General features: G+C 57.2%; 49 protein-coding genes, 3 tRNA genes, 1 other RNA gene and 1 pseudogene (2 of these 54 only partly in view). 38 read left to right on the forward strand and 16 right to left on the reverse strand.

The window, feature by feature from the left end; translation table 11 throughout:
- On the reverse strand, positions 1 to 165 hold the beginning of the coding sequence (locus AABM52_RS03665; protein WP_347910485.1) for a DUF6124 family protein. It extends 198 nt beyond the left edge of the window; the window shows 165 of its 363 coding nt (coding positions 1-165); its start codon is at positions 163 to 165; its stop codon lies off the left edge, out of view.
- Positions 166 to 425: 260 nt separating this feature from the next.
- Between AABM52_RS03665 and AABM52_RS03670 the strand changes: the two genes are divergently transcribed.
- Positions 426 to 677 (forward strand): helix-turn-helix domain-containing protein, encoded by a 252-nt coding sequence (locus AABM52_RS03670; protein ID WP_347910486.1) that lies wholly within the window; start codon positions 426 to 428, stop codon positions 675 to 677.
- A 29-nt stretch (positions 678 to 706) separates the two neighbouring features.
- Here AABM52_RS03670 and AABM52_RS03675 read toward each other — a convergent pair.
- A pseudogene (locus AABM52_RS03675) lies at positions 707 to 841 on the reverse strand (hydrolase); the annotation flags it as partial.
- 196 nt (positions 842 to 1037) lie between these two features.
- Here AABM52_RS03675 and AABM52_RS03680 point away from each other — a divergent pair.
- The 6 genes from AABM52_RS03680 (at position 1038) to AABM52_RS03705 (ending at position 11388) form a co-directional block, all read left to right on the forward strand.
- Positions 1038 to 1301, forward strand: a complete 264-nt coding sequence (locus tag AABM52_RS03680; RefSeq protein WP_110657621.1) for a hypothetical protein — start codon at positions 1038 to 1040, stop codon at positions 1299 to 1301.
- 746 nt (positions 1302 to 2047) lie between these two features.
- Positions 2048 to 7129, forward strand: coding sequence for an ATP-binding protein (locus tag AABM52_RS03685; protein ID WP_347910488.1), 5082 nt, complete (start codon positions 2048 to 2050; stop codon positions 7127 to 7129).
- A 1282-nt stretch (positions 7130 to 8411) separates the two neighbouring features.
- The gene (locus AABM52_RS03690) at positions 8412 to 9812 is read left to right on the forward strand and encodes a YfjI family protein (protein WP_347910489.1); all 1401 of its coding nucleotides are present in this window, start codon (positions 8412 to 8414) and stop codon (positions 9810 to 9812) included.
- Positions 9805 to 10158, forward strand: a complete 354-nt coding sequence (locus AABM52_RS03695) for a hypothetical protein (protein ID WP_099268129.1) — start codon at positions 9805 to 9807, stop codon at positions 10156 to 10158. The genes AABM52_RS03690 and AABM52_RS03695 overlap by 8 nt, the downstream gene beginning before the upstream one ends.
- Positions 10142 to 11122 carry an integrase domain-containing protein gene (locus AABM52_RS03700; protein WP_347910491.1) on the forward strand — a complete coding sequence of 327 codons (981 nt, stop codon included), beginning with the start codon at positions 10142 to 10144 and terminating at the stop codon, positions 11120 to 11122. Before AABM52_RS03695 ends, AABM52_RS03700 begins: the two co-directional genes overlap by 17 nt.
- Complete coding sequence (locus AABM52_RS03705) at positions 11119 to 11388, forward strand: hypothetical protein (RefSeq protein WP_223518197.1); 270 nt, start codon at positions 11119 to 11121, stop codon at positions 11386 to 11388. The genes AABM52_RS03700 and AABM52_RS03705 overlap by 4 nt, the downstream gene beginning before the upstream one ends.
- A gap of 166 nt (positions 11389 to 11554) precedes the next feature.
- On the opposite strand, the gene AABM52_RS03710 is transcribed toward AABM52_RS03705, so the two are convergent.
- From AABM52_RS03710 to AABM52_RS03750, 9 genes are all read right to left on the reverse strand, one after another.
- The gene (locus tag AABM52_RS03710; protein ID WP_347910493.1) at positions 11555 to 12811 is read right to left on the reverse strand and encodes an integrase domain-containing protein; all 1257 of its coding nucleotides are present in this window, start codon (positions 12809 to 12811) and stop codon (positions 11555 to 11557) included.
- Positions 12812 to 12997: 186 nt separating this feature from the next.
- Positions 12998 to 13394, reverse strand: a transfer-messenger RNA (tmRNA) gene (gene ssrA / locus AABM52_RS03715).
- Positions 13395 to 13488: 94 nt separating this feature from the next.
- Positions 13489 to 13767: a hypothetical protein gene (locus AABM52_RS03720; protein ID WP_347910495.1), complete on the reverse strand. Its 279-nt coding sequence runs from the start codon at positions 13765 to 13767 to the stop codon at positions 13489 to 13491.
- A 335-nt stretch (positions 13768 to 14102) separates the two neighbouring features.
- On the reverse strand, positions 14103 to 14378 hold the full coding sequence (locus AABM52_RS03725; RefSeq protein ID WP_347910497.1) for a hypothetical protein: 276 nt from the start codon (positions 14376 to 14378) through the stop codon (positions 14103 to 14105).
- A gap of 201 nt (positions 14379 to 14579) precedes the next feature.
- A complete protein-coding gene (locus tag AABM52_RS03730) occupies positions 14580 to 17390 on the reverse strand; it encodes an FAD-binding and (Fe-S)-binding domain-containing protein (protein ID WP_347910498.1) in 2811 nt (936 codons plus the stop codon).
- Positions 17387 to 18058 (reverse strand): lactate utilization protein, encoded by a 672-nt coding sequence (locus AABM52_RS03735; RefSeq protein ID WP_347910500.1) that lies wholly within the window; start codon positions 18056 to 18058, stop codon positions 17387 to 17389. Before AABM52_RS03735 ends, AABM52_RS03730 begins: the two co-directional genes overlap by 4 nt.
- Positions 18058 to 19512 carry a LutB/LldF family L-lactate oxidation iron-sulfur protein gene (locus AABM52_RS03740; protein WP_347910502.1) on the reverse strand — a complete coding sequence of 485 codons (1455 nt, stop codon included), beginning with the start codon at positions 19510 to 19512 and terminating at the stop codon, positions 18058 to 18060. The genes AABM52_RS03735 and AABM52_RS03740 overlap by 1 nt, the downstream gene beginning before the upstream one ends.
- Positions 19509 to 20333, reverse strand: coding sequence for a (Fe-S)-binding protein (locus AABM52_RS03745; protein ID WP_347910504.1), 825 nt, complete (start codon positions 20331 to 20333; stop codon positions 19509 to 19511). Before AABM52_RS03745 ends, AABM52_RS03740 begins: the two co-directional genes overlap by 4 nt.
- A gap of 150 nt (positions 20334 to 20483) precedes the next feature.
- The gene (locus AABM52_RS03750) at positions 20484 to 22178 is read right to left on the reverse strand and encodes a lactate permease LctP family transporter (RefSeq protein ID WP_347910505.1); all 1695 of its coding nucleotides are present in this window, start codon (positions 22176 to 22178) and stop codon (positions 20484 to 20486) included.
- A 261-nt stretch (positions 22179 to 22439) separates the two neighbouring features.
- Between AABM52_RS03750 and AABM52_RS03755 the strand changes: the two genes are divergently transcribed.
- The gene (locus AABM52_RS03755; RefSeq protein WP_347910506.1) at positions 22440 to 23207 is read left to right on the forward strand and encodes a GntR family transcriptional regulator; all 768 of its coding nucleotides are present in this window, start codon (positions 22440 to 22442) and stop codon (positions 23205 to 23207) included.
- Between the two features lie 115 nt (positions 23208 to 23322).
- On the opposite strand, the gene smpB is transcribed toward AABM52_RS03755, so the two are convergent.
- Positions 23323 to 23805, reverse strand: a complete 483-nt coding sequence (smpB, locus tag AABM52_RS03760) for an SsrA-binding protein SmpB (protein ID WP_008057382.1) — start codon at positions 23803 to 23805, stop codon at positions 23323 to 23325.
- A gap of 118 nt (positions 23806 to 23923) precedes the next feature.
- Here smpB and AABM52_RS03765 point away from each other — a divergent pair, with 118 nt between their 5' ends.
- The 3 genes from AABM52_RS03765 to AABM52_RS03775 are packed head-to-tail and all read left to right on the forward strand — an operon-like array spanning position 23924 to position 26076.
- Positions 23924 to 25327, forward strand: a complete 1404-nt coding sequence (locus tag AABM52_RS03765; RefSeq protein ID WP_347910507.1) for a sodium-dependent transporter — start codon at positions 23924 to 23926, stop codon at positions 25325 to 25327.
- A gap of 7 nt (positions 25328 to 25334) precedes the next feature.
- Entirely contained in the window at positions 25335 to 25769 is a 435-nt protein-coding gene (locus AABM52_RS03770) for a type II toxin-antitoxin system RatA family toxin (protein ID WP_046038689.1), read from the forward strand.
- Positions 25762 to 26076 (forward strand): RnfH family protein, encoded by a 315-nt coding sequence (locus AABM52_RS03775; protein WP_347910509.1) that lies wholly within the window; start codon positions 25762 to 25764, stop codon positions 26074 to 26076. The genes AABM52_RS03770 and AABM52_RS03775 overlap by 8 nt, the downstream gene beginning before the upstream one ends.
- A 61-nt stretch (positions 26077 to 26137) precedes the next feature.
- On the opposite strand, the gene AABM52_RS03780 is transcribed toward AABM52_RS03775, so the two are convergent.
- Positions 26138 to 26665, reverse strand: a complete 528-nt coding sequence (locus tag AABM52_RS03780) for an outer membrane protein assembly factor BamE (RefSeq protein WP_007973139.1) — start codon at positions 26663 to 26665, stop codon at positions 26138 to 26140.
- A 97-nt stretch (positions 26666 to 26762) separates the two neighbouring features.
- Between AABM52_RS03780 and fur the strand changes: the two genes are divergently transcribed.
- Entirely contained in the window at positions 26763 to 27167 is a 405-nt protein-coding gene (fur, locus tag AABM52_RS03785) for a ferric iron uptake transcriptional regulator (RefSeq protein WP_003197684.1), read from the forward strand.
- A 79-nt stretch (positions 27168 to 27246) separates the two neighbouring features.
- On the opposite strand, the gene recN is transcribed toward fur, so the two are convergent.
- Positions 27247 to 28920 carry a DNA repair protein RecN gene (gene recN, locus AABM52_RS03790; RefSeq protein ID WP_347910510.1) on the reverse strand — a complete coding sequence of 558 codons (1674 nt, stop codon included), beginning with the start codon at positions 28918 to 28920 and terminating at the stop codon, positions 27247 to 27249.
- Between the two features lie 240 nt (positions 28921 to 29160).
- Here recN and grpE point away from each other — a divergent pair, with 240 nt between their 5' ends.
- From grpE to AABM52_RS03830, 8 genes are all read left to right on the forward strand, one after another.
- Positions 29161 to 29727, forward strand: a complete 567-nt coding sequence (gene grpE, locus AABM52_RS03795) for a nucleotide exchange factor GrpE (RefSeq protein WP_347910512.1) — start codon at positions 29161 to 29163, stop codon at positions 29725 to 29727.
- A gap of 102 nt (positions 29728 to 29829) precedes the next feature.
- Positions 29830 to 31746, forward strand: a complete 1917-nt coding sequence (gene dnaK, locus AABM52_RS03800) for a molecular chaperone DnaK (RefSeq protein WP_347910514.1) — start codon at positions 29830 to 29832, stop codon at positions 31744 to 31746.
- A 295-nt stretch (positions 31747 to 32041) separates the two neighbouring features.
- Positions 32042 to 33166 (forward strand): molecular chaperone DnaJ, encoded by a 1125-nt coding sequence (gene dnaJ, locus AABM52_RS03805; RefSeq protein WP_347910515.1) that lies wholly within the window; start codon positions 32042 to 32044, stop codon positions 33164 to 33166.
- A 10-nt stretch (positions 33167 to 33176) separates the two neighbouring features.
- Positions 33177 to 33980 (forward strand): 4-hydroxy-tetrahydrodipicolinate reductase, encoded by an 804-nt coding sequence (dapB, locus tag AABM52_RS03810; protein ID WP_057716481.1) that lies wholly within the window; start codon positions 33177 to 33179, stop codon positions 33978 to 33980.
- A gap of 259 nt (positions 33981 to 34239) precedes the next feature.
- Positions 34240 to 35376: a glutamine-hydrolyzing carbamoyl-phosphate synthase small subunit gene (carA, locus tag AABM52_RS03815; RefSeq protein ID WP_347910516.1), complete on the forward strand. Its 1137-nt coding sequence runs from the start codon at positions 34240 to 34242 to the stop codon at positions 35374 to 35376.
- Positions 35377 to 35493: 117 nt separating this feature from the next.
- Positions 35494 to 38715: a carbamoyl-phosphate synthase large subunit gene (gene carB / locus AABM52_RS03820; RefSeq protein WP_347910518.1), complete on the forward strand. Its 3222-nt coding sequence runs from the start codon at positions 35494 to 35496 to the stop codon at positions 38713 to 38715.
- Positions 38712 to 39188 carry a transcription elongation factor GreA gene (gene greA, locus AABM52_RS03825; protein WP_347910520.1) on the forward strand — a complete coding sequence of 159 codons (477 nt, stop codon included), beginning with the start codon at positions 38712 to 38714 and terminating at the stop codon, positions 39186 to 39188. Before carB ends, greA begins: the two co-directional genes overlap by 4 nt.
- A 28-nt stretch (positions 39189 to 39216) precedes the next feature.
- Positions 39217 to 39621, forward strand: coding sequence for an MFS transporter (locus tag AABM52_RS03830; RefSeq protein ID WP_347910522.1), 405 nt, complete (start codon positions 39217 to 39219; stop codon positions 39619 to 39621).
- Between the two features lie 9 nt (positions 39622 to 39630).
- On the opposite strand, the gene AABM52_RS03835 is transcribed toward AABM52_RS03830, so the two are convergent.
- The gene (locus AABM52_RS03835; protein ID WP_347910524.1) at positions 39631 to 39939 is read right to left on the reverse strand and encodes a YhbY family RNA-binding protein; all 309 of its coding nucleotides are present in this window, start codon (positions 39937 to 39939) and stop codon (positions 39631 to 39633) included.
- Positions 39940 to 40044: 105 nt separating this feature from the next.
- Here AABM52_RS03835 and rlmE point away from each other — a divergent pair, with 105 nt between their 5' ends.
- The 17 genes from rlmE to AABM52_RS03920 all read left to right on the forward strand — a co-directional run bounded on the left by rlmE (position 40045) and on the right by AABM52_RS03920 (position 56017).
- A complete protein-coding gene (gene rlmE / locus AABM52_RS03840; RefSeq protein ID WP_347910526.1) occupies positions 40045 to 40677 on the forward strand; it encodes a 23S rRNA (uridine(2552)-2'-O)-methyltransferase RlmE in 633 nt (210 codons plus the stop codon).
- Between the two features lie 199 nt (positions 40678 to 40876).
- The gene (ftsH, locus tag AABM52_RS03845) at positions 40877 to 42787 is read left to right on the forward strand and encodes an ATP-dependent zinc metalloprotease FtsH (protein ID WP_347910528.1); all 1911 of its coding nucleotides are present in this window, start codon (positions 40877 to 40879) and stop codon (positions 42785 to 42787) included.
- An 8-nt stretch (positions 42788 to 42795) separates the two neighbouring features.
- The gene (gene folP, locus AABM52_RS03850; protein WP_347910530.1) at positions 42796 to 43647 is read left to right on the forward strand and encodes a dihydropteroate synthase; all 852 of its coding nucleotides are present in this window, start codon (positions 42796 to 42798) and stop codon (positions 43645 to 43647) included.
- A gap of 16 nt (positions 43648 to 43663) precedes the next feature.
- On the forward strand, positions 43664 to 45001 hold the full coding sequence (gene glmM / locus AABM52_RS03855) for a phosphoglucosamine mutase (RefSeq protein WP_347910531.1): 1338 nt from the start codon (positions 43664 to 43666) through the stop codon (positions 44999 to 45001).
- Between the two features lie 66 nt (positions 45002 to 45067).
- Positions 45068 to 45823, forward strand: a complete 756-nt coding sequence (gene tpiA, locus AABM52_RS03860; protein WP_347910532.1) for a triose-phosphate isomerase — start codon at positions 45068 to 45070, stop codon at positions 45821 to 45823.
- 4 nt (positions 45824 to 45827) lie between these two features.
- Complete coding sequence (gene secG, locus AABM52_RS03865) at positions 45828 to 46211, forward strand: preprotein translocase subunit SecG (protein WP_017336473.1); 384 nt, start codon at positions 45828 to 45830, stop codon at positions 46209 to 46211.
- A gap of 22 nt (positions 46212 to 46233) precedes the next feature.
- A tRNA-Leu gene (locus AABM52_RS03870) sits at positions 46234 to 46319 on the forward strand.
- 97 nt (positions 46320 to 46416) lie between these two features.
- Positions 46417 to 46493: transfer RNA gene (locus AABM52_RS03875), tRNA-Met, on the forward strand.
- 138 nt (positions 46494 to 46631) lie between these two features.
- A complete protein-coding gene (gene rimP, locus AABM52_RS03880; protein ID WP_064387885.1) occupies positions 46632 to 47090 on the forward strand; it encodes a ribosome maturation factor RimP in 459 nt (152 codons plus the stop codon).
- A gap of 59 nt (positions 47091 to 47149) precedes the next feature.
- Complete coding sequence (gene nusA / locus AABM52_RS03885; RefSeq protein ID WP_008057419.1) at positions 47150 to 48631, forward strand: transcription termination factor NusA; 1482 nt, start codon at positions 47150 to 47152, stop codon at positions 48629 to 48631.
- Positions 48632 to 48658: 27 nt separating this feature from the next.
- A complete protein-coding gene (infB, locus tag AABM52_RS03890; RefSeq protein ID WP_347910534.1) occupies positions 48659 to 51184 on the forward strand; it encodes a translation initiation factor IF-2 in 2526 nt (841 codons plus the stop codon).
- A 159-nt stretch (positions 51185 to 51343) separates the two neighbouring features.
- Entirely contained in the window at positions 51344 to 51745 is a 402-nt protein-coding gene (gene rbfA / locus AABM52_RS03895; protein WP_007973108.1) for a 30S ribosome-binding factor RbfA, read from the forward strand.
- 3 nt (positions 51746 to 51748) lie between these two features.
- Positions 51749 to 52666, forward strand: a complete 918-nt coding sequence (gene truB / locus AABM52_RS03900) for a tRNA pseudouridine(55) synthase TruB (RefSeq protein ID WP_046038714.1) — start codon at positions 51749 to 51751, stop codon at positions 52664 to 52666.
- Between the two features lie 117 nt (positions 52667 to 52783).
- Complete coding sequence (rpsO, locus tag AABM52_RS03905; RefSeq protein ID WP_347910535.1) at positions 52784 to 53053, forward strand: 30S ribosomal protein S15; 270 nt, start codon at positions 52784 to 52786, stop codon at positions 53051 to 53053.
- A gap of 206 nt (positions 53054 to 53259) precedes the next feature.
- Positions 53260 to 55365 carry a polyribonucleotide nucleotidyltransferase gene (gene pnp, locus AABM52_RS03910; RefSeq protein ID WP_007915263.1) on the forward strand — a complete coding sequence of 702 codons (2106 nt, stop codon included), beginning with the start codon at positions 53260 to 53262 and terminating at the stop codon, positions 55363 to 55365.
- Positions 55366 to 55503: 138 nt separating this feature from the next.
- Positions 55504 to 55579 (forward strand) — tRNA-Thr (locus AABM52_RS03915).
- A gap of 132 nt (positions 55580 to 55711) precedes the next feature.
- The gene (locus AABM52_RS03920; protein WP_347910537.1) at positions 55712 to 56017 is read left to right on the forward strand and encodes a DUF6388 family protein; all 306 of its coding nucleotides are present in this window, start codon (positions 55712 to 55714) and stop codon (positions 56015 to 56017) included.
- Between the two features lie 51 nt (positions 56018 to 56068).
- Here the strand turns inward: AABM52_RS03920 and nadC are convergent, their stop codons facing one another.
- The gene (gene nadC, locus AABM52_RS03925) at positions 56069 to 56917 is read right to left on the reverse strand and encodes a carboxylating nicotinate-nucleotide diphosphorylase (RefSeq protein ID WP_347910539.1); all 849 of its coding nucleotides are present in this window, start codon (positions 56915 to 56917) and stop codon (positions 56069 to 56071) included.
- A gap of 252 nt (positions 56918 to 57169) precedes the next feature.
- On the opposite strand from nadC, the gene ampD reads away from it, so the two are divergent.
- Positions 57170 to 57671 carry the 5' portion of a 1,6-anhydro-N-acetylmuramyl-L-alanine amidase AmpD gene (gene ampD, locus AABM52_RS03930; protein ID WP_347910541.1) on the forward strand. It continues 59 nt past the right edge of the window, so the window shows 502 of its 561 coding nt (coding positions 1-502); it begins with the start codon at positions 57170 to 57172; the stop codon falls past the right edge of the window.

Genomic DNA, 57671 nt, shown 5'->3' on the forward strand with positions numbered 1-57671 from the left:
GTTGGGGCGCAGGGTGAAGACGTGGCTGATGGGGTCGAGGTGATTGGGGTTGCGGAGGCGGGCGCTGATGGCGGGTTCGGTGATTTTGGAGAGTTGGGATAAGTCGGGTGTTTCGGTAGTTGTATCAGGTGAAGAGTCTTGCGGAGTGGGGCTGTGTCTTTTCATGATGGAGATCCTGGTCTGTTTATAGGAGCTGCCCCGGTTTTCAGCCTGTCAAAGCCGGTCGCTGATGTGCAGCGACCCCTGAAGGCTATCGTCGAGAAGTTGCGTCCGCCAGTTCATGAAAGGCGATGCGTTTTGCGGGAAATGTCCTAGGACGTGAGGAAGGCGTCGAGATGGGTAACCGCTTGGATGCTGAGTCAAATCGATTCGTAGTAATGTCCTGTATGCAATACATTTGATCACCAATGTCACGGTAATCGAACATGGATCAATCTCTTCTGCTATCCCGCCTGGGGCACCAAATACGTGAAAAACGTAAGAGTCACGGACTGACGCAATCAAGAGTTGCCGAGCTTTCCGGGTTGCCGCGACAGAAAGTTATTGCCGTGGAAAAGGGTACACCCACCGTTGCGATGGTCGCGTATGCCCGAGTTTTGTGCGCATTGGATTGTGAGCTTTCTGTGATTCCGGCCGCACTGCCAACGCTTGAAGAACTAGGTGAATTGTTCGAGTGAAACGATGGCTTTTGCGTGAACATAACAGCTTACAAATCCGCTAGTTTTACCGTGTGCTTGAAATGATGCTCCCAAAGCCTGACCCCCAGCCCGCCCGTCCGGTCCAGTGATGACCCCACCGTCAAATCCGTGATCAACGTCGGCTGCAAACCCGCATCAAACAGCTCAGCCGTTACCGATTCCCATTTTGCAACCATGCACATAACAGCCTAGCGCGACGGCCTATGTGACCCTATCGTCAGATTTCACCTGCCACAAAGTGCTTTTGTGAGTTGTGAGCGTACGATGCAATACAGGTTCTCGCTGAATTCCTGCTTGAGCGAACGAAGCGACTGAGCGAAATGGAATTGGAGAAACATCATGATTCCCAAGCACTACTTGAAAGCCCTGGCGACACTGCTCATCGCTGCTGGCGTGCAGTGGGTGACGCTACCCGCCTACGCGACCGAGCAGGGTGAACAACGGCGTGAAGCTCGCGATACCAGGCAGGAAGGGCGCTCCACTGCCCGGCAAACCAAGGATGCCTGTAGAAAGGGCAGTGACAAGAGCAACGTGGAATGTCGCCAGGACAAGCGCAGCACCAAGCAGGATACCCGTCGCACGGCCCGGGATATCAAGTACTGATTGTTGGTGTGGGTACTGCTTCAGACGGTTGCAGGGCTTGTGGTACAGACAGAAACAACAAAGCCCGCACAAGGCGGGCTTCGTTGGTGTCTCAATTGGTGGGCCGGGGTAAGTTGAATTCGTTCGGTAACTTATTAATTTATAATATTATTTTTTGATTTAATTTTTGGTTGGAATACCATTTGGAATACTGCATTCCGCTTACCCATCTGTTTGCATTCGATCTGACCAGCACGCTTCGTAACCATGATTGGCGGTGAACTGCCGATTTTATTTAAGTCGGTCTGCGGAAACGGCACAGATAGTGACAGGTGAAACGCCATTTTTGCACGTGGCTACGTAAAATCTGAATCCTGAACTAACTGTGTGAAATACGGATTTCAATCTCAGACTCGTACTTTTCTTGCGTGAAACCAAAACCAATTTTTTCAACGGAATCAACCGGTAGCTGCCGGATTCAGTCCCGGTCCTTCGTACCTTTGGTGACGTTAAAATTCTTTCTAAATGACCTATCGATCGAGTCATTGATGTGATTGGTTACAAGGTTCAGTTACGTCTATTCCTGGCCCTATCAAGGTGCCATCATGTCGCACACGGCTTTCATCAGCGACATAAGCTGGCGGCTTATAAGGTTTCGCATCAGACCCTGACTCCAGAAACCACCCCCGTGAACGCATAAGCACTGAATCAAACGGGACGTTTCCAGGGATGGCTACTTAGATAGGTTTCGAAGGAGAGTTTGCGGCATGGGTCAACTGAAAGAGCAAAGTAATCCATTTTCCACAGGTGGTGGCGGTGTCAATTTCGAGACGCGCGTACAAGCATCGTTTCTGGTTGCATTCCTAGCAGGCACGCCTGTGCCATGCATGCCTACCAGTGCCCGGATCACTGAGGTTGGTTTTCAGAGCAAGTACAAGGGTGTGCATACTGATGACATTCATGTACGCGCTAAGGATGCGTCAGGGCAATTATATCGATTGTATGTTCAGATAAAACACGAAATAACAATTAGTGATGCTGTCGATTCGACATTTTCGGAAGTTGTTAGCGCAGCTTGGCAAGATTTTAATAGTCCAGATTTTAATGCAAATTACGACTCTATAGCGTTAGTCACAGGACCGCTAACCAAAGTTGATGTTGCTAACACTATTCCTATTCTGGAATGGGCGCGCTACTCCTCAAGTGCTGAGGATTTTTTTTGCAAAACAATGGCTGAAGGCTTTACAAGTGAAAAGAAAGTCGAGCGTTTAAAGAAGATTCGAAAACAGTTAGATCGTGCTAATAATGGGGACGCGTTGACTGATGATGAGGTTTGGAGATTTCTGAAGGTTTTTTATCTCATCTCTTATGACGTCGACCAAACCGGATCTGTTACGGCCGCTATGTTGGGTGCTTTAGTTCAGCAGCATTCAGAGTTTCCAGCCTCAGCTGTCTTGGCGAAGGTTGTCACCGTAGCACAGGATTTCAACCAGTGCGCAGGGACACTGACGGCTAGCAATGTTCCTGGCGACTTAAAGAGCCTTTTTAAATCAAGTATAAATAAAGCGCTTGACGAAGATGTTGAGAAGCTCAAAGAGAGAAGTAACCATGTCTACTCTGGTGTTTCTACCTCAATTAGTGGCATGCATGTCTCGCGATATGAAGCCATCGAGGCGGTTAGGGATGCTTATGAGGCTGGCGGATTTGTATTTGTAACTGGCGAAAGGGGGGCGGGGAAGTCTGGTGTCGTCAAAGACTATATGGCAACGCTTGGGGAAGATGCCGCGATATTCTATGTTCGGGCAGAAGATTTCGATAAAAGTCATCTCAATGATGTGTTTGCATCGTCGGGGATAAGGTCTGATTTGGGACAGCTTGCTACCCACTTTTCGCTAATTCGGGAGAAAGTTCTAGTCATAGAGTCGGTTGAGAAAGTTCTGGAGCTGAATAATCCAGCGGCATTCTCGGACCTTCTAAATTTTATCTCTACACAGCAAGGTTGGGGTGTCATTGCTACCGGCCGTGATTATGCATATCAGCAACTTGCCTTTAATTATTTTCATCCTCGCGGTATACGGTTCAATAGTGTCAATGTTACCGGCTTTTCTAGTGCTCAGGTCGCAGAGGTGTGCACTAGTTTCCCAGCTCTCAAGCCGTTAACAGAAAACCGATCATTGGTGGGGCTTCTTAGTAACCCATTTTTTATCGATCTTGCGGTGCGTGCTCTGAGTAATGGAGCTAAGTTTGGTGCTAGCGAAACAGAGTCCGAGTTTAGGTCAACTATCTGGGGGGCAGTTATTGAGAATCAGTCTGATCGACGAGGAGGAATGCCGTCGCGCCGTAGGTCAACCTTCATCGAAATAGCAAAGCTACGTGCCAAGAAGATGGTATTCGGGATTCGTGACGCTGATTTTGATCCGGAAGTTGTAGCAAGGCTAGAATCGGATAACCTAATCCTTAAAGAGCCTCGCACTTCACTTATAAGTCCTGCTCATGATGTTCTCGAGGATTGGGCGCTGGAAGAGTTCATTGAGGGTGAGTACTTAGAAAGTTTCGGTAATCCAAGCGATTTTCTAGCAGCTATCGGCAATGAGCCCGCTATAAATCGAGGGTTTCGCTTGTGGCTAGGCCACAAGATTGCATCTGGTGAAGAGTTGACGGACTTTATAGAAAACGTCCTGGCTGACGAAGCTGTTGCCAGCTATTGGAAGGATGAAGTGATTGCAGCAATTCTTCAAAGTGATGCCCCTGAGGCATATTTTGCATTGCTGAAGCACAGTTTGCTATGTGATCAAGCACGTTTGTTAAAAAGGTTCTTCTTTATTCTGCGTATCACATGTCAGCGCCCCATGGAGGGGCTGGAAGGCATCCAGCTTGAAGACTATAGCAATGACACTAAATTTTTACTCTTCCTAAGGCCCTACGGAAAAGGGTGGAGTACGCTTCTAGATTTTACTTTCGCTCACAGGCTGTCTTTCGATGAGAGCCATTATCCACATATTGTGGAGGTGTTAGAAAGTTGGTCAGAGGTTATCAGCATCTGGTCTAAATTCCCTCCTGAGTCCTCAGTTGTTGGCGAATTATGTTTGTTTATATTAGAGCATTTCGAGGATTCCTATAGGAGAGAGTCGCTGCGTAGCAAGTTATTGAAAGTTCTTCTGAAGGTAGTTCCAGCGATACCAGAGCAGTTCAATGTGTTGGTCGAGAAGGATGTGTTTGTTTCAGCGCGTAGGCGTGAACGACCGAGGTACGTAGATGAGCTTGTAAGCTTGGCTTTATCTGGGGAGATGGTTGCGATGCTCTGTCGCCATCGGCCAGATTTTATTATCAGACTTGCTATGCATGAATGGTTGAGTCCAGAACCTGAGGATGGAGACAGGATCTTCAGATCAATGCTTGGCGTTGCTGATAGTTATGGTTTGGAAGACCCGCGTGGTTTTTTCCCCGCCAGTGGATCTCGGGGGCCATTCAAGTATTTGCTTCAACATCATCCGCGTAAAGGGCTTGACTTCATATTGGATCTTTGCCGGGCTAGTGCTGAGAAGCACGGATGCTCCGAATATAGGCATCGAGAGCAGCCGGATCTAGATATTCTGGATGAAATGGTGGTGGAGCTAGTGCAACTCTGTACACAAGATGGTACGCAGGTATCGAACTATGCTTCGCCTCATTTGTGGAATGGATACAGGGGACACTCGACGGTACCGTATTTACTTCAGTGCGCGCTGATGGCATTTGAAAATTGGTTGGTGGACTACGTTGAGAATCCTCCTGTCAAAAACGAACTTTCTTGGATATTTGAATACGTACTAAAGTCCAGTAACTCAGTTCTTACAACATCTGTGCTAGCGTCTGTTGCAGTTGGATTTCCTGACAAGGTTGGAGCTTCAGCTTACCCCTTGCTAAGATGCCCAATGCTTTACAGGTTAGATATGATGCGCAGTCTAAAAGAAGGGCATGAATTAAACTGGTTCGCTACCCGGCGCGATTCGATGTCAAGAGTGTATGAGGAAGAGCGAAAGCAAGCCGCATTGAGGGCTTGGCGTAATGAGAATCTCGAAACACTGTTGACGAAGCTTCAGCTTTTTGAGAACTATAGATCAGAAGCTTATAAAATCGTTGACGAGCTGATTGAGATCGCCGAAGCAACTGATGATAAGTCTTTGAAGTTTTTGCTCCATCGCGCCAATACTCGGGAGTGGGAGGCAATAGAGGATAAAGAAAAAAACCGGATAATTTTTCAATCCAAACAGGAACTCAGTGAGGATCTTCAGCAGGTTCAATTGGATTATCAGCATAAACATGCATTAGATGCTCCGATTAGCCGTTTATATGTTTGGTCGAGAAAAATATTTGAAGATCCCAAAGTTGACAGGGATGCTTTTATATCTTGTGCCGAAGCAATAAGAGATGCTAAGGAAATCCTCGAATCACTCATGCAGGGTAAAGTTGTAAATTTTGAGATCATGGCTCTCGGGGCGGTGGCTACCGCTACTGCCGTGGCGGTGCGAGACTATTTCGATGAGCTGTCTGAAGAAGATCTCGGTTGGTGCTTGGATGTGATAATCCAAGTCATCCATCTCCATTCTGATGATGTAGATGGACACATGGCTGTCGACGCAACAGACTCTTCTGGAAGCGGTGCTTGTGCTTATGTTCTCGCTAAAATGTTGGACTGCGACCTTGATCCGGAGCAATTTGCAACCCTTCATTACACCATCGTGACGGCTCTTACGCATGCTAATATTCATGTATGCGTAGCAGCTGCGAAAGGCGTTCGAGACTATCTGTGGACGCGAGATATAACATTAGCAAATTTTTGCTTAAGCGGTGCACTTGAGTTTGCCCGCTTTGAAGTTGTGAGTAGTTGCGCTCGGCGCAGTTTATATAGTGGAGGGAGTACAGAATTAGACGAATGGATTGCCCTTGTCTCAAAATTTAGAGAAGACGTTTTAGAAGGTAAGTTTGTTGCTGATCCCGCTAGTGTCACACCTGAATCCCACTCTATGTGGCGATTCCATATTCCGATGTTTATGGTTCCATTTGGCAGTATCGGCAATTTAGGTGCAGCGTTGTTGTTTAGAACGATTTCCATCGTTTATGATGATGAAAGTTCGGATGGAGATATCAATCGTTCGGAACGATTAAATTATGATGTCAAGAAAGTAATCCAAGATTGTTTGGGGGATCATGCTATAGCAGCCCGGGCCACTAATTTTGAATCTATAAGGGATGTTTTAATTGAAGGCTGTCAACGAGATCCGAGTTTTATATACGGAGTAAAGCTACGGTTTGACGCCTCGATGGAGACAGCGGGGGATTTCAGCGGAATTTGGGAGCTCTGGAGTCTACTTGCGCCGCAGATGCATGAGATTGCTTTAACTGATGTGAATACTCAATATGCAGGCCGTCAATCTGATTTGAATATGCTCATGCGTGGTATGTTGTATGCGGATGGGTTTGCTCCTCGTCACCCGATGAGGATTAAGGCGCTAGAGGTCGGTGCTCAACATCTTATAGATTTTTGCGAGCGGTCAGCCGCAAATAGTCTTGTTTTCGAATCACTATGCACTCTGATGTATCACTCCCATGATTTGTTTTTTGAAAAAGGTATAGATATTCTAGCCAGAGTATTTAAGGGGGATCCGCACCTTCTAGAGTCGCGACCGAATGCTGCATTCTGTCTTGAGATGTCATTGGCTAAATATTTGCAAAGCTCAGGAAGTAAGATTAATCGTAGAAGATATGAGGCTTGTTTGAATCTGCTTACTGGTATAGTTGAAACAGGCTCTGCTAGAGCCTACTATCTTCGTGAGTCGCTGATTCGCACGCGCAGGATTGCCGTTTAATTCGATAGCCCTATAAGTTTCTAGAGCTTATAGGGCATACGGAGGGCGTTCGCTATGCTGAGACCTAGCTTGAAGGCTCATCGCTACCGCTATGGTGGGCGCTGGCGCAGAGCCGAAAACGTCATCGCCCAGATGATCTTCAAGATGCGTTCTGTTGCAGCAGAAGCTGAGCATGCGGCGTGAGGCGGTGACTTCCCCATCAACCAGCTTTGATGCCTGAGTCTTTAATTGACGTTTGAAACTTTGCCTTTCCCGCCAAACCCTCCGATCCAGCGATCTTTGATCGCGCCGATCGGAGGGTTCACTCGCTTTTTCTCGAGGCGACTTCGGTCTACCCCCATTCCAATTTGATTAGCGACGTATTGTGTTTGACTGGCCAATGCCCGCGATCTCTATCGAGCGCAGCGAAGTTTCAGCGTCAGAGCCGAGCTGTCGTAGGGCTATGACTAGAGAGCTGGCGACACCGGCGACACCGGCGACAACCCATGCAGGACGTGGGCTGGAGCGTGGCGACAAAAGTGGCGACAGTCGCCACTTCTTGCACGCTTTGGCCGTGACGCTTGACCGCATTTTCGAGCGGGTATAACAATTGGCGCACGGATCGCTGTCGTTGACAGCACCTGCCCAGGTAGCCAGAACCTTCAAGGCTACGCCACTTGGTGGTGGTTCTCCCGAAGTGCGATTAGCGTCCGGCGGCTCGCACGGTCACTCCCCAAGAGTGATGGATGCCTACTCGACTTATCTGTCCACTGCGGCAGACGATGGATCTTCCTCGCTGCGCTGCAGCAACCTCACCTCTCGACGCACTTCGCTGCGCCAGACTGCGCCCGTCTCTTTCTTCTGGAAAGAGACGGGCGCTCGTAGCACTGCTGCAAGCCACGTCGTACAGGGCATTGCCGCAACTCTCCTCGTGACAATCGGCCTGACAAATCCGATTCGTCGCCATCCGCAACGACACAGGCACCGGTGCCGCAGCCAATGGAAAGGCTGCACCTGACTGACAGTCAGGCATGCCCCAGGGTGTCTGGATCTTTGCCTTCTCCCACCCATGATCTCCAGGTGCCGAACTCGTCAGTCGGCACAGCCTCCACCCGCCCGCATCTTCGGATGCGTCTAAGGAGGCCAGATTCATGGGTTTATGCCCTTGCTCCCGGTTGTAAGGAGCCGTTCGTTCCGCGTCAGTGAACACCTCACAGGCCGCAGGGGCCTTGATCCCTGATAACACTCAACAGCCGTGGCGGGACTACGTGAGGACAACCAGCAATGATCGAGGAGAGGGCCCATGCAGCAGTTAGATCCGAAGCTTGAACTACCACGACCACCTCGACCGTTGATTGAGTCGAACCCCGTGCCCCAGCCTTATCCGGTGCAGGCACTGGGTGGGATTCTTGGGCCTGCGGTTGAGCGTATGGCCGAGGTCATCGGCGTGCCCCAAGCACTGGCCGCGCAATCGGTGTTGGCCGCCTCGGCCCTGGCCACTCAAGGTCATGCGGGCTTACAACTCGACGGGAGACATTATCCCCTGTCGTTGTACCTGATCACGGTGGCTGCGTCCGGTGATCGCAAGACCGCGGCAGACCGATCCGCACTGCTGCCAGCGCGCCAATGGGAGCGTGAACAGTGGCAACACTATCGTGAGCAGCTCTTTCGGTACCGTGCCGCACAGCGACAAGCGCAGCGTATCAATCCTGCCGATCCCGCCCCCACAAACAGCGTACCGCTCGAAGCGGAGCCTTCGGCCCCTCGGCTGATCACCACAGACCCGACGATCGAGGCCCTGATCAAGGGGCTCTGCCATGACTTGCCGAGCATGGGGCTGTTCTGTGACGAGGGCGGACAATTCCTTGGCAGCAGCACCATGAGTCGGGACAACCGTTTGAAAGCGGTCACGACCTTGTCGTCACTCTGGGACGGTAGCCCGATTGATCGTGCTCGCTCTATGGCAGGCGAAAGCCTAAGAGCCTATGACCGACGCCTGAGCCTGCACCTGATGCTGCAACCGTATTTGGCCATGCAGTTACTCAGTGACCCGTTGCTGCAGGGGCAAGGCATTCTAGGGCGCTGCTTGATGACCTGGCCCACCAGTCTAGCCGGGCAACGTAGCTACCAGGCTGTCGACTTGTCCAAAGACGCCGCCCTCAAGCGCTATCATCACCGCCTTTCGGCTCTGTTTTATCAGCCTTGGTCACTTTCCGCTGACGGAGCCTTGCAGCTGTCAAAGCTGAGCCTCAGTCCGCTGGCGCGTCGTCGCTGGATTGATTTGCATGATGCTATCGAAGCTCAGCTGGGGGAGTTTGGCGAGCTGGCCAGCGTACGGCCCAGCGGATCAAAGGCCGCCGATAACCTGCTGCGCATCGCCGGCATTCTTGCAGTTGTGGAGGAGAGCAGCGTCGTGGAGGTCGACCATATCCAACGGGCCTCCGCTTTAGTCGGCTACTACCTCACCGAGATCCAGCGCCTGACTGAGCAGGAGCCAGTGTGTCGAGTTAAGGAAGAGGCGGACCGGTTGTTGCGCTGGCTGCAGGTCAAAGATTGGAAGCGCTTCAGTATTCGAGACCTGAATCGCAACGGTCCCCGCTTTGCCCGTAAGAGCAGTCGCCATGCCACCAAGCTTCTGGTCGAGTTGCTTGATCATCAGTGGCTGATCACCGACGGCCACACCTTCGAGGTGCGCCATGTTTAATCTTGATGAAGCGCTGCGCAACCATCTGGCTCAGCGTCAAAAGGAGCCCAAAGCGCGATTTGTCGCCGCTACTGTCGCCACTTTGTCGCCACGCTCAAAACCAAGCAGGACGAGGGTTGTCGCCGCTGTCGCCAGTGTCGCCACCACCCATAAAGCTATCGCCTCTACGACAGCCATTATTCAATGGTTGAAAGAGGAGGGTGCGCATCTTTACGTCACCGACAACACGCTGTGTTTTCGCCCGACTGATTGGGCTCAGTTCGCGATTGTAAGTGCGCACTGGCGAGCCCTTTTGCATGATCTCGCGGCAGTCGATCAGGAACAGAAAAATGGCTCGGGTCGGTAAGCGAGCGGGGCGCAATTTCGGCTTCGGTCGCCAGCTTAGCTATGCTGGACCGCAAGCACTGAAAGACCTGTTTGGCGACGGCCATTTTGCTTCCGTCAAAGCCCATAGTGATCGCTGGCAGGCGTTCGTGCATTGGTGTCGATCCGATGAAGGACCGAGGGTCAACGACGCGCGCCAGATAGACCGCGAGATCCTCATGCGGTACGCCGTCCACGTGCGGGAGCAGGTTGATCAGGGCAACGTCGGCATTGCCACCGCGCAGAACCGACTGTCCAGCGTAAACCGAACGATGGCCGCGCTGCGCGGTGATCAGTACGTCGAAATCCCGAGTCCGAGTAAGGCGCTTGGCTTGCAGCGCTCAAGCGTGCGTAGTGAGGCTCCGCGTGGCCAAGACCGTGCGCAGGTCAAGTTGATCGCACGGGCGCTGTCAGATCGTCAGCAATCGAGGGTGAGTGCCATTGTGCTCCTCGCCCGTGAGACTGGTATGCGCCTGCGCGAAGCGATCCTGGCCGATCTGCCCCGACTGCAACGTGAGATTCGGCAACTGGGCAAGATCAACATCCAGGATGGCACCAAAGGTGGTCGATCAGGGGCCTCGGCACCGCGCTGGATTACGGTAACGGATCAAGTTCGCGATGCCCTAGATTGGGCCAGCGCGACCTCACCCAATGGCAGTCGGAATTTGTTGGCGCCCGGCGAAAGCTACAAAGACTTTATGCAGGCAGTTGTGCGACCGGCACGGGACATCCTGCATGAGCATGGATTGAAAGGTTTTCATGAGCTGCGGGCGGCTTACGCCTGTGAGCGCTATGAGCAACTAGTCGGCTTTCCTGCACCCGTTAATGGTGGTCGTGTTCATCAAGAGGATCGAGCACTCGATCAGCGAGCCCGTAAGCAGATCAGCCACGAGTTGGGACATAACCGCATCGATGTGGTGAGTGCCTACATCGGAGGCCGGCGATGACGGCCGAGTTCGACATAGCGTTGTTCCTACGCCCCATGCTCAAAGGTGCACATGCCACGCAGCAGCGGCACATCAGGCAAGCAGAAAGGATGCACGAGGTGATTCGTGAACGCTGGGGTTGCGCGACTCCCTGGTCCTGGAGGGAAAAACACGTGAGATGGTTTCTGGAGCACTATTTGCGATGCTCAGCTCCAGCTACCATCTACTACTACGAGTTAACCGCGGGGTTGATCCGCCGTAGAAAGGCAAAAGTCGTGGTTGCCTGATAGACCTTTAAGCGTGAGCCCCTGAGTATGGGAATGCGGAGCCTTCCCATACTCAGGGGCTTGGCTGAAAAAGCGCAGGCATACCAGAGATCTGGCAACTGTCGTCACTCCTTTCGCCCTGCTACACGACACGGATCGTAGCCGGTGGCGCGTACCTTTTGGATGTTCAGCGAATCGGTATGACGTTGCGATCTCTGGTTTGATTGATGGCCGATGCTGACAGGCTGCCGGTGGCCGCCTTCTGGATATGTTCACTCCACCAAGCCATCATCGGACGCCGGCGTTCGATGTAATCCGTCCGGTTGTAGGCGCTACGAACTTCGTCCTTGTCGACATGCGCCAGTGCGACCTCGATCAGCTCCGGATCCCAGCCATGCTCATTCAGGATGGTGCTCGCCATCGAGCGCAAGCCGTGGCTGACTAGACGGTCCTGAAAGCCCATGCGCTTCAACGCCATGTTGGCGGTCTGGCTATTGGCATGGGTGCGGGGATTTCTATCTGAGGGGAACACGTACTCTCTGTTACCGCTGAGTTGCTTGAGCGTCTCCAGTAACGAAAGTGCCTGATCGGTAAGAGGGATTGTGTGCGGCCGACGCTTTTTCATGCGCTCTGGCGGAATGGTCCAAATGCGCTTGTTGAAGTCGATATCTGCCCATCGTGTGGTAGCTGCTTCGGCAGGGCGGGTCATCGTGTGCAGTTGCCATTCGATCAGGCAGCGGGTCGTGCGCTTGATGCTGGCGTTCGCGATTTCCATCATGAGCTCGGGAAGCTCCTCAGGTGGTAGCGCAGCCATGTTCTCTTTCTTGGGTTTCTTGAACACCGCCCGAATTCCATTGAGGGGGTTCGCGAATATCAGCCCGGAGTTGACCCCGTAGGTCATGATTTCGTTGAGTCGTTGGCTCAATCGTTTCACGGTTTCGAGGCTCCCTTTGGCCTCGATCGGACGAAGGATCTTGATAACCATCGGAGCAGTGATTTGAGAGAGCGGCGTTGTTTTCATGCTTGGGAAAACATGAAGCGTCAGCGATCTCCAAATGTCTTCGGCGTAGGCTTTGGTTACGGAGTCTTTCTTCAGCTCGAACCAGGCAGTGGCCACCTTCTCGAAAGTGTGTTCAGTCTCAGCAAGTTTGGCTTGCCTTACCTCATCACGCTGGGTTTTGGGATCAGTGCCCAAAGCGAGCAACTCACGCGCCTCTGCGGCTTTCTTCCGGGCGTTGGCTAGCGAGAGGTCGGGGTATGGACCAAGCGCCATGTTGATACGGCTTCTGGTCAACGGCTCGCGGTAATTGAAATTCCACATCATCGAGCCGCTCGCGCGTACTCGAAGCTGCAAGCCATCGCCGTCGCTGAGGACGAAGTCTTTACCAGTTGCCTTGACTGCCTTGAGCTGGCGATCGGAGAGGCGGGTTGCGTTAGTAGGCATGGGGGCTACCTCCAGCACCGTTTTGGTATCCTGAAAATAGCATTTGGTAGTCCGGGATACCACCTGGGATACCAAAGCGCCTGGAACTCAGAAACCGTGCAAAGCCTCCATAAGCGCTGAAACCCCCGTATTCACTGGATTTCAGGCACAAAAAAAGACGTCCGTGGACGTCTTTAGATGTTGAAGTGGTGGAGCCGGGGGGATTTGAACCCCCGTCCGCCAGTACTCCGCTGTCGGTACTACATGCGTAGCCGTGTCTATTAAGTTAACCCTCAGCGACCCGACGGGCAGGGTGCTTTGGGCGAGTTGTGTAAGTTTTAGCCGCTTCGTCCACAACGTACTGCACGGCGATTCTGTTCTATATGACAATCACTTTGGGTTTACAGACATCCCCTGGTGATTGCTGGACCCGAAGGTACCAGAAGCTCAGGGCTAAGGCTGCTTACGCAGCGAGAGCGAATTCCTGGCCGTAGTTATCGTCATTGGCAACTATAAGTAGTTGCAACAGTGGATTTACGAGTTCTGTTACCAACTCGGCATGCACCTAAAGTTTCGCAACCGGCGTCGAATCCTAAACGGCCCCGAGCCTGATGCTCTGTGAATCAAGTGAGCAGCAGGCCTATACAGTGTACGTCATCGCGCCCCGGAAGGCCAACCCGAAGGTTGACCACCACAGATCATGGGGTTGGCTGGTTGCTCTGTCTGTCAGCGAGTGCCAATGCCTGGGTGACCTCGGTGACGCATTTTCTGTCGTCTCCGGAGGCTTGTGAGGCTTCGGCGCTGGACATCAGTCTTTTGATCTCCATTGAGGTGTTTGTGGCGTTCGCCGGCAGCGCATTCACTTTGCCTTTGAGCTCTTGCAGCTTGCTCGTACAAAGGTTGTTGTCCGCAGCAAATACAGGAGAGGCCAGCATGGCGGCAGCAATGAACAGGCCAGCGAGTGTGGTGCGTTTCATGGGTATCTCCTTGAGCTGATGGTCTCGATGCTGTCGTATGAACGGACGGCCAAGCCGAGCCCGAAAAATCGCCACGATCTGACGGGGCCTACCTCAAAGACTACGATTCAACGCAAGAATTCGGTTTTTTCAGACAATGTGTCGAGCTTTTCCAGGGATGCGGGTGGTTACACATTCTCAGACCCCAGATGCAACAAAACCCGCAACTGGCGGGTTTTGGTTTGCTTCGTATCGGATGCAGCCGGGCTTCGAGCTCCCGGCTGGCAGTACCCGGTTGTTGATGTACGCCAACAAGGCCGGGAAGGCCAGCCCGAAGGCTGGCCCTGAGCTGAGCGTTACTTCCCGCCTTTGTGCGCGTTCGTGACGTCCATAATGGTTTGGTTGGTCTCGGCGATGCAATCATCAATACCTGCCTTGGTGCCTTTTGCCTGGTCGGCTTTGGCTTTCTTGACGGAGGCCTCCACCTGGTCAAGCATTTCCCCGGGAATCTGTGCCTTGCCGTTTTCGATGGTTTGCAGGTTGACCGCGCATTGGTCTTTTTCGGCCGCAAACGAAGTGGAAGCCATCATGGAAGCAACAACGAACAAACCTAACAGCACAGAACGATTCATGTGTTTCTCCTTGGACTGAAGGACCAGGCATTGCTGGTCATCAAAACGGTCTACCGAGTTTTAGGAGGTCCCACATTAGCGGGACTTGATCATTGGACTGCGGCGGCACGTCAGGGGTCTGTTTTTCTGCTGTAGAACTGTCGATTCCGGTAAGAGGCCTCAAGGAAGGCGCATTAATGCGCCTTCCTTGAGGTCCAGCTTTCAGGGCTCCCTAGCCTGGGTAACGCGGTCCACCAGATAGACTAGTCCGTGGTAATCAATGCCGCCATGTTGCGTCAGACCGATCTCACAGGTGCGGCTGGTCGATATCCCCTCGCTGCATTGTTGCACCGCGTCCTTGAGCGTGCGCAGCGAGTGGGCGTTCAGCTCCGGGGTGGTAAAACCCTTGTCACCGGCGAAGCCACAACAGTGGATACCTTCGGGAATGATCACGTTTTTGCTGCACTTGCGCGCCAGGTCGATCAACGCCTGGCTTTCTCCGAGGTGCTGGGTGCTGCAGGTTACGTGCACGGCGATGGGGGCCTCCTGAGGCGTGAAATCCAGGCGATCCATCAAGTGTGTGCGGATGAAACGTACCGGGTCGTACAGGTCCAGACGGACTTCGCCGAGGTCTTGAACCAGGCGCAAGGTGCAGGGGCTGGTGTCGCAGTAGATCGGGTCGAGCCCGCCACGGCTGGCGTGGAGCAGGGCGCCGATCAGTTCCTGGCGTTTGTGCTCGGCTTGCTCGGCGTAGCCTTTTGAGGCGAATGGCTGACCGCAGCACAGGTTGTCGAGGTTGTCCGGGAACACCACCTGGTAGCCGGCCTTCTCCAGCAGGCCTCGGGTCTTGTCGTGCAGCGACATTTGCTCTGTGTCGCCCGCCGCCGGACCCATGGCGCGGGATACACAGGCCGCCAGATAGACCACACGCGGGCGTGCATCCGTCACCGTTGGGCTGAAACGAATGGGCTTTTCCGGTTGCGGCATCGCGTTGGTCCATTGTGGGACCTGACCCTTGGACAGGCGCGTCAATGTCGCCGATAACTTCGCCAATCTCGGCGCCCCCAGCAACATCCGCGCACCATTGGCCACGTGCAGGGTGAAGCGTGCACCTTGCAGTGCCGTGGCGAAATTTCCTTCAAGCCAGTTGGCGGTTTTCGTATGCGTTGCCTTCCGGCTACGCAGCTTTTTCACCAGCTCGCCGGTATTGATGCCTACAGGGCAACGTTGTGCGCACAGGCCGGTGGCGGCGCAGGTATCGATGCCCTGATAGTCGTAGGCGGCTTCGAGTTCGGACGTATCGATGCCCGCGCGTTTCTTCGCTTGGATGTCGCGCCAGATCACGATGCGCTGACGCGGGCTCAAGGTCAGGCCTTTCGACGGACAGACCGGTTCGCAAAAGCCGCATTCGATGCACTTGTCCACAATCTCGTCAGCGGCCGGCAAGGGCTTGAGGTGCTTGAGGTGGATCTGTGGATCTTCGCTGAGCACCACGTCCGGGTTGAGAATGCCGTTGGGGTCGAGCAGTCGTTTGAGTTGCCACATCAGCTGGTAGGCATCGCTGCCCCATTCCAGCTCAACGAACGGCGCCATGTTGCGCCCGGTGCCGTGTTCGGCCTTCAGCGAACCGCCGAACTCCACCGCCACCAGTTGCGCCACGTCGTCCATGAACGCCTGATAGCGTGCGACTTCTTCCGGGCTGTTGAAGCCTTGAGTGAAGACAAAGTGCAGATTGCCTTCCAGAGCGTGTCCGAAAAGGATCGCTTCGTCGTAGTGATGTTTGTCGAACAATTCGATCAGGCGGTTGACGCCGATGGCCAGCTGTTCGACCGGGAAGGTGACGTCTTCGATGATCACCGTGGTGCCGGTTTTGCGCACCGCGCCGACGGCCGGGAAGGTGTCTTTGCGGATGGCCCAGAGACGGGCGTTTTCCTGCGGGTCTTCGGTGAAGTCGACCTGCTTTTCCACCGGGAACGCCTTCAGCGACGCCATGATCTGCGCCAGTTGTTCGTGCAGCAAGGTGGACGACGCGGCGCGGGACTCGATCAGCAAGGCGCAGGCATTGTTCGACAAATGCTGTACGAAAGCGGGCATGCCGGGTTTGTCCTGCACCGAGCGTAGGCTGCGGCGGTCCAGCAGTTCCACGGCCGACACCGGTTGGCTTTTCAACACGGTGACGGCGTTGCAGCAGGTTTCGACATCCGGGAACACAATCAGGGCCGAGGCCTTGTTCGGGTGGTCGACCACGGTGTCGTAGGTCACGGCACTGATGAACCCGAGCGTGCCCTCGGAGCCCACCAGCAAGTGGCTCAAGATATCCACAGGCTCGTCGAAATCCACCAGGGCATTGAGCGACAGGCCGGTGGTATTTTTCAGACGGTATTTGTGGCGAATTTTCACAGCCAGTTCGGCGTTTGCCCGGGTCTCGCGGCCCAGGGTCGCCAAGCGTTCCAGCAGGGCGGCGTGGCTTTGGCGAAACGCCGCGACGCTGGCGGCATCCTCGGTGTCGAGACGACTGCCGTCGGCCAACACCAGACGAATGCCGGCCAGGGTGTGATAGGTGTTTTGCGCCGTGCCGCAGCACATGCCGCTGGCATTGTTGGCGACGATGCCGCCGATCTTGCAGGCGTTGATTGAGGCCGGGTCCGGGCCGATCTTGCGTCCGAACGGTGCCAGCCAGGCATTGGCCTGGGCGCCGATCACGCCCGGTTGCAGGCGGATTTGTGTGCCTTGGCCGCGAATCTCGCGACCGTTCCAGTTATCCCCCAGCACGATCAATACCGAGTCGCTGATGGCCTGGCCGGAGAGGCTGGTGCCGGCGGCGCGGAAAGTCACCGGCACCTGATCCCGTTGCGCCAGTTGCAGCAGTGCCACCACTTCGTCTTCGGACTCGACGCGGATCACCAGTTGCGGAATCAATCGATAGAAGCTGGCGTCGGTGCCGAAGGCCAGGGTCGACAACGGGTCGTCGAAACGTCGCTCTTGGGGAATTAGTTGTTGTGCATCACGCAGGAAAGCGGCCGGTATACTCATTGGTCCTCCAGGATCAGTACCACCAGGTCCTTCGGACCGTGGGCGCCGTACGCCAGTACTTGCTCGATGTCGGCGGTCTTCGACGGGCCGGATACCAGCAGCGCGTTGGTCGGCATGCCCTGGGCCCATTCGAATTCCTGTTGCACCTGATAGAAGTTGTCGCGGATCTCGCTGGCCTTGAGCAGGGCGAAATGCACCGGAGGTACCAGGCTCATCAGGCGTGGTTCTTCCCGGGTCGGCCAGAGAATCAGGCTGCCCGTGGCAGCGATGGCGCCGAGGGTGGTGGTCAGGCTCGCCGGGGTGTCGTTGAACAGCTCCGCTTTCCATTCTTCAGCCGGACGGTCGTAGGCTTTCAGCATTGGCAGGCCGGGATTATTCGCCCAGTGCTGCGTGATCCTTTGACCGTGGGGCGTTGTCGGTGCGATCAGCAGGCTTGGCAACTGGCGGTCCTGCAGCAACTGCGCGAGTAGCGTCGGCCACTCTTGGCCGGACGTCAGATGAATTTCCGTGTGCACCGCTTCCATCAACTTGCGCAGTTGCGCAATGCGTTGCTCAGGCGCGTAGGTGTAGGGCTGGGTCACCAGGTCGACATCGAAGTTGTCAGCCACCGGCGTGGTGCCTGTCAGGCTTTTACGCAGTTTGGCGAGGATATTTTGCTTGGCGCTCATCAGCGGTCTCCCTGTTTGGCCAGATGTTCGCGGGCCATGTCATGCAGCGAGCGGGCAGCGGGTTTCGGTGCGCTATGGTTTTGCGTCCACGGGCCGACATTGCTCGGCGTGAGGGCGCGCAAACGGGTGGCGAAGAATCCGAACAGGCGATAGAGCGTCGGCGAGCTGTTGAGCTTCGCCCAGGCGTTCCAGATGAACCGTTCCTTGCGCGAATACTTGCTGCCCTGACCGCGCATCACTTGATGGGGGCTGTCCGGGGCCTTGACGTTTTCTTCCCGCAGGCGCCGCAACAGAGCAGGGATCGGGATTTTCACCGGGCAGACTTCACCGCAGGCACCGCACAGCGAAGAAGCGCTCGGGTGATCCGGCACTTTCGCCAGGCCGACCATGTGCGGGGTGATGATTTTTCCGATAGGGCCGGGGTAAACCTCCCCATAGGCATGGCCGCCGATTCGGGTGTAGACCGGGCAATGATTCATACAGGCACCGCAGCGAATGCAGTTCAGGGTCTGGCGCAGTTCGCTGTCGGCAAAGGCCTGGCTGCGGCCGTTATCGAGCAGTACAAGGTGCACTTCCTGCGGGCCGTCGAGCTCATGTTCCTTGCGCGGGCCGGAGATCATGTTGACGTAGGTGGTGATCGGGATGCCCAGGGCCGAGCGGGTCAGCAGCGACAGCAACGGCACCACGTCGCGCAGGTTTTCCACGACTTTTTCAATGCCGGTGACGGCAATGTGCACCGGGGGCACCGTGGTGGTCATGCGACCGTTGCCTTCGTTTTCCACCAGCAGCAGGGTGCCGGTTTCGGCCACGGCGAAGTTGACACCGGAGACGCCGATGTCCGCTTCGAAGAATTTCTGCCGCAGGACTCTGCGGCCGATCTGAATGAGTTGGTCGACGTCCTTGGTGTATTCCACGCCAAGTTTGTCGTGGAACAAGGACGCGACCTGACCGGCGTTCTTGTGGATTGCCGGCATGATTATGTGTGAAGGCTTCTCGTGGTCGAGCTGGACGATGTACTCGCCCATGTCCGATTCCAGGCATTCAATGCCCTGTTCAGCGAGGAAATGGTTCATCTCCATCTCTTCGCTGACCATCGATTTGCCCTTGATCACTTGCCGCCCCTCGTGAGCGCGGATGATCGAGAGGACGATGCCATTGGCCTCGTCCACCGTTTCCGCCCAGTGCACTGTCACACCGTTGCGGGTCAGGTTCTGTTCCAGTTGCTCGAGCAGGTCGGGCAACTTGGAGAGCGCGCGGGCACGGATTGCATTGCCCAGTGCACGCAAGTGTTCTCTTTCATGGGCATCGCTGAACGCCGCTGCCCGTTTGGTCATCAGTGAATCCATCGCCTTGCGAAAGTTGCCTCGCAATTGCGCGTCACCCAGCGCGTTGTGGGCGCGGGTGCGGAAATCTTCTTCTACGGCAACCGTAGGAATAATCGTGGAAGTGCTCATCGGGCACCTCCGGTACGCTGCCAGAGGAAACTGGCCAGATGCTGACCGCGCAACGTTTCCTGCTGTTTTTCCAGCGAGCCGTTGATGTTCATCAAACAGCCGCAGTCGGCACTCAATACCTTGTGCGCGCCGGACTCCTTCAGCGCCAGGGTCTTGTCAGCCACCATCGCGCCGGAAATGTCTGGCATACGGACGCTGAATGTCCCACCAAAGCCACAGCACTCACTTTCGTGATCGTGATTGACCCGCTCCACATTGCTCAACTGCGCCAACAACTCGCGGCCGTGCAGGTGCGTGTTCATTTCACGGCGTGCCGAGCACGAGGTGTGCAACGCCACTTTTACGGGCTCGCCGCTGTCCTTGAGCTGCACCTTGCAGACAAACAACAGGAACTCGGCCAGCTCGTAGGTTCTGGCCGCCAGGGCCTGAACCTGTTTCAACGTTTCCGGCTCGTCCTTGAACAAGTCGGCGTAATGTTCGCGCAGCATGCCCGCGCAAGAACCTGACGGCACCACCACCGGATAGTTGCCGGCAAACAGCGCCAGTTGCGAGCGCGCCACGGTTCGTGCCTGTTCGGTGTAACCCGAGGTGTAGGCCGGTTGGCCGCAGCAGCTTTGCCCTTGCGGGTATTCGACACGAATGCCTTCGCGCTCCAGCAGGTGGATCGCATCCATCCCGGCTTCCGGGTAGAACAAATCGACCACGCAGGTCCCGAACAGGTAGACCCGTGACGGTTTCTCGCTGGGGTACTGCCGAGGCTCGGGCAGTGGCGGGGCGACACGGGTCGCATTCGGCACGGCGTTGTAAAAAAGCTCGCTCATCAGGCGGTCTCCGGGTGGTCCCGGTTATTCGTCTGTCGAGGCTGCTGAATATAGAGCCGGAAGCTTTCAGCAGCCTTACAGACCGGGGTGTGAATAGCGGACGCCGGGGGCGTGGCCCGGCGTCGGTTTTTATCGTGCTGCCTGTAGCCCTTAGTGCACCAGCATGCCGGTGAACCAATAGGCCTGGGCCAACGTGATCAAGCCGACAATCGTTGCAAAGAATAGGCTGTGCTTGAGGGTGAAGCGGAACAGATCCGATTCTTTGCCCACCAGGCCGGTCGCGGCACAGGCCACGGCGATCGATTGTGGCGAGATCATCTTGCCAGTCACGCCGCCGCTGGTGTTCGCCGCCACCAGCAAGGTGTCGTTGACACCGATCTGATGCGCGGTGGTCGCTTGCAGCGAACTGAACAGGGCGTTGGACGAAGTATCGGAACCGGTGAGGAACACGCCCAGCCAGCCGAGGAACGGCGAGAAGAACGGGAAGGCTGCACCCGTCGCCGCCAGTACCAGGGCCATGGTCGAGGACATGCCCGAGTAGTTGGTCACGAAGGCAAACGCCAGCACCATGCCGATGGACAGGATTGGCCAACGCAGTTCGTAGAAGGTCTCTTTAAAAGTGGTCAGACCAGTTTTGAGGTTGACCTTCAGGACCAGCATTGAGATCAGGGCCGAGAAGAAAATCGCTGTGCCAGTGGCGGAAATCGGGTCCAGTTTGAACACTGCCGGAATGGCGGTTGGCGCGGCCACGATCGGTGCAACCTTGACTACCATCTGGTCCAGGTGCGGGATGGCGAAGTTGAACACGAAGATGTACATCGAACCGCCGGCGGCGAACATCGCCTTGAACGGCTTCAGGGTCCAGATGGTGACCAGTACGGTCAGGATCAGGAACGGCGACCAGGCCTTGAAGATTTCCCCAAGGCTGTAAGGCGAAGCCACGGTGGTGCGCTTCTGGCCGAAACCACCGGCGCTGGCGCTCACCACGGAGGCCGAGACGGCGCCGACGATGTGTTGGCCGGCGGCGCGTTTTGGTTGCCAGACTTTCAGGAACAGGGTCAGGGAAATCAGGCTGGCCAGGGCCGAGGTGATGTCCGGCAGTTCCGGGCCGATGAAATTCGAGGTGAAGTACTGGGTCACGGCAAAGCTCAAACCGGCCACCAGGGCGGCAGGCCAGGTTTCCCGCACGCCGCGCAGGCCGTCCATCATGAACACCAGCCAGAACGGCACGAACAGCGACAGCAGCGGCAATTGGCGGCCGGTCATGGCGCCGATCTTGAAAGCGTCGATGCCGGTCACTTGCCCGGCAACGATGATCGGGATGCCCAGGGCGCCGAAGGCCACCGGCGCGGTGTTGGCGATCAGGCACAAGCCGGCGGCGTACAGCGGGTTGAAGCCAAGTCCTACCAGCAGCGCAGCAGTAATCGCCACCGGTGCGCCAAAACCGGCTGCACCTTCGAGGAAGGCGCCGAAGCAGAAACCGATCAGCAGGACCTGCAGGCGCTGGTCATCGGTGATCGACAGAACCGAACTGCGGATGACTTCAAACTGCCCGCTCTTGACTGTCAGTTTGTAGAGGAACACGGCTGCCACGATGATCCAGGCAATCGGCCACAGGCCATAGGCGAAGCCATACCCGGCGGCGGCGAATGCCATGTCGACTGGCATCTGGAAAGCGAAGATCGCCACCAGGATCGACAGCGCCAGGGTGATGCTGCCGGCCACATGCCCTTTGAGGCGGAACACGGCCAAGGCCAGGAAGAAAAACACGATGGGGATGACGGCGGCGAGTGCGGACAGGCCGAGGCTGCCGAGCGGGGTATAGAGCTGTTGCCAGGTTTGCATATGGGGTGGCCCCTAATTGTTGTTGGTCAGGCACTGATCAGCGTTCTTGGATAATTGGTAAGACCAATTTACAATCGCTGTTGGCTAGGGTAAAAGCCTTGTAGGTGGTGTGTCAATTTGCCGCCCTAAAACTTTTGTCGAATGCAAAGTGCGCAGGTCGTCTGTCTGGTATGACCAAATGCGTTGTGTCAGGTGCTGGCGCGGCGCCGATAGGCCAGAATAGAGCCCCGGCGAGCCGTCGGATCGTGGAGTAATCGAGTTATGGGGTTTGATCAGATTCGTCAGCGCCGTTTGTCTGACGATATTGTCGAGCAGCTTGAGGGCATGATCCTCGAGGGCACGCTCAAAGCGGGTGAGCGCTTGCCGGCCGAGCGCGCGCTGGCCGAGCAATTTGGTGTGTCACGCCCTTCGTTGCGCGAAGCTATTCAGAAGCTGACCGCCAAGGGCCTGTTGGTCAGTCGCCAGGGCGGTGGCAACTATGTGGTGGAATCACTGGGTAGCACTTTCAGTGACCCCTTGTTGCATCTGTTGGAAAGCAATCCCGAGGCTCAACGCGATCTGCTGGAGTTTCGCCATACGCTGGAAGCGTCTTGCGCCTACTACGCGGCGCTGCGTGCCACGGATGTGGATCGCGAGCGGCTGACCTCGGCATTCAACGAATTGCAGGACTGCTATTCGCGTCACGAAGAAGTGAGTCGTGCCGAAGAGGGGGCGGCGGACGCAAGCTTTCACCTGGCGATCGCCGAAGCCAGCCACAATGCCGTGTTGCTGCACACCATTCGCGGGCTGTTCGACCTGCTCAAGCGCAACGTGGTGACCAACATCGGTGGCATGTACAAGCAGCGCACTGAAACCCGCGACATGCTGATCACGCAGCATCGGGAGTTGTATCAGGCAATTATCGAAGGGCGTGCGGAGCAGGCGCGGGAAGTTTCCAGTCGACACATTCTGTATGTGCAGGAGGTGCTGGAAGAAGTGCGTCAGGAAGTACAGCGCGTGGCCCGGGCGGAGCGGCGCAAGGGGATGTGATCGTTAAAACAAAAGATCGCAGCCTGCGGCAGCTCCTACAGGGAACTCATTCCAATGTAGGAGCTGCCGCAGGCTGCGATCTTTTCGATGGTGCCGCGAAACTCAGGCAGAAAAATCAGTCTTCCTTGCCCTTGTTGCGCACCGCACGCTGCAACTCGCGACCGGCGTCGCGTTCGCGTTCGGTATCGCGCTTGTCGTATTCCTTCTTGCCCTTGCCCAGGGCGATCTCGCACTTGACCATGTGCTTGCTCCAGTACCAGGACAGGCACACGCAGGCGTAACCCTTTTGCTGCACGGCCGCGGCCAGCTTTTCCAGCTCGCGCCGGTTGAGCAGCAACTTACGGGTGCGCACGGGATCCGCGATGACGTGGGTACTGGCGGTCGTCAGGGGCGTAATGTGGCTGCCGAGCAGCCAGGCTTCGCCATCCTTGAGCAGTACGTAGCTGTCAACCAGCTGCAGCTTGCTTGCCCGCAGACTTTTTACTTCCCAGCCGGCCAGGACCAGACCAGCCTCGAAACGATGTTCGATGAAGTAATCGTGTCGCGCCTTTTTGTTTTGCGCGATGGTCCCTGTTGGGTGTTTCTTCTGTTTAGCCATAGGGGCGGCATTATAGGGAGTTGCACGCGAGTCGGCTACGGTGTTGCTACGTGCTTGAGCAGGTTGATTGAATCCCGGACAATGCGGCCTCTTTTTTGAACGCTTGGGCGTGATAACGATGTCGACAGACAAGGTTTCTGTCCACGGCAGTTGGGCTAGCCGCTGGGTCTTCATACTCGCCGCGACCGGTTCGGCCGTGGGGCTGGGTAGTATCTGGAAATTCCCGTACATGGTCGGCGTCTATGGCGGCGGTGCCTTCGTGCTGATGTTCCTGGCCTGCATCGCGCTGATCGGGGTACCGGTCATGTTGGCGGAAACTCTGATCGGCCGACGTGCCCGGCAGAGCCCGGCCAATGCCTTGAAGAACCTGGCGGTGGAGGCGGGGCACTCGGCCAAATGGTCCTGGGGCGCGTTTGCCGGGATGATCACGGCGTTGCTGATCCTGTCGTTCTACAGTGTGGTCGGCGGCTGGTCGCTGGACTACATCATCGACATGGGCCGTGGCGACTTCCAGGGCGCGACGCCTGATCAGGTGGGGGCTTACTTCGGCAATGTGATCGCCGATCCCTGGCGCCTGACACTTTGGCACACGATTTTCATGCTGTTGTCCGCGGTGGTGATCGCCAAGGGCGTGGTTGCCGGGCTTGAACGCAGTTTGCGCATCATGATGCCGTTGCTGTTCGTGATGATCCTCGTGCTGCTGGGCTACAGCATGACCACCGGGCATTTCATGGAAGGCGTGCATTTCATGTTCGACTTCCACCCGGAAAAGGTCCTGGATGGCTTGCTGCCCGCGATGGGGCATGCGTTCTTTTCCCTGAGCGTGGGGGTCGGCTCGATCATGATCTACGGCGCCTACATGCCGAAGAACTCGTCGATCTCAGGGACGGTCGTTGGCGTGGCGCTGCTCGACACCTTCGTTTCCCTGGTGGCCGGCCTGGCATTGTTTCCGATTGTTTTCGCGGCGGGCCTGAATCCGAGCGAAGGGCCGGGGCTGATGTTCGTCAGCCTGCCGTTTGCCTTCGGTAACGTGGCGTTCGGGCAATTGATGGGGGTGGTGTTCTTCGTGCTGGTGGCGGTCGCGGCCTGGAGTTCGGCGATTTCCCTGCTGGAACCGATGGTGGCCTACCTGGTCGAGCGCACTAAAGTGAGTCGTGCCTGGGTCACCTTCTGGCTGGCTTTCAGCTGCTGGTTTGTCGGCCTGGGCACAGTGTTCTCCTTCAATATCTGGAAGGAGGCCAAGTTCTTCGTGAACGAAGGCGGGATGTTCCACCTCTACCAATGGGGAGCCGCCGGCGGTCTCGACTTCTTCGGTGTGATCGATTTCTTCACCTCGCGACTCATGTTGCCGCTTGGCGGTTTGTGTTTCGTGGTGTTTGCGGGCTGGATCATGGGGCGTGAAGCGGTACGCGACGAGTTGTCGATCCGTAACCCTGCGCTGTTTGGCCTGTCCTTGTTCTTGATGCGCTATGTGGCGCCCATCGGCATTCTCGTAGTGTTTGCCGCCCAGCTGTGGAAGTGACGCTGACATGACGACACACATTTCACGTTCAGCATTGCTGCCGTACCCGGCACAAGCGCTGTATGACCTGGTCAACGACGTGGCGCGCTATCCGGAGTTTCTGCCGTGGTGCTCGTCGGCCGAAGTCCTGGAGAGTTCACCTGAGCATATGCGCGCGAGCGTCGGCGTGGCGAAGGGCGGCCTCAGCCAGCATTTCGTGACGCGCAATACGCTGGTTCCGGGGCAGTCGATCGAAATGAACCTCGAAGAGGGCCCTTTCACCCAGTTGCATGGCATCTGGGTATTCAAGGCGCTGACCGACAAAGCCTGCAAGATCAGCCTCGATTTGTCGTTTGATTATGCCGGGCCATTGGTTCGTGCCACCTTGGGGCCGCTGTTCAATCAGGCGGCCAACACTTTGGTGGATGCGTTCTGCCAGCGCGCCAAGCAGATACATGGTTGAGGTCATGATTGAAGTCGAGGTGGTCTACGCGGCCGTAGACCGTCAGGTGCTGCTGACGCTGACGGTGCCGGTCGGAACGAGCGTGCGGGCAGCTCTGCTCAGGTCGGCTGTGGCTGAGGAGTTTCCTGAGCTGGATCTGACCCATTGCCCTGTGGGGATCTTCGGCAAGGTGGTAGCTGACCCGGAGAGTCGGGCAGTCCAGGCCGGGGATCGTATTGAGATTTACCGCCCGTTGCTGGCCGATCCGAAAGAGGTGCGCCGACTGCGCGCGGCGAAAGCTGCTGAGGCCAAAGCTCGGAATCAGTGAGTGGCTTGAACGCCAGACAATAAAAAGCCCGGGCATGCCGGGCTTTTTATTGCGTCGCAAATTATTGCGGCGAGGTATCCAGTGGTTGCGGTGTCGGGACCGGAACGGTTTCTACACCGTCGACGTCCTTCTGGATCTGATCCAGCAACGAACCTGGCTTGACCGGTTTTTCCGGTTTTGGCTTCTCGACGTTTTCTGCCGGGGCAGCCACTGTCGTGCCGCTGTCCTTGCCGAGAATGGCTTCGTCACGGCTCACGCCTGGCATGAAATCACCAGAGAGGCTGACAAGCTGATCATTTGGGTTGAAGATAACGCTAATGCGTTCCTGTTGGCGTTCACCGCCACCCGGTTGCAGGCTGTACAGATAATCCCAGCGATCGGCATGGAACGTGTCAGTCAGCAGAGGGTTGCCCATGATAAACCGTACTTGCTTACGGGTCATTCCCGGGCGTAACTGGTCTATCATGTCCTGCGTGACGACATTGCCCTGCTGGATGTCGATTTTGTAAACCCCGGGGAATGAACAACCGGCGAGTGCGAGCAGTCCCACAAAGGTGAAACTGGTTAGCAAGAGCTTGGTGTTTTGCATCGGTGGGCGACTTCCACTATCTTGGCTGGGACAACGTAAACGCCGATCATACCCGCATTAAGAGAAGCTGCGAAGCAGCATCGCGAGAAAGCTGACCATGGTTGAAAATAGCGAACTACGCAAAGCCGGCCTCAAAGTGACCCTGCCACGGGTCAAAATTCTGCAAATGCTCGATTCCGCCGAGCAGCGCCACATGAGTGCCGAGGATGTCTACAAGGCCCTTATGGAGGCTGGTGAGGACGTCGGTCTGGCCACGGTTTACCGTGTTCTGACTCAGTTCGAGGCAGCTGGCCTTGTGGTGCGGCACAACTTCGACGGAGGCCATGCGGTCTTCGAACTGGACGACGGAAAGCATCACGACCATATGGTCAACGTCGAAACCAGCGAAGTGATCGAATTCTTCGACGAAGAAATCGAGCGGCTTCAGAAAGCAATCGTCGACAAGTATGGCTTCGAGATGGTTGATCACAATCTGGTGCTGTACGTGCGCAAGAAAAAGTAAGCATGTCGCGCGAACGTCAGTTCGCGAAACGAACGAAGGCGGCCCCAGGGTCGCCTTCGTGCTTTCTGCCTTTATTTATTCAAGCTTTTGCGGCCACCACCATTTTTTTGGCATGTGCCAGGGATTCCTTGGTGAGATCGATGCCCCCCAGCATCCGTGCGACTTCTTCGACGCGATCGTTTTTGCTCAATTTGGAAACGGCCGTGCGGGTGGCATCTTCGCCGCGCACTTTATGCACAAATAGATGTTGATGACCTTGCGCCGCCACTTGCGGCAAGTGGGTCACGGTCAGTACCTGCCCGCGCTCGCCGAGCCTGCGCAGCAACTGGCCGACGATTTCCGCGGTCGGGCCGCCAATGCCGACATCGACTTCGTCGAACACCAGGGTCGGCACACGGGAGGTCTGTGCGGTGATCACCTGGATCGCCAGGCTGATCCGCGACAGCTCGCCTCCGGATGCGACTTTTGCCAAGGCTTTCAATGGTTGGCCCGGGTTGGCACTGACCAGTAGTTCAACCTGTTCAAGTCCGTTAGGCAGCAGTTCGTCGCTGCTATTTGGGCGCAGTTCAATGGTGAAGCGCCCGCCAGGCATGCCCAGGCGCTGAATTTCCTGTTCCACGGCGCTGGCCAGGCTGTTCGAGGCTTGATGGCGCAGATCGCTCAGTTCCCGAGCCTTTTCCTGATAATGGCGAGCGTATGAAGACAGCTCATCGCTCAGCCGCTCGATGGATTCGTCGTTGGCGTTGAGGGTTTCGATTTCATCCAGCAGTTTCTGCTGCATCTCGGCGACTTCGGTCGGCTGGATGCGGTGTTTGCGCGCCAGGGTGTAGATCGCGTCGAGGCGCTCTTCGAGGTATTGAAGGCGCGACGGATCGGCGTCGAAGTTGTCGAGGAAGCGGTTCAGTTCACCGACGGCCTCTTCAACCTGGATCTGTGCACTGGTCAACAGGCTGCTGGCTTCGCCCAGCGCACCGATCGAGCTGTTCACGCTCGACAGGCGATTGAGGCTGGCGGTGAGGGCGTTCAGTACATTTCCGGAATCACTTTCACTGCATTGCTCGACGACTTGCCGGCAGATGCCGAGCAAGGTCTCGGCGTTGGTCAGGTTCTTGTGTTCCTGCTCAAGCTGCTCCAGTTCGTTGTCGCCAAGGCCAAGGTTTTCCAGCTCTTCGAGTTGATAGCTGAGCAACTGGTGGCGGGCGCGTTGCTCGTCGCCGGAGTTGGAGAGTCGCTCCAGTTCCTGGCGGGTCTGGCGCCAGCGTTGGGCGGCGAGCTGAACCTGGCGGGCCAGATCGGTCGCGCCGGCATATTCATCGAGCAGGCGACGGTGGGTGTCGGTCTTGAGCAGGGATTGGTGTTCGTGCTGGCTGTGAATGTCGATCAGCAGCTCGCCCAGCGCCTTGAGGTCGCCAAGCGGGCAGGGCGTGCCGTTGATGTAGCCGCGCGAACGTCCTTCGGAGGTGATGACCCGACGCAGGATGCACGGGCCGTCGTTTTCGAGGTCGCGCTCGGCCAGCCACGCGCTGGCTTCCGGAATGTCGACCAGATCGAAGGTGGCCAGGATGTCGGCCTTGTCGGCGCCGGGGCGGACCACGCCGCTGTCGGCGCGATCGCCCAGGGTAAGGCCCAGCGCGTCGAGCATGATCGACTTGCCCGCGCCGGTTTCCCCGGTGATCACGCTCATCCCGCGATCGAGTTCGAGATCGAGATGTTCAACGATGGCGTAGTTGTGTACGGACAGGTGCACCAGCATATGGGCCGCTCCCAGGTGTTAGGTATGGTTATTTATACAGTGTTTTGTTTCTGGCTGACAATGCCTCTCGTTAGCTCGATTCGCTCGGTCCGACGAAAGTCTTATCGCGACCGGGAATGACAAAGCAGTTGTTTTTTGTAGGGTTAATCGTTGAGCCCCCTTGAAGCCGGATTTTGCGGCCCCATATAGCTGGGCAGAAGCGCGAGTTGAGCTCGCGGACGAAATTGAAAGGAGAAATCTATGGCTGACGAACAGACAGTGGATACGCAAAACCCAGACGCCAACCAGGCGCCCGAGGCTTCGGGTGATGACCTGGCGGCTCGTGTACAAGTGCTCGAAGAGCAACTGGCAGGCGCTCAGGATCAGGCTTTGCGTGTAGCCGCCGATCTGCAGAACGTCCGCCGTCGCGCCGAGCAGGATGTGGAAAAGGCTCACAAGTTCGCGCTGGAAAAGTTCGCCAGCGACCTGCTTCCGATCGTCGACAGCCTGGAGCGCGGCCTGGAACTGTCCAGCCCGGACGACGAAAGCATCCGTCCGATGCGCGAAGGCATCGAGCTGACCCTGAAAATGTTCCACGACACTCTCAAGCGTTATCAGCTTGAAGCGATCGATCCGCATGGCGAACCGTTCAACGCCGTTCAGCATCAGGCAATGGCCATGCAGGAAAGCGCCGATGTCGAGCCGAACAGCGTTCTGAAAGTGTTCCAGAAGGGCTATCAGCTCAATGGTCGACTGCTGCGCCCGGCGATGGTCGTGGTCAGCAAGGCGCCTGCGCCGGTTTCGCCTTCGATTGACGAGCAGGCTTGAAATCCGCCGCAAGGCCCCCATTTATAAGTCAAGCGTTTAAGTGCTACCGCAGTTAGCCACCACTGCTGCGGCAACCAAATCCAAAGTTTCGGGAGAGTGAACATGGGCAAAATTATCGGTATCGACCTGGGGACTACCAACTCCTGCGTCTCCGTGCTGGAAAACGGCAAGGCAAAAGTTATTGAAAACGCTGAAGGCGCGCGTACCACGCCGTCGATCATCGCTTACGCCAACGATGGCGAAATTCTGGTTGGCCAGTCGGCCAAGCGTCAGGCTGTGACCAATCCGCACAACACCCTCTATGCGGTGAAGCGTTTGATCGGTCGTCGTTTCGACGAAGAAGTCGTGCAGAAAGACATTCAGATGGTCCCTTACAAGATCGTCAAGGCTGACAACAGCGACGCCTGGGTTGAAGTGAACGGCCAGAAAATGGCACCACCACAAATCTCGGCTGAAATCCTGAAGAAAATGAAGAAGACCGCCGAAGACTACCTCGGCGAGACCGTGACTGAAGCGGTGATCACCGTTCCGGCCTACTTCAACGACAGCCAGCGTCAGGCGACCAAAGACGCCGGCCGCATCGCTGGCCTGGACGTAAAACGTATCATCAACGAACCAACCGCAGCCGCTCTGGCTTACGGCATGGACAAGGCCAAGGGCGATCACACCGTGATCGTTTACGACCTGGGCGGTGGTACTTTCGACGTTTCCGTGATCGAGATCGCTGAAGTCGATGGCGAGCACCAGTTCGAAGTACTGGCCACCAACGGTGACACGTTCCTGGGTGGTGAAGACTTTGACATTCGTCTGATCGACTACCTCGTCGACGAGTTCAAGAAAGAAAGCGGCATGAACCTCAAGGGTGATCCGCTGGCCATGCAGCGCCTGAAAGAAGCCGCTGAAAAAGCCAAGATCGAGCTGTCTTCCACTCAGTCGACCGACGTGAACCTGCCGTACATCACTGCAGACGCCACCGGTCCTAAGCACTTGAACGTGAAGATCTCCCGCGCCAAGCTCGAAGCGCTGGTGGAAGACCTGGTTCAGCGCACCATCGAACCTTGCCGCATCGCTCTGAAAGACTCCGGTATCGACGTTGGCGCTATCAACGACGTGATCCTGGTAGGCGGTCAGACCCGTATGCCACTGGTTCAGAAGCTGGTAACCGAGTTCTTCGGTAAAGAAGCTCGTAAAGACGTCAACCCGGACGAAGCGGTTGCCATGGGTGCTGCCATCCAGGGCGCGGTACTGGCCGGTGACGTGAAAGACGTTCTGCTGCTCGACGTCAGCCCGCTGACCCTGGGTATCGAAACCATGGGTGGCGTGATGACCGCGCTGATCGAGAAAAACACCACGATTCCTACCAAGAAATCGCAAGTGTTCTCGACTGCCGACGACAACCAGGGCGCCGTGACCATCCACGTGCTGCAAGGCGAGCGTAAACAAGCCGCACAGAACAAGTCCCTGGGCAAGTTCGACCTGGCCGAGATTCCACCAGCGCCACGTGGCGTGCCGCAAATCGAAGTGACCTTCGACATCGACGCCAACGGCATTCTGCACGTAGGTGCCAAAGACAAGGCCACCGGCAAGACTCAGTCGATCGTGATCAAGGCCAACTCCGGTCTGTCCGACGAAGAAATCGAGCGCATGGTGCGTGATGCCGAGGCGAACGCCGAGGAAGACCGCAAGTTCGAAGAGCTGGCCGCTGCCCGCAACCAGGGTGATGCACTGGTTCACTCGACGCGCAAAATGGTTGCCGATGCCGGCGATAAAGTGACTGCTGAAGAGAAGACTGCAATCGAAGCGGCCGTGGTTGCCCTGGAAGCCGCCGTAAAAGGCGACGACAAGGCTGTTATCGACGCCAAGGTTGAAGAACTGTCGAAAGTCTCCGCTCCAGTGGCGCAGAAGATGTACGCCGAACAGGCTCAGCCTGCTGAAGGCGCTGCACCGCACGACGACAAGGCGGAAAAGGCTGACGACGTTGTCGACGCCGAGTTCGAAGAAGTCAAAGACCACAAGTAAGTTGTTGGTCGGCCGGTTGACTGCCTTTAGGCGGTGACTGGTAGGATGTCGCCGCGCGGGAGCTTGCTCCCGCGTTGGCGTATCTGGAATACGTGAATTTTTACAGCATGCGACAACGTTCGGATGTTGGTGGTATGGCCGGAAATGCTCCTGCTTTTCGTGCCCCAAGTACCGCAAGAATCAAAGACCAGGATCGTTGAATTGACGTGAGTTGGGTCCGGGCCTGTATTGGGGCTCAACGAGTTCGGCAAACTCAGGAGGGTTTTGTCGGACGTCCTCAAGAGTGCAAAGACTTATGGCAAAGCGTGACTATTACGAAGTGTTGGGTGTTGAGCGTGGCTCAAGCGAAGCGGACCTGAAGAAGGCTTACCGTCGCCTGGCGATGAAGCACCACCCGGACCGTAATCCCGATGACAAGGCGTCGGAAGATATGTTCAAGGAGGCCAACGAGGCCTACGAAGTGTTGTCCGATTCCGGCAAGCGCGCGGCATACGACCAGTACGGCCATGCCGGTGTCGACCCGAGCATGGGTGGCGGCGGTGCCGGTTTCGGTGGCCAGAACTTCTCCGACATCTTTGGCGATGTCTTCAGTGACTTCTTCGGTGGCGGTCGCGGCGGTTCCCGTGGCGGCGCTCAGCGCGGCAGTGACTTGCGCTACACCCTGGAACTGGATCTCGAAGAGGCGGTGCGCGGTACGACGGTGAATATCCGCGTTCCGACGCTGGTCAACTGCAAGCCTTGCGACGGCTCCGGGGCCAAGAAAGGTTCTGCGCCGGTGACCTGCCCGACGTGCGGCGGTATCGGCCAGGTGCGCATGCAGCAAGGTTTCTTCTCGGTGCAGCAAACCTGCCCGCGCTGCCATGGCCAGGGCAAGATCATTTCCGATCCGTGCGATTCCTGCCACGGCGAAGGTCGTGTCGAAGAGTACAAGACCCTGTCGGTGAAGGTGCCGGCCGGTGTCGATACCGGTGACCGCATTCGTCTGTCCGGCGAAGGCGAGGCGGGCGCTCACGGTGGCCCGACGGGCGACCTGTACGTGGTGATCAACGTGCGCGAGCACTCGATTTTCCAGCGCGACGGCAAGCATCTGTTCTGCGAAGTGCCGATCAGCTTCGTCGATGCGGCGCTGGGTGGCGAGCTGGAGATTCCGACCCTTGATGGTCGGGTCAAGCTGAAGATCCCTGAAGGGACTCAGACCGGCAAGCAGTTCCGTGTGCGTGGCAAGGGCGTTGCGCCTGTGCGTGGCGGTGGTGCTGGTGACTTGATGTGCCGCGTGGCGGTCGAGACTCCGGTCAACCTGAGCCGTCGCCAGCGTGAAATGCTCGAGGAATTCCGTAGTTCGCTGGCGGATGACAACAGCCATTCGCCAAAAACCACCGGTTGGTTCGAAGGCGTGAAGCGCTTCTTCGGCGATTTGTAAGGAGACAGGCATGCGACGTATTGCAGTGATGGGCGCCGCCGGGCGCATGGGCAAGACCCTGATTGAAGCCGTGCAGCAAACTCCGGGCGCCGGTCTGACGGCGGCGGTGGATCGTCCCGACAGCACGTTGGTCGGCGCGGATGCCGGTGAGCTGGCTGCGCTGGGTCGTATCGGCGTGCCTCTGTCCGGCGATCTGGATCGGGTGGTCGACGAGTTCGACGTGCTGATCGACTTCACGCACCCGACGGTGACCCTGAAGAACCTGGCTTTCTGCCGTAAACACGGCAAGGCCATGATCATCGGTACCACGGGTTTCAGCGTTGAGGAAAAGCAGTTGCTGGCGGAAGCGGGCAAGGACATTCCGATTGTCTTCGCGGCCAACTTCAGTGTCGGGGTCAACCTGTGCCTGAAGTTGCTCGACACGGCCGCTCGCGTATTGGGCGACGATGTCGATATCGAAATCACCGAAGCTCACCATCGGCATAAAGTCGATGCGCCGTCCGGCACTGCCGTGCGCATGGGCGAGGTGATTGCCGATGCGTTGGGTCGCGATCTGAAGAAAGTGGCGGTGTATGGTCGTGAGGGGCAGACCGGCGCTCGTGATCGCGAGACCATAGGTTTCGCCACTGTACGTGCCGGCGACATCGTCGGTGATCACACCGTGCTGTTCGCCGCCGACGGCGAGCGTGTCGAGATCACTCACAAGGCGTCCAGCCGCATGACGTTCGCCAAGGGCGCGGTACGTGCTGCGTTGTGGCTGGATGGGCGCGAGCCTGGCCTTTACGACATGCAAGACGTGCTCGATCTGCGTTAAGATGCACCCGAAATCGGGCTCGCGCACAGCGTTTGAGCCCGGTTTTGTTCCGCCAAGCGACGTCCTGTCGCATTCTCCAGCCTTTAAGGCTCATTGGCGGTAGACCAAAAAGGCCTTTTTCTGTAAGCTACAGCTTTAGTGTGTCCACTAAAAGCGCGCAGATTAATTCAGTGAACAAGCGGGGTGACGTGTCCATACGTCACTCCGCTTTTTTACAACCTGCGATCGCCCTTTCAGGCTTTATTTACGGGAGGTCTTCTTGACTAAGCCAGCCATACTCGCCCTTGCTGATGGCAGCATTTTTCGCGGCGAAGCCATTGGAGCCGACGGTCAAACCGTTGGTGAGGTGGTGTTCAACACCGCAATGACCGGCTATCAGGAAATCCTTACCGATCCTTCCTACGCCCAACAGATCGTTACCCTGACCTATCCGCACATCGGCAACACCGGCACCACGCCGGAAGACGCCGAGTCCGACCGCGTCTGGTCCGCTGGCCTGGTCATCCGTGACCTGCCACTGGTTGCGAGCAACTGGCGTAACACGATGTCCCTGTCCGATTACCTGAAAGCCAACAACGTTGTGGCAATCGCCGGTATCGACACCCGCCGCCTGACGCGCATCCTGCGTGAGAAAGGCGCACAGAACGGCTGCATCATGGCTGGTGACAACATTTCCGAAGCTGCCGCCATCGCTGCTGCACAGGGTTTCCCTGGCCTCAAGGGCATGGATCTGGCCAAAGTCGTCAGCACCAAAGAGCAATACGAGTGGCGCTCGACGGTCTGGGATCTGAAAACCGACAGCCACGCGACCATCGAAGCCTCCGAGCTGCCGTACCACGTAGTCGCCTACGACTACGGCGTCAAGGTGAACATCCTGCGCATGCTGGTCGAGCGTGGTTGCCGCGTAACCGTGGTGCCAGCACAAACTCCAGCCGCAGACGTTCTGGCGATGAAGCCGGACGGCGTGTTCCTGTCCAACGGTCCTGGTGACCCTGAGCCGTGCGACTACGCGATTCAGGCGATCAAGGATGTGCTGGAAACCGAGATTCCGGTCTTCGGTATCTGCCTCGGTCACCAACTGCTGGCCCTGGCCTCTGGCGCCAAGACCCTGAAAATGGGTCACGGCCACCACGGTGCCAACCACCCGGTCCAGGACCTGGACAGCGGTGTGGTGATGATCACCAGCCAAAACCACGGTTTTGCGGTAGACGAAGCGACCCTGCCAGCCAACGTCCGCGCGATCCACAAATCGCTGTTCGACGGCACCCTGCAAGGTATCGAGCGTACCGACAAGAGCGCCTTCAGCTTCCAGGGTCACCCGGAAGCCAGCCCTGGCCCGAACGACGTAGCGCCATTGTTTGATCGCTTCATCAACGAGATGGCCAAGCGACGCTGATCGCTCGCCCTGATGTAGCAAAGCTTGAGGGTGGCCCCGTACCGGCGGCCCCCTCAAGGCTTCAGAGATTGAACAAGACGGCTTGCCGACTGACCTGCGGATTTGAGTGACAAACCCATGCCAAAACGTACAGACATTAAAAGCATCCTGATTCTCGGCGCTGGCCCGATCGTGATCGGCCAGGCCTGCGAATTCGACTACTCTGGCGCCCAGGCCTGTAAAGCCCTGCGCGAAGAGGGTTACCGCGTCATCCTGGTGAACTCCAACCCGGCGACCATCATGACCGACCCGGACATGGCCGACGCGACTTACATCGAGCCGATCAAGTGGCAGACCGTTGCCAAGATCATCGAAAAAGAGCGTCCGGACGCGCTGTTGCCAACCATGGGTGGCCAGACCGCTCTGAACTGCGCATTGGACCTGGAGCGCGAAGGCGTTCTGGAGAAGTTTGGCGTAGAGATGATCGGCGCCAACGCCGACACTATCGACAAGGCTGAAGACCGTTCGCGTTTCGACAAGGCGATGAAATCCATCGGCCTGGACTGCCCGCGTTCAGGTATCGCCCACAGCATGGAAGAGGCCAACGCCGTTCTCGAGCGCCTGGGCTTCCCGTGCATCATTCGTCCGTCCTTCACCATGGGCGGCACCGGTGGCGGTATCGCTTACAACCGTGAAGAGTTCGAAGAAATCTGCGCCCGTGGTCTGGACCTGTCGCCGACCAAAGAGCTGCTGATCGACGAATCCCTGATCGGCTGGAAGGAATACGAGATGGAGGTTGTCCGCGATAAGAAGGACAACTGCATCATCGTCTGCTCCATTGAAAACTTTGACCCGATGGGCGTGCACACCGGTGACTCGATCACTGTTGCGCCGGCACAAACCCTGACGGACAAGGAATACCAGATCATGCGTAACGCCTCGTTGGCGGTACTGCGTGAGATCGGCGTGGAAACCGGCGGCTCCAACGTTCAGTTTGGCATCTGCCCCGACACTGGCCGGATGGTCGTGATCGAGATGAACCCGCGTGTATCCCGCTCTTCGGCACTGGCCTCGAAAGCCACTGGTTTCCCGATTGCGCGTATCGCTGCCAAGCTGGCGATCGGCTACACCCTCGACGAACTGTCGAATGAAATCACCGGCGGCGCTACTCCTGCGTCCTTCGAGCCGTCCATCGACTACGTCGTGACCAAGCTGCCACGTTTTGCCTTCGAAAAATTCCCGAAAGCCGACGCCCGCCTGACCACTCAAATGAAGTCGGTCGGTGAAGTCATGGCCATCGGCCGGACTTTCCAGGAATCCCTGCAGAAAGCCCTGCGCGGTCTGGAAGTAGGCGTTTGTGGCCTGGACGAGAAACTCGACCTGAGCAACCCGGAAAGCATGAGCGTGCTCAAGCGCGAACTCACCGTGCCGGGCGCCGAGCGTATCTGGTACGTGGCTGACGCCTTCCGTGCCGGCCTGTCGGTCGAAGACATCTTCGGCATGAACATGATCGATCCGTGGTTCCTGGTGCAGATCGAAGATCTGATCAAGGAAGAAGAGAAGGTCAAGACCCTGGGTCTGACAAGCATCGATCGCGACTTGATGTTCCGTCTCAAGCGCAAAGGCTTCTCTGATATGCGTCTGGCCAAGCTGCTGGGCGTGACCGAGAAGGCCCTGCGTCGTCACCGTCACAAGCTGGAAATCTACCCGGTCTACAAGCGCGTTGACACTTGCGCGGCCGAGTTCGCCACCGACACCGCCTACATGTACTCGACTTACGAGGAAGAGTGCGAAGCCGCTCCGTCGGGCCGCGACAAGATCATGATCCTCGGCGGTGGTCCAAACCGTATCGGCCAGGGTATCGAGTTCGACTACTGCTGCGTACACGCGGCACTGGCCTTGCGCGAAGACGGTTACGAGACCATCATGGTCAACTGCAACCCGGAAACCGTTTCCACCGACTACGACACTTCCGATCGTCTGTACTTCGAGCCGGTTACCCTGGAAGACGTGCTGGAAATCGTTCGCGTCGAGAAGCCGAAAGGCGTGATCGTCCAGTACGGCGGCCAAACCCCGCTGAAACTGGCGCGTGCCCTGGAAGAAGCCGGCGTACCGATCATCGGTACCAGCCCTGACGCCATTGACCGCGCCGAAGACCGTGAGCGCTTCCAGCAAATGGTTGAGCGCCTGAACCTGCGTCAGCCGCCAAACGCCACCGTGCGCAGCGAAGACGAAGCGATTCGTGCCGCCACCAAGATCGGTTACCCGCTGGTGGTTCGTCCGTCCTATGTACTGGGCGGCCGCGCGATGGAAATCGTCTACGAAGAAGAAGAGCTCAAGCGCTACCTGCGTGATGCGGTGAAAGTGTCGAACGACAGCCCTGTGCTGCTCGACCACTTCCTCAACTGCGCCATCGAAATGGACGTGGATGCGGTTTGCGACGGCACCGACGTAGTGATCGGCGCGATCATGCAGCACATTGAGCAGGCCGGCGTTCACTCCGGTGACTCCGCGTGCTCCCTGCCGCCGTACTCGCTGCCTGCTCACATCCAGGACGAGATGCGTGAACAGGTCAAGAAAATGGCCCTGGAGCTGGGCGTTGTCGGCCTGATGAACGTTCAGTTGGCGCTGCAAGGCGAAGACATCTACGTCATCGAAGTCAACCCGCGCGCTTCGCGTACCGTACCGTTCGTGTCCAAGTGCATCGGTGTTTCCCTGGCCATGATCGCAGCTCGTGTGATGGCTGGTAAAACCCTGAAAGAAATCGGTTTCACCAAAGAAATCATTCCGAACTTCTACAGCGTGAAAGAGGCGGTGTTCCCGTTCGCCAAATTCCCTGGCGTTGACCCGATCCTCGGCCCGGAGATGAAGTCCACCGGTGAAGTGATGGGCGTGGGCGACACCTTCGGTGAAGCGTTCGCCAAGGCCCAGATGGGTGCCAGCGAAGTGCTGCCGACCGGCGGTACTGCGTTCATCAGCGTACGTGACGACGACAAGCCACTGGTTGCGGGCGTGGCCCGTGATCTGATCAACTTGGGCTTCGAAGTGGTCGCCACTGCCGGTACTGCCAAGCTGATCGAGGCTGCAGGCCTGAAAGTGCGCCGTGTGAACAAGGTGACCGAGGGTCGTCCGCACGTGGTCGACATGATCAAGAATGACGAAGTCACCCTGATCATCAACACCACCGAAGGGCGTCAGTCGATCGCTGATTCGTACTCCATTCGTCGTAATGCCTTGCAGCACAAGATTTACTGCACCACCACCATTGCTGCTGGCGAAGCCATCTGTGAAGCGCTGAAGTTCGGTCCCGAGAAGACCGTACGCCGCTTGCAGGATCTACACGCAGGATTGAAGGCATGATCAAATACCCAATGACCGTCCAGGGCGCCAAAGCCCTGGAAGAGGAGCACACTCACCTTACCAAGGTCGTTCGTCCGAAGCTCAGCCAGGACATCGGTACGGCCCGCGAGTTGGGTGACTTGAAGGAAAACGCCGAATACCACGCTGCTCGCGAGCAGCAGGGTATGGTCGAGGCGCGGATCCGTGACATCGAAGGCCGGATTCAGAATCAGGTCGTCATTGATGTCACGACCATTCCTCACACCGGCAAAGTGATTTTCGGCACTACCGTTGAAATCGCCAACGTCGAGACTGATGAGCGCGTCACTTACCACATCGTGGGTGAGGACGAGGCTGACTTCAAACTCGGCAAGATTTCGGTCGGCTCGCCACTGGCTCGCGCCTTGATTGCCAAGGAAGAGGGTGATGTGGTCGCCGTGAAAACGCCTGGCGGCGTTATCGAGTACGAGATTGTCGAAGTTCGTCACATCTGAAGGTCGGCGCCCGCTTCGTGCGGGCGCCATGCTTTGGCAGCTGACCCAGATGTTGTGGGTCGGCGGCTTGTGGTTGTTGCAAATCGGTCTGTTGCCGGTGCTGGGGCGAATTGGCCTGGCGCCGCTGCTGATCGACGAAATCGCAGGCATGCTCAATGCGCTGGTAGTGGGATTCGCTACGGCGTGTGTGATTTTTCAGGCTTTGGTGCTGGTCAAGACCGAGGGCCTTGTCAGTCTATGGCGAGATATTCGCGGGCAACTGCTGTCGATGGCGCTGTGTGCGTGCGCGATGTACTTCGCGGTGCGTTTCGGCTGGCCGGATGCGCTGCGTTGGCAGGCGTTCAGCTATCTTGTTCTGGGGTTTTCCGGGCTGGTGCTGGTGTTGCAGCCGGTGCCGGGATGGAGTGGCAGGGTGCGCGAAGCACACCCTTGACCCTTGCCATCACTTGAAGCGATGGACGTTCGACAGCTGCTTGTTGACGCTGAAGTTCTTGCGGTAGATCAGTGCCATCTTGCCGATGACCTGAACCAGATCCGCTTTGCCGACCTTGCAGATCTCTGCAATGGACGTCAGGCGCGATTCGCGATCGAGGATGTTGAGCTTGATCTTGATCAGCTCGTGATCCGCCAACGCGCGTTCGAGTTCGGCTAACACACCTTCAGTCAAACCATTGTCTGCCACAATCAAAACCGGTTTCAGATGGTGGCCAATGGATTTGTACTGTTTCTTCTGCTCTTGAGTGAGCGGCATAATCTGACCCCTGCGTCTGATCTTGTAAAAAGCGGCGGCCAGTTTACCCGAGCGAGTCCGGGACCGCCCAGTTAATCACGACCCGTTTTATTTTCGAGGTGGCCCGTGGCCCGTTCCAAGACAAGCCTTAAGTGGCTGCAAGAGCATTTCAACGACCCATTCGTCAAAATGGCACAAAAAGACGGGTACCGTTCCCGCGCCAGCTACAAACTGCTGGAGATCCAGGAAAAGGACCGTTTGATCCGCCCGGGCATGAGCGTGATCGACCTTGGTGCGGCCCCCGGTGGGTGGTCCCAGGTGACCAGTCGTCTGATTGGCGGGCAGGGCACGCTGATCGCTTCTGACATTCTGGAAATGGACAGCATTCCGGACGTGACCTTCATTCAAGGCGACTTTACCGAGGACGCCGTGCTGGCTCAGATCCTCGACGCCGTCGGAAATAAAGAAGTAGACCTTGTGATTTCCGACATGGCCCCCAATATGAGTGGATTACCGGCCGTGGACATGCCGCGAGCGATGTTCCTGTGCGAGTTGGCACTGGATCTTTCGACGCGGGTGCTCAAGCCCGGTGGTGATTTTTTGATCAAGATCTTCCAGGGTGAAGGCTTCGACGAATTTCACAAAAGCGTTCGCCAGCAGTTCGAGAAGGTGCAGATGCGCAAGCCGAACTCGTCGCGCGACCGTTCTCGCGAGCAGTATCTGCTGGGCCGCGGTTTCCGCGGGCGCAGTGAGGATTGAGTGAATTTTCGATCAGGGTGATAGAATTTTTGTATTACGCCTTGTCAGAATTAGCGAATATTGTGTAGGAAGTGTTTCACAAAGGGTTACAGACGGCGCCTGCCAAGTTGTAGGTAATGTAGTAAGTTAGGCCGGTGAATATCATGCGAAGCGCGCGCCAGTAGCGGAGCTTGCTTCAGAGGGTAGTTAATTGAACGATATGGCAAAGAATCTGATCCTGTGGTTGATCATCGCGGCTGTCCTGGTGACGGTGATGAACAACTTCTCCAGCCCTAACGAGCCGCAGACCCTCAACTATTCCGACTTCATCCAGCAGGTCAAGGATGGCAAGGTCGAGCGCGTGGCGGTTGATGGCTACGTGATTACCGGCAAGCGCAACGATGGCGACAGCTTCAAGACCATTCGCCCGGCGATCCAGGACAACGGCCTGATCGGCGACCTGGTGGATAACCACGTCGTGGTCGAAGGCAAGCAGCCTGAACAGCAATCCATCTGGACTCAGCTTCTGGTCGCCAGCTTCCCTATCCTCGTGATCATCGCCGTGTTCATGTTCTTCATGCGGCAGATGCAGGGCGGTGCCGGTGGCAAGGGCGGGCCGATGAGCTTCGGTAAAAGCAAGGCGCGCCTGCTCTCGGAAGATCAGGTGAAAACGACCCTGGCTGACGTTGCCGGTTGCGACGAAGCCAAGGAAGAAGTCGGTGAGCTGGTCGAGTTCCTGCGCGATCCGGGCAAGTTCCAGCGCCTGGGTGGCCGCATTCCTCGCGGTGTGCTGATGGTCGGTCCTCCGGGTACCGGTAAAACCTTGCTCGCCAAGGCCATCGCCGGCGAAGCCAAAGTGCCGTTCTTCACTATTTCCGGTTCCGATTTCGTCGAAATGTTCGTCGGTGTCGGTGCCAGCCGTGTTCGCGACATGTTCGAGCAGGCCAAGAAGCACGCTCCATGCATCATCTTCATCGACGAAATCGATGCGGTCGGTCGCCATCGTGGCGCCGGCATGGGTGGCGGTCACGACGAACGCGAGCAGACGCTCAACCAGTTGCTGGTTGAGATGGACGGCTTCGAAATGAATGACGGCATCATCGTGATTGCTGCGACCAACCGTCCTGATGTACTGGACCCTGCGTTGCTGCGTCCGGGCCGTTTCGACCGCCAGGTTGTGGTCGGTCTGCCGGACATCCGTGGTCGCGAACAGATTCTCAAGGTTCACATGCGCAAAGTGCCAATGGGCGACGACGTTGCTCCGGCCGTGATCGCTCGTGGTACTCCTGGCTTCTCCGGTGCTGACCTGGCCAACCTGGTGAACGAGGCATCGTTGTTCGCTGCCCGTGCCGGCAAGCGCATCGTCGAGATGAAGGAATTCGAACTGGCGAAAGACAAGATCATGATGGGCGCCGAGCGCAAGTCCATGGTCATGTCCGAGAAAGAAAAGCAGAACACGGCTTATCACGAAGCGGGCCACGCCATCGTGGGTCGTGTCGTGCCTGAGCATGATCCGGTGTACAAGGTGTCGATCATCCCGCGCGGTCGTGCGCTGGGTGTGACCATGTTCCTGCCGGAAGAAGATCGTTACAGCCTGTCCAAGCGTGCGTTGATCAGCCAGATCTGCTCGCTGTACGGCGGTCGTATCGCTGAAGAAATGACCCTGGGCTTCGATGGCGTGACCACCGGTGCCTCCAACGACATCATGCGCGCCAGCCAGATTGCGCGGAACATGGTGACCAAGTGGGGTCTTTCGGAAAAACTCGGTCCGTTGATGTACGCCGAAGAAGAGGGTGAAGTGTTCCTCGGTCGCGGTGGCGGCGGTCAGAGTGCAAGCTTCTCTGGTGAGACAGCCAAGCTGATCGACTCCGAAGTGCGCAGCATCATCGATCAGTGCTATGGCACGGCGAAGCAGATTCTCACGGACAACCGTGACAAGCTCGATGCAATGGCCGATGCCTTGATGAAGTACGAAACGATCGATGCCGAGCAGATCGACGACATCATGGCGGGTCGTCCGCCTCGCGAGCCGCGCGACTGGTCGGGTGGCACGGGTACTTCCGGTACTCCGCCGGTAGTGCAGGATGAGCGTCCGGAAACACCGATCGGTGGTCCTGCTGCTGACGTATAAGGTTTGAAATGACTTCTGTTCAGTCCTCGACCCGGTTGCCTTGCGGCAACCGGGTTCTTGATTTGGCCCAGACGCATGTCATGGGTATTCTCAATGTCACCCCTGATTCTTTCTCCGATGGTGGCCAATACAGCCAGCTCGACGCGGCCATGCGCCACGCCGAAGCCATGGTGGTGGCCGGTGCTACGCTGATCGACGTCGGTGGAGAGTCCACCCGCCCCGGTGCCAGGGTCGTATCGCCACTCGAAGAGCTGGAGCGCGTAGCTCCCATCGTCGAGCGCATCAGTCGCGAGCTGGATGTGATCATATCGGTCGACACCTCAACGCCTGCCGTCATGCGAGAAACCGCGCGCCTGGGTGCCGGGTTGATCAATGACGTGCGTTCGTTGCGTCGTGATGGTGCCCTGGATGCGGCGGCGGCCACCGGGCTGCCGGTCTGCCTGATGCATATGCTGGGCGAGCCGGGCGATATGCAGGACAATCCGCAGTATCAGGATGTCACAAGGGAAGTCGGCGAGTTTCTCGCTGAGCGCCTGCATCAGTGTTCTTTAGCTGGCATTCCGGCTGAGCGGGTCATTCTTGACCCCGGCTTTGGCTTCGCTAAAACATTGCAGCACAATCTAAGCTTGTTCAAACATATGGAAGCCCTGCATGCCTTTGGGCGGCCACTGCTGGTCGGCGTTTCGCGCAAGAGCATGATAGGTCAGGCCTTGAGTCGGCCGGTCGGAGAGCGCCTGTATGGCGGTCTTGCTCTCGCGGCGCTGGCTGTGCAGAAGGGGGCGCGTATTTTGCGCGTCCATGACGTGGCCGAAACAGTTGATGTGGTGAGAATGATCGCCGCAGTGGATTCAGCCGAATAAGAATCATGGAGCATTTATGACTAGGAAATATTTTGGTACCGACGGTATTCGCGGTCGGGTGGGTCAATACCCGATTACTCCTGATTTCATGCTCAAGCTCGGCTGGGCTGCTGGCATGGCTTTCCGCAAGATGGGCGCCTGCAAGGTGCTGGTCGGCAAGGACACCCGAATCTCCGGCTACATGTTTGAGTCGGCGCTTGAGGCAGGGCTGACATCGGCAGGTGCCGATGTGATGCTGCTGGGGCCGATGCCGACTCCGGCTATCGCCTATCTGACGCGCACTTTCCATGCCGAGGCTGGCATCGTCATCAGTGCGTCGCACAATCCGCATGATGACAATGGCATCAAGTTCTTCTCCGGCAAGGGCACCAAGCTCCCGGATGAAGTCGAACTGATGATCGAAGAGTTGCTCGATACGCCAATGACTGTGGTGGAGTCGAGCAAGATCGGCAAGGTGTCGCGAATCAACGACGCGTCGGGACGCTATATCGAATTCTGCAAGAGCAGCGTGCCGACCGGTACCAGCTTCTCGGGCCTGAAGATCGTGATCGACTGCGCACACGGTGCGGTTTACAAAGTGGCGCCGAGCGTGTTTCGCGAGTTGGGCGCTGAAGTCGTGGTGCTGTCGGCGCAGCCGAATGGATTGAACATCAACGACAATTGCGGCTCGACCCATATGGGGCCGCTGCAGGCTGCCGTCGTGGCTGAGAAGGCCGATCTGGGTATTGCCTTCGATGGTGACGGTGATCGCGTTCAGATGGTCGATCACACCGGTGCGGTGGTGGATGGTGATGAATTGCTGTTCATCATTGCCCGCGATCTGCATGAGCGCGACAAGCTGCAGGGCGGCGTGGTCGGAACCCTGATGAGTAACCTGGGGCTGGAACTGGCCCTGGCGGACCTGGGTATTCCATTTGTGCGTGCCAACGTCGGTGACCGCTATGTCATTGCCGAGCTGCTGGAGCGCAACTGGATCGTGGGGGGTGAAAACTCCGGGCACATCGTGTGCTTCAGTCACACCACCACGGGTGATGCGATCATTGCGGCGCTGCAGGTGTTGATGGCGCTGCGCAGGCGTGACGAAGGTCTGGCGCAATCCCGACAGACGCTGCGCAAGTGCCCTCAGGTGCTGATCAATGTGCGTTTCGGTGGCGGCGCAAGCCCTCTCGAACACCCGTCGGTCAAGGAAGCCAGCGAGCGTGTGACCAAGGCCATGGCAGGTCGCGGGCGTGTGCTGTTGCGCAAGTCCGGAACCGAACCACTGGTGCGCGTGATGGTCGAAGGCGAAGACGAAACGCAGGTTCGCGGCTATGCCGAAGAGCTGGCAAAACTGGTTACTGAAGTTTCTGCCTGAATTCGGCTTGCCAGCCATGATTGTGTTGGGTAACATCTGCGCCCACTTTGACCGACGAGGTACAGCATGCGTCGCCCTATGGTAGCTGGTAACTGGAAGATGCACGGTACCCGCGCCAGCGTCGCTGAGCTGATCAACGGCCTTCGTGACTTGGCCTTGCCGAGCAGTGTTGATGTCGCGGTATTCCCGCCTTTCCTGCATATCAATCAAGTGATTGATGGCCTGGAAGGAAAGTCGATTTCGGTCGGCGCGCAGAACTCTGCGGTGGAATCCGGACAAGGTGCGTTGACCGGTGAAGTTGCAACGAGTCAGTTGGTGGATGCAGGTTGTTCCCTGGTGCTTGTCGGGCACTCCGAACGCCGCCAGATCATGGGCGAGCAGGACGCAGTGCTGATCCGCAAGTTTGCAGCGGCACAGGCATGTGGCTTGATTCCGGTGTTGTGCATAGGGGAAACCCTGGAGCAGCGTGAAGCCGGAAAGACTCTTGAGGTTGTCTCGCGTCAGCTGGGCAGTATCATTGAGGAGCTGGGTGTCGGTGCCTTTGCCAGGGCGGTGATCGCTTACGAGCCGGTCTGGGCCATTGGCACCGGGCTGACTGCAACGCCGCAACAAGCGCAGGATGTGCACGCAGCCATTCGCGCCCAGTTGGCGGCAGAGAATTCTGAAGTCGCACAAGGTGTGCGGCTTCTATACGGCGGCAGCGTGAAGGCGGCCAATGCGGTCGAACTGTTCGGCATGCCGGATATCGATGGGGGTCTCATTGGTGGGGCTTCCCTGAATGCAGATGAGTTCGGTGCGATCTGTCGCGCCGCGGGAAACTGAAAAAATGCTGGAAACAGTCGTAGTCGTTTTTCATCTGCTGGGTGCATTGGGCGTAGTGGCTCTGGTTTTGCTGCAGCAGGGTAAAGGTGCGGATGCTGGCGCGTCTTTCGGAGCAGGTGCTTCAAATACTGTGTTCGGAAGCCAAGGTTCCTCTACCTTTCTTAGTAAGTTTACTGCTATACTTGCCGCAGGTTTTTTCATAACCAGCTTGGGGTTAGGTTACTTTGCTAAAGAGAAGGCTCACCAGCTGACTCAGGTAGGTCTCCCAAACCCAGCGGTACTGGAAGTTCCAAAGCAACAACCGGCTTCTGATGATGTCCCGGTGCTTCAAGAGCAAAAGTCGGCTACTCCAGCGACTGACGTACCTCCAGCTCAAGAGCAGAAGTAAGAAGGGTTTCAAACGTAGTATTGCCGAGGTGGTGGAATTGGTAGACACGCAACCTTGAGGTGGTTGTGCCCATAGGGTGTAGGGGTTCGAGTCCCCTTCTCGGTACCAATTAGTCAGGAGAGCCCGCTGTTGCGGGCTTTCTTGCAGGTGGAAGGTTACATTGACCCTGTAGGGGATCGGTCGTATACTTCCGCCCCAGCTTTGTCGCGGGGTGGAGCAGTCTGGTAGCTCGTCGGGCTCATAACCCGAAGGTCGTCGGTTCAAATCCGGCCCCCGCAACCAGTTTAAGGAGCCCCTTTTAAGGGGCTTTTTGTTAGCTGGACACTTTCAACGCCGCTGTTCGACGGCGTTTCAAGGATGGGCGTTTCGCCCATTTTTTTATTTTGCATAGCATGCACATACATGCACTAGGGGGTTCAGGTGTCGAGCAAGCTAGAAGAGTTGCAGGCCTTGCTGGCCCCGGTGGTCGTGGCCCTAGGCTATGAATGCTGGGGTATCGAGTTTTCGGCTCAGGGTCGTCACTCGATGTTGCGCGTTTATATCGATAAAGAAGGCGGCGTGCTGGTGGACGATTGCGCCATCGTCAGCCGTCAGATCAGCGGTGTGCTGGATGTTGAAGATCCAATCACCGTTGAGTACACCCTTGAAGTTTCCTCGCCTGGCATGGAACGCCCTCTGTTCACTCTTGAGCAGTTTGCAAAATTTGCCGGTGAACAAGTGAAGATCAAGCTGCGCTCGCCTTTTGAAGGACGACGCAACTTTCAGGGCCTTCTGCGCGGCGTAGAAGAGCAGGATGTCGTGGTGCAGGTAGAAGACCATGAGTTCCTGTTGCCGATCGATATGATCGACAAGGCCAACATTATTCCCAGTTTTGACTGAGGCGTGCCAGATACTGCGGATCCCGCGGATCCAATGGCTTGCGAAAGGCGAGGCGTACGATGAGCAAAGAAGTACTGCTGGTTGTTGAGTCGGTATCCAATGAAAAGGGCGTACCGGCAAACGTGATTTTTGAAGCGCTGGAGCTGGCCCTGGCCACTGCTACCAAAAAGCGTTTCGAAGACGAAGTTGATCTGCGTGTGGAAATCAACCGCCACACGGGTGCATACGAGACATTCCGTCGCTGGACGGTCGTCGAAGAAGCAGACCTGGACGATCCGGCCATCGAAACCTGGCCGAGCAAGGTTGCCGAAACGCATCCTGGCGCCAAGGTCGGTGACGTCGTAGAAGAGAAGATCGAGTCCATCGAGTTCGGCCGCATTGCCGCACAAACTGCCAAGCAAGTCATTGTGCAGAAAGTTCGCGAAGCCGAGCGCGCTCAGGTTGTTGACGCTTACCGCGAGCGCCTGGGTGAAATCATCTCCGGCACCGTGAAAAAAGTCACCCGCGACAACGTGATCGTTGATCTGGGCAACAACGCTGAAGCGTTGCTGGCCCGTGAAGACATCATTTCTCGCGAAACTTTCCGGGTTGGCGTGCGTCTGCGTGCGCTGCTCAAGGAAATCCGCACCGAGAACCGCGGCCCGCAGTTGATCCTGTCGCGCACCGCGCCGGAAATGCTGATCGAGTTGTTCCGCATCGAAGTGCCGGAAATTGCCGAAGGCCTGATCGAAGTAATGGCTGCGTCCCGTGATCCGGGTTCGCGCGCCAAGATCGCCGTTCGCTCCAAGGACAAACGCATCGACCCGCAGGGCGCTTGCATCGGTATGCGCGGTTCGCGCGTCCAGGCAGTGTCGGGTGAGTTGGGCGGTGAGCGTGTTGACATCGTTCTTTGGGACGACAACCCGGCTCAGTTCGTGATCAACGCCATGTCCCCGGCCGAGGTTGCGGCAATTATCGTTGACGAAGATGCCCACGCAATGGACATCGCCGTTGGCGCAGACAATCTGGCTCAGGCCATCGGTCGCGGTGGTCAGAACGTGCGTCTGGCTAGCCAGTTGACTGGCTGGACCCTGAATGTGATGACCGAATCGGACATCCAGGCTAAACAGCAAGCAGAAACCGGCGACATCCTGCGCAACTTCATCGACGAGCTGGAAGTCGACGAAGATCTGGCGCAGGTGCTGGTAGATGAAGGCTTTACCAGCCTGGAAGAGATTGCCTACGTACCGTTGGAAGAAATGCTCAACATCGACGGCTTTGACGAAGATACCGTCAACGAGCTTCGCGCTCGTGCCAAGGATCGCTTGTTGACCAAAGCCATCGCTACTGAGGAAAAGCTGGCAGACGCCCATCCGGCCGAAGACCTGCTCTCGCTTGAGGGTATGGACAAGGATTTGGCGATGGAACTGGCGGTGCGCGGCGTAATTACCCGCGAAGACCTGGCCGAGCAGTCTATTGACGACCTGCTCGACATCGACGGCATTGACGATGATCGTGCCGGCAAGTTGATCATGGCCGCCCGAGCCCACTGGTTCGAGTAATTAGGCGCGGCCTGAGGAGAGAAGTGCATGACGCAAGTCACGGTGAAACAACTGGCCGATGAGGTCAAAACACCGGTAGAGCGCCTGTTGCAGCAGATGCGTGAGGCAGGTCTGCCGCACACCGCCGCCGAAGAAAATGTGACTGACAGTGAGAAGCAATCGTTGCTGACTCACTTGAAAAGCAGCCACAAGGCGAAAGTGGAAGAACCACGCAAGATTACGCTGCAGCGTAAAACCACCAGCACCCTGCGTGTTGCTGGTAGCAAGAGCATCAGCGTTGAAGTACGCAAGAAGAAAGTCTTCGTACAGCGCAGCCCGGAAGAAATCGAAGCCGAGCGCAAGCGTGAACTGGATGAACGTCGCGCAGTAGAAAATGCTGCTCGTCAGAAGGCTGAAGAAGAAGCCAAGCGTCGCGCCGAAGAAGAAGCGCGTCGCCAGCCTGCTGCTGCGCCGAACGCCCAAGCCGTACCTGTTGCAGCGCCTGCTGTGGTGGCCGAGCCAGTTCGCGAAAGCGCACCGGTTGTGGCGGCTGCTCCAGCTCCTGCGGCCGATACCCGCAAGCGTGACGAACAGCGCCGTCCGGACAAGCCACGTGCCGACGACAACAGTCGTCGCGGTAGCGGCGATGGCGAGCGCAAAAACGCTCCGCATCGTGCTTCGGTCAAGGAAAAGGCTCCGGCTCCACGTGTTGCCCCACGTACTACTGACGAAGAAAGCGATGGCTTCCGTCGTGGTGGTCGCGGCAAGGCCAAGCTGAAGAAGCGCAACGCCCACGGTTTCCAGAGCCCTACCGGCCCTGTCGTGCGCGAAGTGAAGATCGGCGAAACCATCACTGTTGGCGATCTCGCCCAGCAGATGTCGGTGAAGGCTGCTGAAATCATCAAGTTCATGTTCAAACTGGGTACTCCAGCGACCATCAACCAGGTACTGGATCAGGAAACTGCCCAGTTGGTTGCCGAGGAACTGGGCCACAAAGTGACCCTGGTCAGCGACACCGCCCTGGAAGATTCCCTCGCCGAGTCCCTGAAGTTTGAAGGCGAGGCAGTTTCCCGTGCACCAGTCGTGACCGTAATGGGCCACGTTGACCACGGTAAGACTTCCCTGCTCGACTATATCCGTCGTGCCAAGGTTGCTGCTGGCGAAGCCGGTGGTATCACCCAGCACATCGGTGCTTACCACGTTGAAACCGACCGTGGCATGGTGACGTTCCTCGACACCCCTGGTCACGCTGCGTTTACCGCAATGCGTGCCCGTGGTGCCAAGGCTACCGACATCGTGATCCTGGTGGTTGCAGCGGACGACGGCGTGATGCCGCAGACCATTGAAGCTGTTCAGCATGCCAAGGCTGCGGGTGTTCCGCTGGTCGTGGCGGTGAACAAGATCGACAAGCCGGGTGCCGATCTCGATCGCATCCGTAGCGAACTGTCGGTTCACGGCGTGACGTCGGAAGAGTGGGGTGGTGACACTCCATTCGTACCGGTCTCCGCGAAGATGGGTACTGGCGTCGACGAACTGCTCGAAGCCGTATTGCTGCAAGCCGAAGTCCTGGAACTGACTGCCACTCCATCGGCTCCTGGCCGTGGCGTTGTGGTTGAGTCCCGTCTGGACAAGGGCCGTGGTCCGGTGGCTACCGTTCTGGTTCAAGACGGTACCCTGCGCCAAGGCGACATGGTCCTGGTCGGTTCGAACTATGGCCGCGTACGTGCCATGCTCGACGAGAACGGCAAGTCAATCAAGGAAGCCGGTCCGGCCATCCCTGTCGAGATCCTCGGCCTGGACGGTACCCCGGATGCTGGCGACGAGATGAGCGTGGTTGCCGACGAGAAGAAAGCCCGTGAAGTGGCTCTGTTCCGTCAAGGCAAGTTCCGCGAAGTCAAGCTGGCCCGTGCCCACGCCGGCAAGCTGGAAAACATCTTCGAAAACATGGGCCAGGAAGAGAAGAAGACGCTCAACATCGTCCTCAAATCCGACGTCCGTGGTTCGTTGGAAGCGTTGAACGGTGCCTTGAACGGCCTGGGTAACGACGAAGTGCAAGTGCGTGTAGTGGGTGGCGGTGTCGGTGGTATCACCGAATCCGACGCCAACCTGGCACTGGCCTCCAACGCTGTACTGTTCGGCTTCAACGTGCGTGCCGATGCTGGCGCGCGCAAGATCGTCGAGCAGGAAGGTCTGGATATGCGTTACTACAACGTGATCTACGACATCATCGAAGACGTCAAGAAAGCCCTGACCGGTATGCTCGGCAGCGATGTTCGCGAGAACATCCTGGGTATCGCCGAAGTGCGTGACGTGTTCCGTTCGCCGAAGTTTGGCGCGATCGCCGGTTGCATGGTTATCGAAGGTGTTGTTCACCGTAACCGTCCAATCCGTGTACTGCGTGAAGACATCGTTATCTTCGAAGGCGAGCTGGAATCCCTGCGCCGCTTCAAGGATGACGCTTCCGAAGTACGTGCCGGCATGGAATGCGGTATCGGCGTGAAGAGCTACAACGACGTTAAAGTCGGTGACAAGATCGAAGTCTTCGAGAAGGTGCAGGTTGCTCGCAGCCTCTAATTCGCGCACTTCAGGAGCCGTGACGGGTCGTCGCATGCAAATGCACAGTTCGTCACCAGGACTCTAAACGCAACGCCCGGTCTGGCTTTTGTCAGGCCGGGCGTTTGCCGCTTTCAGACCTCACGGGTTTCACCGTGGGGCAGTAACAGGTAACAAGACATGGCAAAAGAATATAGCCGTACCCAACGTATCGGCGATCAGATGCAGCGCGAGCTGGCACAACTGATCCGTCGTGAAGTCAAAGACCCGCGCGTCGGCCTGGTCACTATTACCGCTGTGGAAGTCAGTCGTGACGTCGGTCACGCCAAGATCTTCATCACCGTGATGGGGCAGGACAGCGCCGAAGAAATTGCACAAAGCATCAAGGTGCTCAACTCCGCCGCCGGTTTCCTGCGCATGCAGCTGGCTCGCGAGATGAAGCTGCGCAGCGTTCCACAGCTGCACTTCCACTACGACGAAAGCGTCGTGCGTGGTGCGCATCTGTCGGCATTGATCGAGCGCGCAGTGGCTGAAGACAATCAGCATCCGGTTGCGGCAGAAGCCGAAGACACCAAGGAGTAATCGGTGGCTCAGGTCAAACGTATCCGTCGTAACGTCAGCGGCATTATCCTTCTCGACAAGCCGCTGGGGTTCACCTCCAACGCGGCCTTGCAGAAGGTTCGCTGGTTGCTGAACGCCGAAAAGGCCGGTCATACCGGCAGTCTCGATCCCTTGGCCACCGGCGTGTTGCCGCTGTGCTTCGGCGAGGCGACCAAGTTCTCGCAATACCTGCTCGATTCCGACAAGGGTTATGAAACCCTGGCGCAACTGGGCAAGACCACCACCACGGCAGATGCCGAAGGTGAAGTTTTGCAGGAGCGCCCGGTTACCGTTGGTCGCCCCGATGTCGAGGCTGTACTGCCGAAATTTCGTGGGCAAATCAGTCAGATACCACCGATGTACTCGGCGCTCAAGCGTGATGGCCAGCCGCTGTACAAGCTGGCTCGTGCAGGCGAAGTAGTGGAGCGCGAACCGCGTTCTGTTACTATTACGCGCTTGGAATTGCTGGCCTTCGAAGGTGATACTGCGCGGCTGGCGGTGGATTGCACTAAAGGCACCTATATCCGCACCCTGGTGGAGGATATCGGTGAGCAACTCGGTTGTGGCGCTTACGTTGCAGAACTGCGACGTACCCAGGCCGGGCCATTCACCCTGGCGCAGACGGTTACCCTCGAAGAGCTGGAAGCGGTACATGCCGAAGGCGGTAACGAAGCGGTCGATCGCTTCCTGATGCCATCGGACAGCGGCCTGCTGGATTGGCCTCTGCTGCAGTTCTCGGAAGCGAGCGCGTTCTACTGGCTCAACGGCCAGCCGGTACGTGCCCCGGATGCTCCGAAGTTCGGCATGGTGCGGGTACAGGATCACAATGGTCGCTTCATCGGTATCGGTGAAGTGAGCGAAGACGGGCGCATCGCGCCGCGTCGACTGATTCGGTCAGAATGACCGGACGAGGGTGGCTGTCAACAGGCACGGTCACTACTCATTTTTAGATACAGGGATTTGTCCCTGGCCTGTTGAAACTGTTTTTCTGAAACAGTTTCCTGATAAAAGGATTGCCTCATGGCTCTCGACGTTCAAGAAAAAGCTCAAATCGTAACTGACTACCAGCAAGCTGTTGGTGACACCGGTTCGCCAGAAGTGCAAGTTGCACTGCTGACCGCCAACATCAACAAGCTGCAAGGTCACTTCAAGGCCAACGGTAAAGACCACCACTCCCGTCGTGGTCTGATCCGCATGGTTAACCAGCGTCGTAAGCTGCTGGACTACCTGAAAGGCAAGGATCTGGGTCGCTATCAGACTCTGATCGGTCGCCTGGGTCTGCGTCGCTAATAAGCGATTGCGCTAGAGGTTGGTTGTCTGTCGTGCACCAGCGGGTTTCCCGCCGGCGCATGGCAGGCTCCCAGCCTCAAGTTTTATCTGGATACCTGCTTTGCCTGAGTAACACCTGGACAAACCGGTCGGGCCGATTCCCGACATTGCCCAAGAATTTCGCAAGAAACCAGTTCCCCCAAGAGCCACAAAGAAGGTAGGACACCGTGAACCCGGTAATCAAAAAATTCCAGTTCGGTCAGTCGACCGTTACCCTCGAGACTGGCCGTATCGCCCGTCAGGCCTCCGGCGCAGTATTGGTCACCGTTGACGACGACGTCAGCGTATTGGTGACTGTAGTCGGTGCAAAACAAGCCGATCCAGGCAAGGGCTTCTTCCCTCTGTCTGTTCACTACCAGGAAAAGACTTACGCTGCCGGTAAGATCCCTGGCGGTTTCTTCAAGCGCGAAGGCCGTCCTTCCGAGAAAGAAACCCTGACTTCCCGACTGATCGACCGTCCGATCCGTCCGCTGTTCCCGGAAGGCTTCATGAACGAAGTGCAGGTTGTCTGCACCGTCGTTTCCACCAGCAAGAAGACCGATCCGGACATCGCTGCGATGATCGGTACCTCGGCTGCGCTGGCGATCTCCGGCATTCCTTTCGATGGCCCGATCGGCGCTGCCCGCGTTGCCTTCCACGAAAGCACCGGCTACCTGCTGAACCCGACCTACGAGCAACAGGCTGCTTCGAGCCTGGACATGGTCGTTGCCGGTACTTCGGACGCCGTACTGATGGTTGAATCGGAAGCCAAAGAGCTGACCGAAGACCAGATGCTGGGCGCGGTACTGTTTGCTCACGACGAGTTCCAGGTTGTGATCAACGCTGTTAAAGAACTGGCCGCTGAAGCTGCCAAGCCAACCTGGACCTGGGCTCCTGCGCCAGAAGCCACCGAACTGCTGGGCGCTATCCGTGCCGAGTTCGGCGAAGCGATCTCCCAGGCCTACACCATCACCGTCAAGGCCGACCGTTACGCTCGCCTGGGCGAGTTGAAGGACCAGGTTGTAGCCAAGCTGTCCGGTGAAGAAGGCCAGCCTTCCTCCAGCGAAGTCAAAGCGGCTTTCGGCGAAATCGAATACCGCACCGTTCGCGAAAACATTGTTAACGGCAAGCCACGTATCGACGGTCGCGACACCAAGACTGTACGTCCGTTGAACATCGAAGTCGGTGTTCTGCCAAAAACCCACGGTTCGGCTCTGTTCACCCGTGGCGAAACCCAGGCTCTGGTCGTTGCAACTCTGGGTACTGCCCGTGATGCACAGCTGCTCGACACCCTGGAAGGCGAGAAAAAAGACCCGTTCATGCTGCACTACAACTTCCCTCCGTTCTCGGTAGGCGAGTGTGGTCGCATGGGTGGCGCTGGTCGTCGCGAAATCGGTCACGGCCGTCTGGCCCGTCGTTCGGTTTCGGCCATGCTGCCTGCCGCTGACGTGTTCCCGTACACCATCCGTGTTGTGTCGGAAATCACCGAATCCAACGGTTCGAGCTCGATGGCTTCCGTTTGCGGTGCTTCCCTGGCCCTGATGGACGCTGGTGTGCCGATGAAGGCGCCGGTTGCCGGTATCGCCATGGGTCTGGTTAAAGAAGGCGAGAAATTCGCCGTCCTGACCGACATCCTGGGTGACGAAGACCACCTGGGCGACATGGACTTCAAGGTAGCCGGTACCGCCAAAGGCGTCACCGCGCTGCAGATGGACATCAAGATCAAGGGCATCACCGAAGAGATCATGGAGATCGCTCTGGGCCAAGCCCTGGAAGCGCGCCTGAACATCCTCGGCCAGATGAACCAGATCATTGGCCAGTCGCGTACCGAACTGTCGGCCAACGCTCCGACCATGATCGCGATGAAGATCGACACCGACAAAATCCGTGACGTCATCGGTAAAGGCGGCGCGACCATTCGTGCGATCTGCGAAGAAACCAAGGCTTCGATCGACATCGAAGACGACGGTTCGATCAAGATCTTCGGCGAAACCAAGGAAGCGGCTGAAGCAGCACGTCAGCGCGTTCTGGGTATCACCGCTGAAGCCGAAATCGGCAAGATCTACGTGGGCAAGGTTGAGCGCATCGTCGACTTCGGCGCATTCGTCAACATCCTGCCGGGCAAGGACGGTCTGGTTCACATCTCCATGCTGAGCGACGCTCGCGTTGAGAAAGTGACCGACATCCTGAAAGAAGGCCAGGAAGTGGAAGTACTGGTACTGGACGTGGACAACCGCGGCCGTATCAAGCTGTCCATCAAAGACGTGGCAGCAGCCAAGGCTTCGGGCGTTTAATCGCGCCTTACGCCTGACCGCTTCAACGTTGTAGAAAATGCCCCGCAGTGAAAGCTGTGGGGCATTTTTTTGTCTGCAGGAAATTGAGACGTTCCGGAAGTTGCCTGCCCCTGAAGTCAGTGCTAGGTTTAGCCCACCGCCCGTGTAGCTCAGCCGGTAGAGCAGCGCACTCGTAACGCGAAGGTCGCAGGTTCGATTCCTGTCTCGGGCACCAGCAAGACTTGTTTTCAGATGATCCCGAATGGTTCTGAAGGCCAGATAAACCGCGCTTCATACGGTTTTTTGCGTCAGAGAGATCCTTGATGATCCAGATCCATCTTCCATTCCCCAGATCAACGAGAACGCCATGACAATAAAAGAATTGACCCAAGAAGCCAGACACGAAGAAGCACTGAAAAAGTACGTGCTGGATGTGCCGGATCTGATGGAAGAGATCAAGGACCTGAGTGCCGATGATCAGAAGGACCAGATTCAGTGGGCGTTCGAGGATGAAGCCGAAGCCCAGGGCTTGCAGCCGTGGGAGTTGAGCCTCAAGTACACCTCGACACCGGATGAGTACGAGACAGAACGCCTGAAGCTGCATAAAGAAGCGGCCGAGGTACTAGGTGTCGAGTGGGAAGAGTACTGCGAGATGAACAATCTGGTGGTCTGACAAAAACGCCAGCCTTGATGAGGCTGGCGTTTTTCATACGGCGAGGCGCGATCAGAGACTCAGTCGCATCGACAGGTCTACCGCCTTCACATCCTTGGTCATCGCACCGATCGAAATGTAATCCACCCCGGTCTGTGCAATCGGCAGCAACGTACTTTCGTTGATCCCTCCGCTTGCCTCCAGCTTGGCCTTGCCGGCGTTCAGGCGCACGGCTTCGCGCATGTCGTCCAGGCTCAGTTCGTCGAGCATGATGATGTCGGCACCGGCCGCCAGCGCTTCTTTCAATTCATCCAGGCTTTCCACTTCAATCTCGACCGGTTTGCCCGGGGCGATCTTGTGCGCAGCAGCGATGGCCTGCGCGATGCCGCCGCTGGCGGCGATGTGGTTTTCCTTGATCAGGAAGGCGTCGTACAGGCCGATGCGGTGGTTGTGGCAACCACCGCAGGTCACGGCGTACTTCTGCGCCAGGCGCAGCCCCGGCAGGGTTTTACGGGTGTCGAGCAGCTTGACCTGGGTCTCGGCCACGAAGTCCGCCAGGTATTGAGCGCGGGTCGCCACGCCGGAGAGCAATTGCAGGAAGTTCAGGGCGCTGCGTTCGCCGGTCAGGAGCGAGCGTGCAGGGCCTTCGAGGTGGAACAGCACCTGATTGGGCGTCACCCGTTCACCGTCGGCAACCTGCCAGTGCACCGCCACCCGTGGGTCCAGTTGCCGAAACACGTTATCTACCCAGGCGGTGCCGCTGATGACGGCCGCATCGCGGGTAATGATGGTGGCTTTGGCCAGGCGTTCGGCCGGGATCAACTGAGCGGTGATGTCGCCGCTGCCAATGTCTTCACGCAACGCACGGCGCACGTTGGCTTCGATTTCGGCGGTCAGATCGGCGAGACGTAGATTCGGCATAACGGACTCCACAAACAAAGTGGCTCGATTATAGGGCCATGGCACGGACCAACCCAAGGCATCAGAGCGTTACGTTGGCGCTGGCGCCTGCATTTGGTCGATTCTCTGCCGTTGTCGGCGTTGATCGTCGATTCCGAGCAAGCGCCTGTTTGAGATCGGCAACCTCCAGCGCCTCAAATACGGCAAGTGATCGCGCCCCGGGGGATTATCGCGGCATACTGTGCCAATACAGTCGACGTTGAAGGAATCGGTATGCAGTTGGACCCCGCGAGCGGTTGGATTCAGGGTGTGCAGGTCTGCCCCTCACCCAACTTCAATGCGCGCCCCACAGACGAAATCTCCCTGCTGGTGATCCACAACATCAGCCTGCCTCCGGCGCAGTTCGCCACCGGCAAGGTGCAGGAATTTTTCCAGAATCGTCTGGATGTCACCGAACATCCCTATTTTGAAGGGATCGCGGATTTGCGGGTGTCGGCGCACTTTCTGATCGAGCGAGACGGTACCGTCACCCAGTTTGTTTCATGTCTTGAGCGTGCGTGGCATGCGGGTGTCTCGTGCTTCGAGGGGCGAGAAACCTGTAACGATTTTTCCGTGGGTATCGAGCTTGAAGGCACGGATGATCTGCCGTTCACCGACGCGCAATACCGCGCGTTGACAGCCCTGACCCGCCAGTTGCAGCAGGCGTTCACGGCAATCACCACCGAGCGCATCTGCGGGCACAGCGACATTGCACCGGGGCGCAAAACCGATCCAG

The sequence above is a fragment of the Pseudomonas grandcourensis genome, from assembly GCF_039909015.1.
Classification (GTDB): domain Bacteria; phylum Pseudomonadota; class Gammaproteobacteria; order Pseudomonadales; family Pseudomonadaceae; genus Aquipseudomonas; species Aquipseudomonas grandcourensis.

Bases quoted from the DNA above. Each gene is read 5' to 3' on its own strand.
- grpE (WP_347910512.1), top strand. From the start codon at position 29,161: ATGGCTGACGAACAGACAGTGGATACGCAAAACCCAGACGCCAACCAG.
- fur (WP_003197684.1), top strand. From the start codon at position 26,763: ATGGTTGAAAATAGCGAACTACGCAAAGCCGGCCTCAAAGTGACCCTG.
- nadC (WP_347910539.1), bottom strand. From the start codon at position 56,917: ATGCCGAATCTACGTCTCGCCGATCTGACCGCCGAAATCGAAGCCAAC.
- AABM52_RS03730 (WP_347910498.1), bottom strand. From the start codon at position 17,390: ATGAGTATACCGGCCGCTTTCCTGCGTGATGCACAACAACTAATTCCC.
- recN (WP_347910510.1), bottom strand. From the start codon at position 28,920: ATGCTGGTGCACCTGTCCGTACACAACTACGCCATCGTTGAACATCTC.
- carB (WP_347910518.1), top strand. From the start codon at position 35,494: ATGCCAAAACGTACAGACATTAAAAGCATCCTGATTCTCGGCGCTGGC.
- AABM52_RS03775 (WP_347910509.1), top strand. From the start codon at position 25,762: ATGGTTGAGGTCATGATTGAAGTCGAGGTGGTCTACGCGGCCGTAGAC.
- glmM (WP_347910531.1), top strand. From the start codon at position 43,664: ATGACTAGGAAATATTTTGGTACCGACGGTATTCGCGGTCGGGTGGGT.
- dnaJ (WP_347910515.1), top strand. From the start codon at position 32,042: ATGGCAAAGCGTGACTATTACGAAGTGTTGGGTGTTGAGCGTGGCTCA.
- rpsO (WP_347910535.1), top strand. From the start codon at position 52,784: ATGGCTCTCGACGTTCAAGAAAAAGCTCAAATCGTAACTGACTACCAG.
- ftsH (WP_347910528.1), top strand. From the start codon at position 40,877: ATGGCAAAGAATCTGATCCTGTGGTTGATCATCGCGGCTGTCCTGGTG.
- AABM52_RS03725 (WP_347910497.1), bottom strand. From the start codon at position 14,378: ATGAATCGTTCTGTGCTGTTAGGTTTGTTCGTTGTTGCTTCCATGATG.
- AABM52_RS03780 (WP_007973139.1), bottom strand. From the start codon at position 26,665: ATGCAAAACACCAAGCTCTTGCTAACCAGTTTCACCTTTGTGGGACTG.
- greA (WP_347910520.1), top strand. From the start codon at position 38,712: ATGATCAAATACCCAATGACCGTCCAGGGCGCCAAAGCCCTGGAAGAG.
- smpB (WP_008057382.1), bottom strand. From the start codon at position 23,805: ATGGCTAAACAGAAGAAACACCCAACAGGGACCATCGCGCAAAACAAA.
- AABM52_RS03690 (WP_347910489.1), top strand. From the start codon at position 8,412: ATGCAGCAGTTAGATCCGAAGCTTGAACTACCACGACCACCTCGACCG.
- AABM52_RS03720 (WP_347910495.1), bottom strand. From the start codon at position 13,767: ATGAAACGCACCACACTCGCTGGCCTGTTCATTGCTGCCGCCATGCTG.
- AABM52_RS03835 (WP_347910524.1), bottom strand. From the start codon at position 39,939: ATGCCGCTCACTCAAGAGCAGAAGAAACAGTACAAATCCATTGGCCAC.
- secG (WP_017336473.1), top strand. From the start codon at position 45,828: ATGCTGGAAACAGTCGTAGTCGTTTTTCATCTGCTGGGTGCATTGGGC.
- AABM52_RS03710 (WP_347910493.1), bottom strand. From the start codon at position 12,811: ATGCCTACTAACGCAACCCGCCTCTCCGATCGCCAGCTCAAGGCAGTC.
- rbfA (WP_007973108.1), top strand. From the start codon at position 51,344: ATGGCAAAAGAATATAGCCGTACCCAACGTATCGGCGATCAGATGCAG.
- AABM52_RS03670 (WP_347910486.1), top strand. From the start codon at position 426: ATGGATCAATCTCTTCTGCTATCCCGCCTGGGGCACCAAATACGTGAA.
- AABM52_RS03680 (WP_110657621.1), top strand. From the start codon at position 1,038: ATGATTCCCAAGCACTACTTGAAAGCCCTGGCGACACTGCTCATCGCT.
- dapB (WP_057716481.1), top strand. From the start codon at position 33,177: ATGCGACGTATTGCAGTGATGGGCGCCGCCGGGCGCATGGGCAAGACC.
- AABM52_RS03765 (WP_347910507.1), top strand. From the start codon at position 23,924: ATGTCGACAGACAAGGTTTCTGTCCACGGCAGTTGGGCTAGCCGCTGG.
- AABM52_RS03920 (WP_347910537.1), top strand. From the start codon at position 55,712: ATGACAATAAAAGAATTGACCCAAGAAGCCAGACACGAAGAAGCACTG.
- dnaK (WP_347910514.1), top strand. From the start codon at position 29,830: ATGGGCAAAATTATCGGTATCGACCTGGGGACTACCAACTCCTGCGTC.
- AABM52_RS03695 (WP_099268129.1), top strand. From the start codon at position 9,805: ATGTTTAATCTTGATGAAGCGCTGCGCAACCATCTGGCTCAGCGTCAA.
- AABM52_RS03830 (WP_347910522.1), top strand. From the start codon at position 39,217: ATGCTTTGGCAGCTGACCCAGATGTTGTGGGTCGGCGGCTTGTGGTTG.
- infB (WP_347910534.1), top strand. From the start codon at position 48,659: ATGACGCAAGTCACGGTGAAACAACTGGCCGATGAGGTCAAAACACCG.
- folP (WP_347910530.1), top strand. From the start codon at position 42,796: ATGACTTCTGTTCAGTCCTCGACCCGGTTGCCTTGCGGCAACCGGGTT.
- AABM52_RS03705 (WP_223518197.1), top strand. From the start codon at position 11,119: ATGACGGCCGAGTTCGACATAGCGTTGTTCCTACGCCCCATGCTCAAA.
- nusA (WP_008057419.1), top strand. From the start codon at position 47,150: ATGAGCAAAGAAGTACTGCTGGTTGTTGAGTCGGTATCCAATGAAAAG.
- AABM52_RS03685 (WP_347910488.1), top strand. From the start codon at position 2,048: ATGGGTCAACTGAAAGAGCAAAGTAATCCATTTTCCACAGGTGGTGGC.
- tpiA (WP_347910532.1), top strand. From the start codon at position 45,068: ATGCGTCGCCCTATGGTAGCTGGTAACTGGAAGATGCACGGTACCCGC.
- AABM52_RS03735 (WP_347910500.1), bottom strand. From the start codon at position 18,058: ATGAGCGCCAAGCAAAATATCCTCGCCAAACTGCGTAAAAGCCTGACA.
- AABM52_RS03740 (WP_347910502.1), bottom strand. From the start codon at position 19,512: ATGAGCACTTCCACGATTATTCCTACGGTTGCCGTAGAAGAAGATTTC.
- AABM52_RS03750 (WP_347910505.1), bottom strand. From the start codon at position 22,178: ATGCAAACCTGGCAACAGCTCTATACCCCGCTCGGCAGCCTCGGCCTG.
- AABM52_RS03700 (WP_347910491.1), top strand. From the start codon at position 10,142: ATGGCTCGGGTCGGTAAGCGAGCGGGGCGCAATTTCGGCTTCGGTCGC.
- AABM52_RS03745 (WP_347910504.1), bottom strand. From the start codon at position 20,333: ATGAGCGAGCTTTTTTACAACGCCGTGCCGAATGCGACCCGTGTCGCC.
- AABM52_RS03770 (WP_046038689.1), top strand. From the start codon at position 25,335: ATGACGACACACATTTCACGTTCAGCATTGCTGCCGTACCCGGCACAA.
- AABM52_RS03755 (WP_347910506.1), top strand. From the start codon at position 22,440: ATGGGGTTTGATCAGATTCGTCAGCGCCGTTTGTCTGACGATATTGTC.